The sequence below is a fragment of the Brevundimonas sp. genome (genome assembly GCF_016463295.1).
In the GTDB taxonomy this organism is placed as follows: domain Bacteria; phylum Pseudomonadota; class Alphaproteobacteria; order Caulobacterales; family Caulobacteraceae; genus Brevundimonas.
Genome location: NZ_JAEMRO010000001.1, coordinates 112,678 through 167,004 on the forward strand (window position 1 = coordinate 112,678; position 54,327 = coordinate 167,004).

Annotated in this window: 60 protein-coding genes, 3 tRNA genes and 1 other RNA gene (2 of these 64 cut by a window edge); 26 read left to right on the forward strand and 38 right to left on the reverse strand. The window is 65.8% G+C overall.

Features of this window, described 5'->3' with window-relative positions:
• Both rfaE2 and kdsA read right to left on the reverse strand, forming a co-directional pair.
• On the reverse strand, nt 1-1,075 hold the 5' portion of the coding sequence (gene rfaE2 / locus JHC81_RS00565) for a D-glycero-beta-D-manno-heptose 1-phosphate adenylyltransferase (protein WP_292169428.1). 380 nt of this gene lie to the left of the window's left edge; 1,075 of the gene's 1,455 nt are visible here — the first part of the coding sequence; the start codon lies at nt 1,073-1,075; its stop codon lies beyond the left edge, outside the window.
• An 18-nt stretch (nt 1,076-1,093) separates the two neighbouring features.
• Nucleotides 1,094-1,963 (reverse strand): 3-deoxy-8-phosphooctulonate synthase, encoded by an 870-nt coding sequence (kdsA, locus tag JHC81_RS00570; protein WP_292169430.1) that lies wholly within the window; start codon nt 1,961-1,963, stop codon nt 1,094-1,096.
• 99 nt (nt 1,964-2,062) lie between these two features.
• Between kdsA and JHC81_RS00575 the strand changes: the two genes are divergently transcribed.
• Nucleotides 2,063-3,511, forward strand: a complete 1,449-nt coding sequence (locus JHC81_RS00575) for a deoxyribodipyrimidine photo-lyase (RefSeq protein ID WP_292169432.1) — start codon at nt 2,063-2,065, stop codon at nt 3,509-3,511.
• On the opposite strand, the gene JHC81_RS00580 is transcribed toward JHC81_RS00575, so the two are convergent.
• Nucleotides 3,508-5,082, reverse strand: coding sequence for a cryptochrome/photolyase family protein (locus tag JHC81_RS00580; protein WP_292169434.1), 1,575 nt, complete (start codon nt 5,080-5,082; stop codon nt 3,508-3,510). The two genes, JHC81_RS00575 and JHC81_RS00580, sit on opposite strands and share 4 nt — an antisense overlap.
• Between JHC81_RS00580 and sseA the strand changes: the two genes are divergently transcribed.
• Nucleotides 5,082-5,912, forward strand: coding sequence for a 3-mercaptopyruvate sulfurtransferase (sseA, locus tag JHC81_RS00585; protein ID WP_292169436.1), 831 nt, complete (start codon nt 5,082-5,084; stop codon nt 5,910-5,912). The genes JHC81_RS00580 and sseA overlap by 1 nt on opposite strands.
• Nucleotide 5,913: 1 nt before the next feature.
• On the opposite strand, the gene JHC81_RS00590 is transcribed toward sseA, so the two are convergent.
• From JHC81_RS00590 to JHC81_RS00650, 13 genes are all read right to left on the reverse strand, one after another.
• Nucleotides 5,914-7,236, reverse strand: coding sequence for a dicarboxylate/amino acid:cation symporter (locus JHC81_RS00590; protein WP_292169438.1), 1,323 nt, complete (start codon nt 7,234-7,236; stop codon nt 5,914-5,916).
• A gap of 29 nt (nt 7,237-7,265) precedes the next feature.
• The gene (locus JHC81_RS00595; RefSeq protein ID WP_292169440.1) at nt 7,266-8,378 is read right to left on the reverse strand and encodes an amino acid ABC transporter substrate-binding protein; all 1,113 of its coding nucleotides are present in this window, start codon (nt 8,376-8,378) and stop codon (nt 7,266-7,268) included.
• Between the two features lie 79 nt (nt 8,379-8,457).
• Nucleotides 8,458-9,201 (reverse strand): Crp/Fnr family transcriptional regulator, encoded by a 744-nt coding sequence (locus JHC81_RS00600; protein ID WP_292169442.1) that lies wholly within the window; start codon nt 9,199-9,201, stop codon nt 8,458-8,460.
• 70 nt (nt 9,202-9,271) lie between these two features.
• Nucleotides 9,272-9,499 carry a hypothetical protein gene (locus JHC81_RS00605; protein ID WP_292169443.1) on the reverse strand — a complete coding sequence of 76 codons (228 nt, stop codon included), beginning with the start codon at nt 9,497-9,499 and terminating at the stop codon, nt 9,272-9,274.
• A gap of 48 nt (nt 9,500-9,547) precedes the next feature.
• Nucleotides 9,548-9,624 (reverse strand) — tRNA-Arg (locus JHC81_RS00610).
• 95 nt (nt 9,625-9,719) lie between these two features.
• Nucleotides 9,720-10,025 (reverse strand): ETC complex I subunit, encoded by a 306-nt coding sequence (locus tag JHC81_RS00615; protein WP_292169444.1) that lies wholly within the window; start codon nt 10,023-10,025, stop codon nt 9,720-9,722.
• 79 nt (nt 10,026-10,104) lie between these two features.
• A tRNA-Pro gene (locus JHC81_RS00620) sits at nt 10,105-10,181 on the reverse strand.
• 49 nt (nt 10,182-10,230) lie between these two features.
• Entirely contained in the window at nt 10,231-10,716 is a 486-nt protein-coding gene (locus JHC81_RS00625; RefSeq protein ID WP_292169445.1) for a DUF192 domain-containing protein, read from the reverse strand.
• 29 nt (nt 10,717-10,745) lie between these two features.
• Nucleotides 10,746-11,312, reverse strand: a complete 567-nt coding sequence (locus JHC81_RS00630) for a cold shock protein (protein WP_292169446.1) — start codon at nt 11,310-11,312, stop codon at nt 10,746-10,748.
• A 254-nt stretch (nt 11,313-11,566) separates the two neighbouring features.
• Nucleotides 11,567-11,641: transfer RNA gene (locus JHC81_RS00635), tRNA-Glu, on the reverse strand.
• 61 nt (nt 11,642-11,702) lie between these two features.
• Complete coding sequence (gene recJ, locus JHC81_RS00640) at nt 11,703-13,505, reverse strand: single-stranded-DNA-specific exonuclease RecJ (protein WP_292169447.1); 1,803 nt, start codon at nt 13,503-13,505, stop codon at nt 11,703-11,705.
• Nucleotides 13,505-14,461, reverse strand: coding sequence for a class II fructose-bisphosphatase (gene glpX, locus JHC81_RS00645; protein WP_292169449.1), 957 nt, complete (start codon nt 14,459-14,461; stop codon nt 13,505-13,507). The genes recJ and glpX overlap by 1 nt, the downstream gene beginning before the upstream one ends.
• Nucleotides 14,462-14,527: 66 nt before the next feature.
• Nucleotides 14,528-14,974, reverse strand: coding sequence for a hypothetical protein (locus tag JHC81_RS00650; protein WP_292169451.1), 447 nt, complete (start codon nt 14,972-14,974; stop codon nt 14,528-14,530).
• Between the two features lie 89 nt (nt 14,975-15,063).
• Here JHC81_RS00650 and phaC point away from each other — a divergent pair, with 89 nt between their 5' ends.
• Nucleotides 15,064-17,052: a class I poly(R)-hydroxyalkanoic acid synthase gene (phaC, locus tag JHC81_RS00655; protein WP_292169454.1), complete on the forward strand. Its 1,989-nt coding sequence runs from the start codon at nt 15,064-15,066 to the stop codon at nt 17,050-17,052.
• Nucleotides 17,049-17,432: a hypothetical protein gene (locus tag JHC81_RS00660; RefSeq protein ID WP_292169456.1), complete on the forward strand. Its 384-nt coding sequence runs from the start codon at nt 17,049-17,051 to the stop codon at nt 17,430-17,432. Before phaC ends, JHC81_RS00660 begins: the two co-directional genes overlap by 4 nt.
• Nucleotides 17,433-17,436: 4 nt before the next feature.
• On the opposite strand, the gene msrB is transcribed toward JHC81_RS00660, so the two are convergent.
• The 7 genes from msrB to gatC all read right to left on the reverse strand — a co-directional run bounded on the left by msrB (nt 17,437) and on the right by gatC (nt 23,637).
• The gene (gene msrB, locus JHC81_RS00665) at nt 17,437-17,934 is read right to left on the reverse strand and encodes a peptide-methionine (R)-S-oxide reductase MsrB (protein ID WP_292169458.1); all 498 of its coding nucleotides are present in this window, start codon (nt 17,932-17,934) and stop codon (nt 17,437-17,439) included.
• Nucleotides 17,935-18,153: 219 nt separating this feature from the next.
• Nucleotides 18,154-19,086 carry an N-acetyl-gamma-glutamyl-phosphate reductase gene (gene argC / locus JHC81_RS00670; protein WP_292169460.1) on the reverse strand — a complete coding sequence of 311 codons (933 nt, stop codon included), beginning with the start codon at nt 19,084-19,086 and terminating at the stop codon, nt 18,154-18,156.
• 100 nt (nt 19,087-19,186) lie between these two features.
• Nucleotides 19,187-19,630, reverse strand: coding sequence for a 30S ribosomal protein S9 (gene rpsI / locus JHC81_RS00675; protein ID WP_292169598.1), 444 nt, complete (start codon nt 19,628-19,630; stop codon nt 19,187-19,189).
• An 83-nt stretch (nt 19,631-19,713) separates the two neighbouring features.
• A complete protein-coding gene (gene rplM, locus JHC81_RS00680; protein WP_292169462.1) occupies nt 19,714-20,190 on the reverse strand; it encodes a 50S ribosomal protein L13 in 477 nt (158 codons plus the stop codon).
• A gap of 189 nt (nt 20,191-20,379) precedes the next feature.
• A complete protein-coding gene (gene gatB, locus JHC81_RS00685; protein ID WP_292169463.1) occupies nt 20,380-21,873 on the reverse strand; it encodes an Asp-tRNA(Asn)/Glu-tRNA(Gln) amidotransferase subunit GatB in 1,494 nt (497 codons plus the stop codon).
• Nucleotides 21,870-23,348: an Asp-tRNA(Asn)/Glu-tRNA(Gln) amidotransferase subunit GatA gene (gene gatA / locus JHC81_RS00690; protein ID WP_292169465.1), complete on the reverse strand. Its 1,479-nt coding sequence runs from the start codon at nt 23,346-23,348 to the stop codon at nt 21,870-21,872. The genes gatB and gatA overlap by 4 nt, the downstream gene beginning before the upstream one ends.
• Before the next feature lies 1 nt (nt 23,349).
• The gene (gene gatC / locus JHC81_RS00695; protein ID WP_292169467.1) at nt 23,350-23,637 is read right to left on the reverse strand and encodes an Asp-tRNA(Asn)/Glu-tRNA(Gln) amidotransferase subunit GatC; all 288 of its coding nucleotides are present in this window, start codon (nt 23,635-23,637) and stop codon (nt 23,350-23,352) included.
• 126 nt (nt 23,638-23,763) lie between these two features.
• Here gatC and ruvX point away from each other — a divergent pair, with 126 nt between their 5' ends.
• The 6 genes from ruvX to dprA all read left to right on the forward strand — a co-directional run bounded on the left by ruvX (nt 23,764) and on the right by dprA (nt 28,906).
• Complete coding sequence (ruvX, locus tag JHC81_RS00700; RefSeq protein ID WP_292169468.1) at nt 23,764-24,231, forward strand: Holliday junction resolvase RuvX; 468 nt, start codon at nt 23,764-23,766, stop codon at nt 24,229-24,231.
• A gap of 22 nt (nt 24,232-24,253) precedes the next feature.
• Nucleotides 24,254-25,237 (forward strand): aspartate carbamoyltransferase catalytic subunit, encoded by a 984-nt coding sequence (locus tag JHC81_RS00705; protein WP_292169470.1) that lies wholly within the window; start codon nt 24,254-24,256, stop codon nt 25,235-25,237.
• A complete protein-coding gene (gene pyrC, locus JHC81_RS00710) occupies nt 25,234-26,535 on the forward strand; it encodes a dihydroorotase (RefSeq protein WP_292169472.1) in 1,302 nt (433 codons plus the stop codon). Before JHC81_RS00705 ends, pyrC begins: the two co-directional genes overlap by 4 nt.
• Nucleotides 26,536-26,561: 26 nt before the next feature.
• Nucleotides 26,562-27,122 carry a hypothetical protein gene (locus JHC81_RS00715; protein ID WP_292169474.1) on the forward strand — a complete coding sequence of 187 codons (561 nt, stop codon included), beginning with the start codon at nt 26,562-26,564 and terminating at the stop codon, nt 27,120-27,122.
• Nucleotides 27,123-27,185: 63 nt separating this feature from the next.
• The gene (gene plsY, locus JHC81_RS00720; RefSeq protein ID WP_292169599.1) at nt 27,186-27,818 is read left to right on the forward strand and encodes a glycerol-3-phosphate 1-O-acyltransferase PlsY; all 633 of its coding nucleotides are present in this window, start codon (nt 27,186-27,188) and stop codon (nt 27,816-27,818) included.
• Complete coding sequence (dprA, locus tag JHC81_RS00725; protein WP_292169476.1) at nt 27,815-28,906, forward strand: DNA-processing protein DprA; 1,092 nt, start codon at nt 27,815-27,817, stop codon at nt 28,904-28,906. Before plsY ends, dprA begins: the two co-directional genes overlap by 4 nt.
• On the opposite strand, the gene JHC81_RS00730 is transcribed toward dprA, so the two are convergent.
• Nucleotides 28,903-29,142, reverse strand: coding sequence for a hypothetical protein (locus JHC81_RS00730; RefSeq protein ID WP_292169478.1), 240 nt, complete (start codon nt 29,140-29,142; stop codon nt 28,903-28,905). The two genes, dprA and JHC81_RS00730, sit on opposite strands and share 4 nt — an antisense overlap.
• Before the next feature lie 154 nt (nt 29,143-29,296).
• On the opposite strand from JHC81_RS00730, the gene topA reads away from it, so the two are divergent.
• The 4 genes from topA (at nt 29,297) to JHC81_RS00750 (ending at nt 33,684) form a co-directional block, all read left to right on the forward strand.
• The gene (topA, locus tag JHC81_RS00735; protein WP_292169480.1) at nt 29,297-31,924 is read left to right on the forward strand and encodes a type I DNA topoisomerase; all 2,628 of its coding nucleotides are present in this window, start codon (nt 29,297-29,299) and stop codon (nt 31,922-31,924) included.
• A 74-nt stretch (nt 31,925-31,998) separates the two neighbouring features.
• On the forward strand, nt 31,999-32,856 hold the full coding sequence (locus JHC81_RS00740) for a thymidylate synthase (protein ID WP_292169482.1): 858 nt from the start codon (nt 31,999-32,001) through the stop codon (nt 32,854-32,856).
• Complete coding sequence (locus JHC81_RS00745) at nt 32,856-33,080, forward strand: phosphoribosyl-ATP pyrophosphohydrolase (protein WP_292169484.1); 225 nt, start codon at nt 32,856-32,858, stop codon at nt 33,078-33,080. Before JHC81_RS00740 ends, JHC81_RS00745 begins: the two co-directional genes overlap by 1 nt.
• 76 nt (nt 33,081-33,156) lie before the next feature.
• A complete protein-coding gene (locus JHC81_RS00750; protein WP_292169486.1) occupies nt 33,157-33,684 on the forward strand; it encodes a dihydrofolate reductase in 528 nt (175 codons plus the stop codon).
• On the opposite strand, the gene JHC81_RS00755 is transcribed toward JHC81_RS00750, so the two are convergent.
• The 6 genes from JHC81_RS00755 to JHC81_RS00780 all read right to left on the reverse strand — a co-directional run bounded on the left by JHC81_RS00755 (nt 33,681) and on the right by JHC81_RS00780 (nt 38,682).
• Nucleotides 33,681-34,418, reverse strand: a complete 738-nt coding sequence (locus JHC81_RS00755; protein ID WP_292169488.1) for a sterol desaturase family protein — start codon at nt 34,416-34,418, stop codon at nt 33,681-33,683. The two genes, JHC81_RS00750 and JHC81_RS00755, sit on opposite strands and share 4 nt — an antisense overlap.
• Before the next feature lie 99 nt (nt 34,419-34,517).
• Nucleotides 34,518-35,615, reverse strand: a complete 1,098-nt coding sequence (locus JHC81_RS00760; protein WP_292169490.1) for an NADH:flavin oxidoreductase — start codon at nt 35,613-35,615, stop codon at nt 34,518-34,520.
• A 99-nt stretch (nt 35,616-35,714) separates the two neighbouring features.
• Entirely contained in the window at nt 35,715-36,797 is a 1,083-nt protein-coding gene (gene arsB, locus JHC81_RS00765; RefSeq protein WP_292169492.1) for an ACR3 family arsenite efflux transporter, read from the reverse strand.
• Nucleotides 36,794-37,219 carry an arsenate reductase (glutaredoxin) gene (gene arsC, locus JHC81_RS00770; RefSeq protein ID WP_292169494.1) on the reverse strand — a complete coding sequence of 142 codons (426 nt, stop codon included), beginning with the start codon at nt 37,217-37,219 and terminating at the stop codon, nt 36,794-36,796. Before arsC ends, arsB begins: the two co-directional genes overlap by 4 nt.
• Before the next feature lie 6 nt (nt 37,220-37,225).
• Nucleotides 37,226-37,561 carry a metalloregulator ArsR/SmtB family transcription factor gene (locus JHC81_RS00775; protein ID WP_292169496.1) on the reverse strand — a complete coding sequence of 112 codons (336 nt, stop codon included), beginning with the start codon at nt 37,559-37,561 and terminating at the stop codon, nt 37,226-37,228.
• A gap of 47 nt (nt 37,562-37,608) precedes the next feature.
• Nucleotides 37,609-38,682 carry an Mrp/NBP35 family ATP-binding protein gene (locus JHC81_RS00780; protein WP_292169498.1) on the reverse strand — a complete coding sequence of 358 codons (1,074 nt, stop codon included), beginning with the start codon at nt 38,680-38,682 and terminating at the stop codon, nt 37,609-37,611.
• Nucleotides 38,683-38,767: 85 nt separating this feature from the next.
• Here JHC81_RS00780 and miaA point away from each other — a divergent pair, with 85 nt between their 5' ends.
• From miaA to JHC81_RS00800, 4 genes are all read left to right on the forward strand, one after another.
• Complete coding sequence (gene miaA, locus JHC81_RS00785; RefSeq protein ID WP_292169499.1) at nt 38,768-39,643, forward strand: tRNA (adenosine(37)-N6)-dimethylallyltransferase MiaA; 876 nt, start codon at nt 38,768-38,770, stop codon at nt 39,641-39,643.
• A 241-nt stretch (nt 39,644-39,884) separates the two neighbouring features.
• Nucleotides 39,885-40,248: a transfer-messenger RNA gene (gene ssrA / locus JHC81_RS00790) on the forward strand.
• A 70-nt stretch (nt 40,249-40,318) separates the two neighbouring features.
• Nucleotides 40,319-40,807, forward strand: coding sequence for a ClpXP protease specificity-enhancing factor SspB (locus JHC81_RS00795; RefSeq protein ID WP_292169500.1), 489 nt, complete (start codon nt 40,319-40,321; stop codon nt 40,805-40,807).
• A gap of 72 nt (nt 40,808-40,879) precedes the next feature.
• Nucleotides 40,880-41,293, forward strand: coding sequence for a hypothetical protein (locus tag JHC81_RS00800; protein WP_292169502.1), 414 nt, complete (start codon nt 40,880-40,882; stop codon nt 41,291-41,293).
• A gap of 3 nt (nt 41,294-41,296) precedes the next feature.
• Here JHC81_RS00800 and JHC81_RS00805 read toward each other — a convergent pair whose 3' ends face one another.
• A complete protein-coding gene (locus JHC81_RS00805) occupies nt 41,297-41,650 on the reverse strand; it encodes a RusA family crossover junction endodeoxyribonuclease (protein WP_292169504.1) in 354 nt (117 codons plus the stop codon).
• Between the two features lie 106 nt (nt 41,651-41,756).
• Between JHC81_RS00805 and fumC the strand changes: the two genes are divergently transcribed.
• Nucleotides 41,757-43,148, forward strand: coding sequence for a class II fumarate hydratase (gene fumC, locus JHC81_RS00810; RefSeq protein ID WP_292169506.1), 1,392 nt, complete (start codon nt 41,757-41,759; stop codon nt 43,146-43,148).
• Nucleotides 43,149-43,152: 4 nt separating this feature from the next.
• Nucleotides 43,153-43,839: a phytanoyl-CoA dioxygenase family protein gene (locus JHC81_RS00815; RefSeq protein WP_292169508.1), complete on the forward strand. Its 687-nt coding sequence runs from the start codon at nt 43,153-43,155 to the stop codon at nt 43,837-43,839.
• On the opposite strand, the gene JHC81_RS00820 is transcribed toward JHC81_RS00815, so the two are convergent.
• The gene (locus tag JHC81_RS00820) at nt 43,836-44,231 is read right to left on the reverse strand and encodes a YccF domain-containing protein (RefSeq protein WP_292169510.1); all 396 of its coding nucleotides are present in this window, start codon (nt 44,229-44,231) and stop codon (nt 43,836-43,838) included. The genes JHC81_RS00815 and JHC81_RS00820 overlap by 4 nt on opposite strands.
• Before the next feature lie 100 nt (nt 44,232-44,331).
• The gene (locus JHC81_RS00825) at nt 44,332-44,568 is read right to left on the reverse strand and encodes a DUF2171 domain-containing protein (protein ID WP_292169512.1); all 237 of its coding nucleotides are present in this window, start codon (nt 44,566-44,568) and stop codon (nt 44,332-44,334) included.
• 58 nt (nt 44,569-44,626) lie between these two features.
• Between JHC81_RS00825 and JHC81_RS00830 the strand changes: the two genes are divergently transcribed.
• Nucleotides 44,627-44,818 carry a DUF4169 family protein gene (locus JHC81_RS00830; protein WP_366465329.1) on the forward strand — a complete coding sequence of 64 codons (192 nt, stop codon included), beginning with the start codon at nt 44,627-44,629 and terminating at the stop codon, nt 44,816-44,818.
• Here the strand turns inward: JHC81_RS00830 and JHC81_RS00835 are convergent.
• Entirely contained in the window at nt 44,815-45,726 is a 912-nt protein-coding gene (locus JHC81_RS00835; RefSeq protein ID WP_292169514.1) for an EamA family transporter, read from the reverse strand. The two genes, JHC81_RS00830 and JHC81_RS00835, sit on opposite strands and share 4 nt — an antisense overlap.
• A gap of 119 nt (nt 45,727-45,845) precedes the next feature.
• Entirely contained in the window at nt 45,846-46,601 is a 756-nt protein-coding gene (locus tag JHC81_RS00840; protein WP_292169516.1) for a Coq4 family protein, read from the reverse strand.
• 65 nt (nt 46,602-46,666) lie between these two features.
• Between JHC81_RS00840 and JHC81_RS00845 the strand changes: the two genes are divergently transcribed.
• Entirely contained in the window at nt 46,667-47,152 is a 486-nt protein-coding gene (locus tag JHC81_RS00845; protein ID WP_292169517.1) for a YbaY family lipoprotein, read from the forward strand.
• A gap of 10 nt (nt 47,153-47,162) precedes the next feature.
• Nucleotides 47,163-47,387 carry a ribbon-helix-helix domain-containing protein gene (locus JHC81_RS00850; protein ID WP_292169519.1) on the forward strand — a complete coding sequence of 75 codons (225 nt, stop codon included), beginning with the start codon at nt 47,163-47,165 and terminating at the stop codon, nt 47,385-47,387.
• Nucleotides 47,388-47,411: 24 nt separating this feature from the next.
• On the opposite strand, the gene JHC81_RS00855 is transcribed toward JHC81_RS00850, so the two are convergent.
• Nucleotides 47,412-47,732: a hypothetical protein gene (locus JHC81_RS00855; RefSeq protein ID WP_292169520.1), complete on the reverse strand. Its 321-nt coding sequence runs from the start codon at nt 47,730-47,732 to the stop codon at nt 47,412-47,414.
• Nucleotides 47,733-47,735: 3 nt separating this feature from the next.
• A complete protein-coding gene (locus JHC81_RS00860; RefSeq protein ID WP_292169521.1) occupies nt 47,736-47,927 on the reverse strand; it encodes a hypothetical protein in 192 nt (63 codons plus the stop codon).
• Nucleotides 47,928-48,044: 117 nt separating this feature from the next.
• Between JHC81_RS00860 and JHC81_RS00865 the strand changes: the two genes are divergently transcribed.
• Nucleotides 48,045-50,393 carry a UvrD-helicase domain-containing protein gene (locus JHC81_RS00865; protein WP_292169523.1) on the forward strand — a complete coding sequence of 783 codons (2,349 nt, stop codon included), beginning with the start codon at nt 48,045-48,047 and terminating at the stop codon, nt 50,391-50,393.
• Here the strand turns inward: JHC81_RS00865 and JHC81_RS00870 are convergent, their stop codons facing one another.
• A complete protein-coding gene (locus JHC81_RS00870; RefSeq protein ID WP_292169525.1) occupies nt 50,394-51,161 on the reverse strand; it encodes a hypothetical protein in 768 nt (255 codons plus the stop codon).
• Between the two features lie 100 nt (nt 51,162-51,261).
• Here JHC81_RS00870 and JHC81_RS00875 point away from each other — a divergent pair, with 100 nt between their 5' ends.
• Together JHC81_RS00875 and parE are read left to right on the forward strand one after the other, a co-directional pair.
• Complete coding sequence (locus JHC81_RS00875; protein ID WP_292169527.1) at nt 51,262-52,587, forward strand: O-antigen ligase; 1,326 nt, start codon at nt 51,262-51,264, stop codon at nt 52,585-52,587.
• Nucleotides 52,553-54,327: the 5' portion of a DNA topoisomerase IV subunit B gene (gene parE, locus JHC81_RS00880; protein ID WP_292169528.1), read on the forward strand. Its footprint extends 331 nt past the window's final position; 1,775 of the gene's 2,106 nt are visible here — the first part of the coding sequence; the start codon lies at nt 52,553-52,555; its stop codon lies beyond the right edge, outside the window. Before JHC81_RS00875 ends, parE begins: the two co-directional genes overlap by 35 nt.

Consider the following 54,327-nt stretch of genomic DNA (forward strand, 5'->3'; position numbering starts at 1 on the left):
CGAAACAGCCGTTGGTGAAGCCGACCTTCAGCCCCTGCCGTTTCCAGCCCTCGACGACATGCGCCAGATCGTCCAGTGGCATGACCTTGGCGTGGGCGCTGGCCGCATGCTGGCTCATCTCGGCGTCGATCAGCTCGGCCGGCGTCACGACCGCTGTGCCCGCCTTGCCGACCACGACGCCTGAAGCCAGGATGGCGAACTCCACAGCCGTCTCCAGCGTGGCCCCGGCACCGAGTGCCAGCCCCAAGGCCGCCAAACCGGTATCCCCGGCACCCGAGACGTCGAAAACCTCGCGGGCGCGACCGGGAAAGTGCGCGACAGGTCCATCCCGCCGCATCAGGCTCATGCCCTTGCCTGCGCGGGTGACGACGGCCGCCTTGGCCGTAGTGGTCGCCAGAAGCGCTGCCAACGCCGCCTCGACCTCTTCATCCGTTTCGACCGGCAGACCCGTGGCGCCTGCCAGCTCGCTGGCGTTGGGCTTGATCAGATCGACGGCTCCGTAGCGGGCGAAATCCCGGCCCTTGGGATCGACGACGACTGGCACGCCCGCCGATCGCCCCGCCGCGATGGCCTGGGCGATCACGGCATCGCCGACCACGCCCTTGGCGTAGTCTGACAACAGAATGACGGAAGCACCTGAAAAGGCGTCACTATCATTCGCCGAGACGGCTGCGTCTTCCTCGTCCAGTCGCAGCAACTGCTGCCCCGCCGCCACGAACCGCGTCTTGACGATGGTGGCCACGCCGACCCGCTGCTCCACCGCATTCTCAATGCCATCTTCTGCAGCGATCAGCGCTACAAGTTCCTGACCTGCCGCGTCCTGACCGAGCACGGCCCCCAAACGCGCCACGCCGCCCAAGGCCGCCACATTGCGCGCGACATTGCCCACGCCGCCCGGCATGGCCGTCGTCCGGCGCGTCTTCAGCACGGGGATGGGCGCTTCGGGCGAAATCCGGCTGACCTCGCCGTAAACATAGCGGTCCAGCATCAGATCGCCGACGCAGGCAATCTTCAGCCCGCGCACCCGCTCAAGCAGAGCCTGCAGTTGTCCAAGATCGAGCGTCCGTTCAGCCATGCCTAGGGCCTATCGGATTCAGGCGGCTTTCGCCATCCGGCTCTTGGTCAGGTCGTCATAGGCGATCAGCTCGGCCGCCAGGGCTTCGAACTGATCGAGCGGTACCATGTTCGGGCCGTCCGACGGGGCGTTGTCGGGGTCCTGGTGCGTCTCCATGAAGACGGCGTCCACACCGACGGCCACGGCCGCACGGGCCAGAACCGGTACAAATTCGCGCTGCCCGCCGGAGGACGTCCCCTGCCCGCCCGGCTGCTGCACACTGTGGGTCGCGTCGAACACGACCGGACAGCCGATCTCGCGCAGGATCGGCAAGGCGCGCATGTCCGAGACAAGGGTGTTGTAGCCGAAGCTGGCCCCCCGCTCGCAGGCCATGACGTTCGGATTGCCCGCCCCGACCACCTTGGCGACGACATTCTTCATGTCCCAGGGAGCCAGAAACTGACCCTTTTTGATGTTGATCGCCTTGCCCGTCGCGGCGGCGGCCAGCAGCAGGTCGGTCTGGCGGCTGAGGAAGGCGGGGATCTGCAAAACGTCGACGGCCTGGGCGGCGATGCGGCAATGCTCCTCGGTGTGGACGTCGGTCAGGACGGGCAGCCCCGTGACCTCGCGGATCTCGGCGAAGATCGGCAATGAGCCTTCCAGGCCGAAACCGCGCGCGGCGGTGGCGCTGGTCCGGTTCGCTTTGTCAAAACTGGTCTTGTAGATGATGCCGACGTTCAGCCGCTCGCCGATCTCCTTCAGCGCATGGGCCATCTCCAGAGCGTGCTGGCGGCTTTCCAGTTGGCACGGGCCGGCGATGAAGACGATGCGCTGGCCGCCACCGATTGAGACGGGGCGGGTCAGGCCGTCCTTGATGTCGATGATGGCGTTGGGCTTTGACACGGGCATGGACTTTCGGCTTGGAGAGACGGCGCAACTGACGCACCTATGCGGCGATCAGGTGGCGTCGGACGTTGGTGTTCGCAAGCTATCACGGAGCGCGACCGCATGACCACCAAGGCCGACGACCGCCCGGTCATCCTGTGGTTCCGTCAGGACCTGCGCCTGGCGGACAATCCGGCCCTGAACTATGCGGTCAAGAGCAGTCGTCCCGTCGTGCCGGTCTATATTCTGGATCAGGGCAGCCGCGTTCGGCCGATGGGCGCGGCCTCGCTGTGGTGGCTGGACAAATCCCTGCGCGCGCTGGCGGAATCGCTGAAATCGCATGGAGCCGAGCTGATCCTGCGGCGCGGCGACAGCGAATCGGAACTGCGTCGCCTGATCAAGGAGACCGGGGCCGAGGCGGTTTACATGAATCGCCTGTTCGAGCCCGAGGCCTTCGCCCGCGACGCCGATATCGCCCACAGCCTTCAGGCCGACGGCATCGAGTGCAAGGGCTATAACGGGACCTTGCTGACCACGCCCGGCAAGGTGCTGAACGGCTCGGGCCAGCCGTACAAGGTCTTCACGCCGTTCATGAAGGCGTTGCTGGCGGAGGCGACGCCCCCTGCCCATGTGGCGGTCCCACGTCAGGTCGAGGGTGTGGCTGGCGTCGTCTCTGAAGATATCGACGCCTGGGGCCTGCATCCCACGCGCCCGGACTGGTCCAAGGGCTTCACGGGCACGCCGGGCGAGGCGGGGGCAAAGGCTGCATTGGCCGCCTTCCTCGAGACCGCCGCCAAGACCTACAGCCGCGACCGCGACCTGCCCGGCAAGGCAGGGACCAGCCGCCTCTCGCCCCACCTGCATTTCGGCGAAATCAGTCCGTGGCGGGTCGTGGAGACCGCGAGGGACAGCAAGGCCGCGGGCAAGGAGGCCGAAAAATTCATCTCGGAGATCGTCTGGCGCGAGTTCTCGGCCCATCTGCTGGCCGCCTTCCCGCAGATCACGACCGAGGCCTTCCGCCCGGAATACGACGCCATGCCGTGGCGCAAGGATGCGAAGGGACTGAAAGCCTGGCAGACCGGCCAGACCGGCTATCCCATCGTGGATGCCGGCATGCGGGAGCTGTGGGCCACCGGCATCATGCACAACCGCGTGCGCATGATCGTGGCATCCTTTTTGATCAAGCATCTGCTGATCGACTGGCGCGAGGGCGAGGCCTGGTTCTGGGACACACTGGTCGATGCCGATCTGGCCTCCAACGTCCAGAACTGGCAGTGGGTCGCGGGGTCAGGCGCGGACGCCGCCCCCTATTTCCGCATCTTCAACCCGATCACCCAGGGCGAGAAATTCGACGCCGACGGGACTTATGTGCGGCGCTGGGTGCCGGAGGTGCGCCGCGTGCCGGACAAATGGCTGCATTTGCCCTGGATGGCCCCACCCGAGCTGCTGCGCGATATCGGCCTCAGGCTCGGCCACGACTATCCGCGTCCGATCATCGACCACGCCGAAGGTCGGGCCCGCGCCCTGGCAGCCCTCAAGACTGTATCCAATAAGGACGACCCGGAGCCCTAATCGATCGGGACCGCACCCAGCATGGTCCTGCACGCCTCCGCCTCGGCCAGTAGAGCCTTGCGCTTGTCCGCGCCGAACTTTTCCAGCGTGCGATGGGGCATGGCCAGCCGAACATTGTCGCGCAGGCGCTTTTGGTTACGCTCCAGAAACCCCCAGTAGAGGCGATTGAACGGGCAGGCCCCCTCGCCGGCCTTGGCCTTCACGTCGTAGCGGCACGGGCCGCAGTAATCGCTCATCCGGTCGATGTAGGCTCCCGACGCCGCATAGGGCTTGGACCCCACGATGCCGCCGTCCGCAAAGGTCGCCATGCCGCGGGTGTTGGGCATCTCTACCCATTCATAGGCGTCGGCATAGACGGTCATGTACCAGTCATCGACCGCGTCCGGATGCACCCCCAGCAGCATGGCCAGATTGCCGGTGACCATCAGCCGCTGGATATGGTGGGCATAGGCATTGTCGCGCGAGGTGGCGACGACGTCGGCCACACAGGCCATGTCGGTTTCGCCGGACCAGTAGAACCACGGCAGTTGGCGATCCGCGTCCAGGAAGTTGCGCTTTCGATAGTCCGGCACCTTCAGCCAGTAGACCCCGCGTATGAACTCTCGCCAGCCCAGGATCTGTCGGATGAAGCCCTCTACCGCATTCAGCGGGGCCTTGCCCGCCCGGTAAACCGCCTCCGCCCGCCGACACACTTCCAAGGGATCGACCAGTCCCAGGTTGATCGAGGTGGAAATCAGGCCGTGCCACATCCAGGGTTCGCCTTCGGCCATTGCGTCCTGCCAGTCTCCGAACGAGGGCAGGATGTGCTTGAGAAAGTCCGCGACCACAGCCTCCGCCTGTTCTGCCGTCGTGGGCCAGCCGAAATCGTCCAGAGTGCCGAAGTGATCGGGAAACAGCCGCGCCACGTCCGCGATCGCACCCTTGGCCACCGCGTCCGGTCTGGTGCGCAGCCGCTTGGGCGGTCGCACGCCCTTCGTCAGCTTCTTGCGGTTCTCGGCGTCATAGTTCCACTGGCCACCCTCGGGAGCCTTGCCGTTCATCAGGAGGCCGGTCTCGCGCCGCATCTCGCGATAGAAGAACTCCATCCGCAGGGACGACTTGCCCGAGGCCCAACGGCGGAAGCGGTCGTGCGAGCAGATAAAGCGTCGGTCCTCGCGCACCTCGACCGGCACCTTGGCGGTTTCGGCGAAGGCCGCCAGTGCCTGCGCCAACCGCCATTCCCCGCATTCTGTCATGGCGACAGCCTCGAAGGGCTGATCGTCCAAGGCGCGATCCAGCTCGGCCGTGATCGAATGCGTGTTGGCCGGGTCGTCGATCCGGACGTAGCGCACAGTCACACCCCTATCCTCCAGCCGCGAGGCGAAACTGCGCATGGCGGCAAAGATCAGGGCGATCTTCTGCTTGTGATGCTTCACATAGGTCGCCTCGTCCCGGACCTCGGCCATCAGGACCACGTCGCGCGAGGCATCCAGCCCTTCCAGTGCCGACAACCCGTCCGAAAGCTGATCGCCCAAGACCAGCCGCAACGTGCCCCTGCCTGCCCCGGTATCGGCTGTGCTAGTCTGGCCCAATGACCTCTCCCCTGATGTCCACGACCGAACTCGCCGCGCGGATGAACGATCCCGATCTTCGCATCGTCGACGGCTCCTGGCATCTGGATGGGCGCGACGCCCGAGCCGATTTCGAGGCCGCCCGCATTCCCGGCGCGGTCTTCTTCGATCTGGACGCCATCTCAGACCATACCAGCGACCTGCCGCACATGCTGCCGACTGCCGCAGCCTTCGCCGAGGCCGCCGGCGCGCTCGGCATCGCCAAAACGGACACCATCGTCGTTTACGACAGCCTCGGCCTGTTCTCCGCCGCTAGGGTCTGGTGGACGTTTTGGGTGATGGGCGCAAACAGGGTCTTGGTGCTCGACGGCGGTCTGCCCGCTTGGCGAGACGAGGGCCGTCCCGTCGAGTCCGGACCACGCGCTGCGCCGCCGCCGGCCACCTTCCACGCCACCTTCGACAGTGACGCCGTCGCCGATGTGCCCACCGTCATGGCGGCCCTGACCGGCGACGCCCAGGTCGTTGATGCCCGCCCCGCGGCCCGATTTGCGGGCCAGACGCCGGAACCGCGTCCCGGCCTGCGCGCCGGTCACATGCCGGGCGCAATCAGTCTGCCGATGAAGGCAGTCCTCGACGACACCGGTCGCCTGAAGCGGGGCGAGGCTCTGACCGAGACGTTCCAGCACGCAGGGGTGGACCTGGAGCGCCCCATCGTCACGACCTGCGGCTCCGGCGTCACGGCGGCCGTCCTCAGCCTGGCCTTGGCGGAACTCGGCAGCGACAGCCGCCTGTATGACGGCTCCTGGGCCGAATGGGGTGCCCGGTCGGACACCCCGGTTCAGACCGACTAGATCAGGTCGCGGGCGCGACAGGCACTTCGTCTTCCGCCACGACCGGCACATCGTCCTCGCCGCGCGAGACGACGGTCGCCAGAACGAGGTCGCCTGTGACGTTCAGGGTGGTGCGGCACATATCCAGGAAGCGGTCGACGCCCAGGATCAGGCCGATGCCCTCCGCGGGTACGCCGACCATGACCAGGATCATCGCCACGACCGGCAGGGAGCCCGCCGGCACACCCGCCGTCCCGATACCGCCCAGGATGCAGACCAGCATGACCACGACCTGCTGGGTCAGCGACAGCTCGATCTGGAAGAACTGCGCCAGGAACAGCACCGTCACGCCTTCGAACAGCGCCGTGCCGTTCTGGTTAGCGGTGGCCCCGACGGTCAGGACAAAGCGGGCGATCTTGCGCGGCAGATTCAGCTGTTCATCCGCCGCCTTCAGCGCGACAGGCAGGGTCGCGTTGGACGATGCGGTCGAGAAGGCCACGACCATCGGCTCGCGGATGCCGCGGAAGAAGGCCAGCGGCGAGCGCCGTGCCCCGATCCAGACGACCAGTGGATAGACCACGAACATATGGATCAGCATGGCGCCGACGGCGACGGCGACGAAGGCCGCCAGCTTGACCAGAAGATCCCAGCCGAACAGCGCTGCCAGGTTGAACATCAAACAGGCGATCGCATAGGGGGCCAGTTTGATGACCATGTTGATCAGCTTCATAGTGACCTCGAGGATGCCCTCGATCACGGTCTGAAGTCGGTCGGTGGCCGGGCTCTTGGCCATGACCAGGCCGATGCCGAAGAACAGTGCGAAGATCATCACCGGCAGGATCTGGTTCTCAGACGCCGCCGTGAAGACGTTCGACGGGATCAGGTCCAGGAAGAACTGACCGAACTGCACCGTCTCCGGTGCCTTCTCGGTGATGGCCGTGGCCCCCTCACGTCCCTGCTCCAGAAGACTGGCCGCCAGAAGGGGGTCCACACCGGCACCCGGCTGGAAGATGTTGACCATGGCCAGGCCGATCACGACGGCGATGCTGGACACCACGACGGTCAGGCCCAGGGTCTTCCAGCCGGCGCGACCAAGAGACTTCAGATCGCCCATCTCTGCGACGCCGACCACCAGGGCCGAAAAGAGCAGCGGGATCACCAGCATGAACAGCAGGCGCAGGAAGATCTGCCCGGCGGGCCCGGTGATGTTGGAGGTGACCCACACCACCCACGGCGCTTCCGCTCCGGCCAGCACGTGGACAGCCATGCCGCCGCCCAGTCCCACGACAAAGCCGATCAGCATCAGCCAGTGCAGCGGCAAACCGCCCTTCTTGGTGTCGTCCATGCGTCCCCCGGCCCGTTGATCGGGCGCTGTCATCGAATGGGCAGGGCGTAGATCAGGCCGCCCGGCCGCGCGTTCCATTGTGCGTTAAGCCCCCGCTCCAGGTCGAGCGGAGAATCGGGGCCGATATTCCGGGCGAAGATTTCGCCATAGTTGCCCTGCGCCTTGATCGCGCGCCGCGCCCAGTCGTTGGACAGGCCCAGCATAGACCCGAGCTCGCCCTCGACGCCCAGCAGACGGCGAATGCGCGGGTCGGATGCCTCCTCGACCTGAGCGTCGACATTCTCGGACGTCACGCCCAGTTCCTCGGCCGCGATCAGCGCATTCAGGGTCCAGCGTACGACGGAGGTCCAGGCCTCATCTCCCCGCTTCACCGCCGGGCCCAGCGGTTCCTTGGAGATGACATCGGGCAGGATCATGTGCTGATCCGGACTGGCCAGCGTGGTCCGTGCCGCCGCCAGCGCCGAAATGTCGGCGCTCAGGGCGTCGCATTCCTCGCGACCGTATGCGGCAGCGGCGGCCTCGGCGCTGACCGCCTCGACCTTGCGATACTCCAGGCCTCGCGCCCGGAACCAATCGGCGACATTGCCCTCGGATGTCGACGCGCGCTGAACGCAGACACGTGCGGTGTTCAACTCCTGCGCGCTGGTCAGGTTCAGGGCCCGACGCACCATGAAGCCCTGACCGTCGTAATAGTTGATGCCGGCGAAGCGCACCCCCTCCTGCGCCTCTCTCGACAGGGTCCAGGACGTTTCGCGCCACAGGACGTCGGCCCGCCCGCTGCGCAGGGCTTCGAACCGCTGAGCATTGGACACCGGCACGAACCGCACGGCGTTCGCGTCCCCCAATACGGCCGCCGCCAGGGCCCGACAGAAATCGACGTCAAAGCCCCGCCACTGGCCGCGATTGTCCGTATAGGCGAACCCGACGAGCCCCTCATGGACGCCGCAGTTCAATCGACCCCGGGCCTTGATCGCGGCAAGCGTCGGACTGGCAAAATCGGGCGCAACCGTGCTGGTTTCAGTCACAGGGGCTGTCTCGTCAGCCTTGTCACGATTGCCGATCAGGTCGCAGCTGCCCAGGGCCAGCGACAGCGTCAGAACTGCACAGGTAACTGCTGCCTTCCCTGCCTTCGCTGATCGCATCGCCGCCTCGCCGTCGTCGCTACTCTACCCCGCGCCTTTAGAACCGTTCGCGCCAGCGGGATCAACCGACAGGCGGCAATTACTCTTCAGGTTCCAGCATGCTCTGACCCGGCGCGAGGCCAAGTTTGTCGGTCCGGGTGCGCTGCATGAGATAGCATTCGCAGGCCGCGCCCTCGAGGCGGCGACGGTTTTCGACTCTCAATGCACCGCGCGCGTAGGAGATGGCCCCCTGCCGTTTCAACTCGGCGGCACCTGCGGACACGGTCGTACGCTGGACGCCCAGCATCACCGACATCTCTTCCTGCGTCAGGTCCAGGGCCTCGCGCCCCGTGCGGTCGCAAAGCGTCAAGATCCATCGCGCCAGGCGAGACGTGCTGTCGTGGATCGCATTGCAGGCGGCGTTCTGAGCCCCTTGGGACTGGTTGTCGTGGGTCAGCAGCATCAGCCGTTTAAGAAGACGCGGGCTCTCGACCACCTGTTTGCGCAGGGCGGCGGCCGACAAGGCGATGACCGTGTCGCCTTCGCGCACCGTCACACGCCAGGCGCATGGCGCTTCGGCGAGGAAGGCCGCCAGACCCGAAACGCCTTCCGAACCCACGGTGGATATTTCGACCACACGCCCGTCGCTGAAGGCCATGACGTTGGACAGTTCGGTGGCGATTGGGAAATGCACTTCGCGAACCCGGGTATCCTGCTCGATCAGAATCTGGTCCTTCTCGACCGTCATGCGGCGCAAGTGGGGTTCGAGCGCGATCTGGTCGGCCTCGTCTATCGATTCCAGCAGACCATTGCCGCTGTGCTCTGCGCTCAGTCCGCTGGCCATGTCGATTCAGGATCCCCCAGCGTCACGGTTTCATGACGCGATACGCGCTACACCTCTTGTGCCCGACTTGCTACAACTCTGTGGCGACCGCTTCTATCCGGTAGAAGACAGTACCGTCTTCGCGCGCGACTGTGACTCCGAACGAGCCGCCCTTGATCAGGTTGGATGCATGGCCGGGGAGCAGTTCCGACAGACTGGCGACAGCGCTCGCGCAGGCCGCTGCGTCATTCGGAAGCGTTTCGCCTTCGGCGTCCACCGGAGTTCTGTCTGCAGTCGTGTCGAAATAGTAGCGCGGCATGGACGCAGAAGCCGTCGGTGCGCCCGTTTGTTCCGCAATCGACTGAAATGGCGCGCCCAGCAGGACTCGAACCTGCAACATCCCGCTTAGAAGGCGGGTGCTCTATCCGGTTGAGCTATGGGCGCTCTTGCGGCTCAACTAGCGCAAAGCGCGGTAGCCGCAAAAGAAAACGCGGCTCGCGTAGCGAAACGCCGCGCGCCGCGCGTCATCCGCCCTGCAATCAGTGCGTCCAGGGCTGTTTGCGGAAGGTGGCGAAGTTGTCGGCATAGGCCTTGATGATGACCGGCGGCTCCTGCGGCTCGTGCAGACGGAACGGGATCCCGTGCCGCTCGGCATAGGCGACGGCCTCTTCGGCCGTGTCGAATGTCAGCCGCACCTGCCCGTTCATGTCGTCCGAGCTGGTCCAGCCCATCAGCGGATCGATGGTCCGCGCGGACGCCGGTTCAAACTCCAGTCGCCAGTTCAGGGTCTTGGCCTTGCCGGACTGCATGGCCGTCTTGGCGGGACGATAAATGCGGGCGAGCATGATGTCGGTCTCGTCGCTGGCGGATATCCGCGGCTCAAGCAGCGAGCGCCCGCGGCGCGAGCGGTAGCCGCCAAACAAATGGTCGGAGTGAGAGGATTCGAACCTCCGACCCTCTGGTCCCAAACCAGATGCGCTACCAGGCTGCGCTACACTCCGGCGGCGGGATTTGACACACTCGGGCCTGCGCCGCAACGCAGCAAATCGCTTATTCGGCAAAGAAGGGGTGGCGGACCCGGTCCCCGGCCTTGGCCCCGATCTCGGCGGCGCGCCCGCCGCGCAGCTCCAGCACGCCACTGGCTGGGCCGTTCGAGGGAAGAATTTCGTCGCTGTTCGGTTGGGCGTTCCTGGCGATCGAGACGATTACGCCGCGCGGATCGATATAGATGATATCCAGCGAACTTGGCGTATTGTGCATCCAGAAGCCACGCTCCGCGACATCCGGGAACTGGAACAGCATGCCACGGTCGTCGGCCAGCGGCGGGCGCTCCATCATGCCGCGCTGACGTTCGGCATCATCGTCGGCGATCTCGACCATGAAGCGGTGCTCGCCGGTCGAGGTCACGACCGTCAGCGGCTCAAGCGGGTTGCCCTGTGCATCCTTGGGCGTTCCTGCGCCCGCACAACCGGCCAACAGGGTCAGGCCGACAACACCCGCGGCCAGACCGCTCAGAAATCCACGACGATTCGACATAGACTCACACCCTCATGGGGCGGTCCCGATCAACCGCCCGGTCTGATTTCCGCAACCACCAGGCCCTTTGGCCCGTCGGCAAACCGCACGGCGACCGCCTCGCCCGGCAACAGATCATCCAGGCCGCAACGCCGCAAGGTCTCGACGTGCACGAAAATATCGCCGGGCTCATTATTTCGCACCACGAAGCCGTAACCCTTGGTGCGGTTGAACCACTTGACCACGGCCGACTCCAGGCCAGCGGCATCAGCATCGGCCAGCGTCAGCGCGTCGGGGTGATTGCGCAGGCTATCGTAGGCGGAACGGCGCACGGGCTCTGACGGTGCCTCCGTCTGCGCCAGTTCGTGGACCTCGGTGACCTGCCAGCCCTTGGGCCGACGCACACAGTCGCAGACGATGGCCGCTCCCTCGCCCGCAGTGTCGTGGCCCTTGTCTCGTAAGCTGGTCACGTGCAGCAGGACGTCACGCTCGTCCGTTAAGCCCGGATCATCGGGCACGATGAAACCGTACCCCTTGCCCGGATCGAACCACTTCACATGACCGGTGACGCGAACAAGCGCCCCCGTACCCGTCTCAACGCCCGCGTAGTCAGACACAGCCACCCCTCCGTCCGCTTAACCTTACGGACGGATTCCGTTTAACACGGTTCTGTGAACACTGGAAAAGAGAAAAAACGCGCTCAGGCCCCGCAACGGGCGTATTTGTTGCCTTCCGACACGTCACCAAGGCTTCAAGGCGCACAGGCGTTCCAGCATGACACCACGCCGTCGCGCAACCAAGTCGCACATGACCTCTATCCGACCAAGCCGGCTCTGAACTTTGCGATTTCAGGAAATGGAATGCCCCGCGCTGGCAGTCCCTAGGGGAGTCGAACCCCTCTCTTCAGGTTGAAAACCTGACGTCCTAACCGATAGACGAAGGGACCGCTGCGCGGGGAAGCGGCGATATAGCCGCCGATTTTCGGGGATGCAAGCGCCGAGGAGCGATTAATTCATCCGCGGATCGGCCACATCCTCGATCTCGAACTGCACACCCTTGCGACCATTCCAGTCGTCCGCCTTCAGACGACCGACGACGCTCAATCCGCCCTGTCCCGACAGCAGGGCCTGGCCTGTGGGCAGGTCGGCACAGCGCCAGGCGATGGCCTTGACCGAGGCCCCGTCGGCCCCGACCAGCCGGCACCGGACATGACCCCCGGTCATCGCCACGGCATCTCGGGCGCTGACATGCGACATCGCGAACAGGGGTTCCGGATTGGCCGGACCGAAGGGGGCCAGCAGCTCGAACTGTTCGAACAGGCTGCGCGTCGCGGCACCCGGCTCGATCAGGGCATCGATCTCGACCCCGTCCAGAGCCTCGGCCTCCGCTTGTTCGCCTGCCATCCGCTGGTTCAGGAAATCGCGCAGACGACCGATCTCTTCGACCCGTACGGTCAGCCCCGCCGCCATCGCATGGCCACCGCCAGCGAGCAGCACGCCCTCGTTCCAGGCGGCCTGGATCGCCTTGCCCAGATTCATGCCCGGCTGAGACCGGCCCGAGCCCTTGCCGATGCCGTTGATGGCATCGACGCCGATCACCACGACGGGCTTGCGCCAGCGCTCGCGCAACCGACCGGCGACGATCCCCACGACGCCCGGGTGCCAGTCGGCGCCCTCCATCACCACCACGGCGGACCCATCCTCATGCGCGCCCGTCGCCTCGACCCGGCGCGTCGCCTCCTCGGTCACCAGTCGCTCGACCTCGCGCCGCTCGATGTTCAGGGCGTTCAGTTCGGCTGCCAGCGACGCAGCCTCGGCTTCGTCGTCGGTCGATAGCAGCCGCGCCCCCAGGTCGGACTTGCCGATGCGCCCGCCCGCATTGATCCGGGGCCCCAGGATGAAGCCCGCGTGATTGGACTTGGCTGGCCCCGGCTCGGCGCCTGCAGTCGCCAGAAGCGCTCGCAGACCCGGATTGGTCCAGTCCGACATGACCCGCAGACCCAGGCTGGTCAGGGCCCGGTTGAAGCCGGTCAGGCCCGTCACATCGCAGATCGCACCCATGGCCGCCAGATCCAGCCACTGGCGGATGTCCGGCTCCTTGCGATCGACAAACAGACCCCTGCCCCGCCCCTCGCGGTTCAGCGCGGCCAGAAGCACGAACACCACGCCCGCCGCCGCCAGATTGCCCTGGCCCGAGACACAGCCCGGCCGGTTCGGATTGACCACGGCGGCACAGACGGGCGGCTGCTCTCGCATCATGTGGTGGTCGACGACCACGACCTTCAGCCCGATGGCCGACGCGTGGGCCACTGCCTCATTGGCCGCCGCGCCACAGTCCACGGTGATGACCAGGTCGGCCCCAACCGCCTTCAGCGTGTCAAACGCCTTGGCACTCGGCCCATAGCCCTCGGTCAAACGGTCGGGCACATAGATCGGCAGGTCCGCGCCCAGCGCCCGAAACCAGCGGACCAGCAAGGCCGCGCTGGATGCGCCATCGACGTCATAGTCGGCGAAGACATGGATGGACTGACCGGCCTGCAGGGCATCGACGATGGTCCGGGCCGCGACGTCCATGTCCATGAAGCTGGACGGATCGGGAAACAGCGCCTTCAGCGTGGGATTCAGGAAGTTCGCGCCCTGGTCCGCCTGCACGCCGCGCGAGGCCAGTGCCCGTGCCAGCGGCTCGTCCAGCCCCAGCGCCTGCATGTGCGCGCGGATCAGACCGGCCTCGGCCGGGCGCTGCCGCCAGGCCCGACCCGACAGCGAGCGGGAGATGCCCAGAAACGCAGGCTGGCCCGCGCCGTCGGCCATCAGAGCGGGCGGATCGTGCGGATACGCTGGACCGTGCGGGTCGAGGAATCCATCACCAGGGTGTGAGTCGAGACGAAGCCGTCCCTGACCTGCACCCCGTCCAGCATCGCGCCCTTGGTCACGCCGGTCGCCGCGAAGATGGCGTCCTTGGAGACCAGCTCATGCAGATCGTATTTCCGGTCGAAGTCGGTCACGCCCGTGCGATTGGCCCGTGCCCGCTCCTCGTCATTGCGGAAAATCAGTCGTCCCTGAAAATGGCCGCCGACGCACTTCAGGGCGGATGCCGCCAGCACGCCTTCGGGTGCGCCGCCGGAGCCCAAGTACAGGTCGATGCCCGTTTCCGGCTCGGCCGTGTGGATCACGCCCGCCACGTCGCCGTCGGTGATCAGCATGACTTTGGCCCCGACCTCGCGCAGGGCGGCGATCAGCTCGGCATGGCGCGGCCGGTCCATGACGCAGACAGTGATGTCTTCCGGGCGCACGCCCTTGGCCGAGGCCAGCGAGCGGACGTTGTCACCCGGTGTCATGTCCAGATCGACCGTTCCGGGCGTATAGCCGGGGCCGATGGCGATCTTGTCCATATAGGTGTCGGGCGCATGCAGCATGCCGCCGCCCGGCGACATCGACAGCACCGTCAGGGCGTTGGCCATGGCCTTGGCCGTCAGGGTGGTGCCCTCCAGCGGGTCCAGCGCGATGTCGATGGCCGCGCCTTTGCCGGTGCCGACCTTCTCGCCGATATAAAGCATGGGGGCTTCGTCACGCTCGCCCTCACCGATCACGATCTTGCCGTCGATATCCAGGGCGTTCAGGGCCGTGCGCATCGCGTCGACCGCCAGTTGGTCGGCGTGCTTTTCATCGCCGCGCCCGATCTGGGCCCAGGACGCGATGGCGGCCAGTTCGGTCACGCGCGCCGCATCGGCAGCCAGCGTGGAAGCATAGGGGGCCTGATCGGCCATGGGCGTATCTCCTGAAAGGTATGATCGCCGGATTCTCCGATCCGGGCGAGCGCGTCGGTCAGGCCGCTACTGGCGGCGGGTCACAGGTGGCGGTGCACGACCGCGTTCGCGGGCACGGCGCAGATATTCGTCGATCTCGGCCTGGGTCTGCTGGGTCACCGGCGCGAGGGCTGTGGCCGCGACCCGTGCCCGCAGCGCCTCTGCAAACGCCGCCGGATCGTCGGTCAGGGTCCAGTCGATGCGCGCCACTTCGCCCGCCAGGGCACCGCGCGTGACCCTCAGCGTATTGACCTCGGCGGCGATGGCCGTGGGCGTCGGGGCTGGTTCGGTGGACTTCGGAAAGTCGGTCCAACGCGGATATTCGCGATTCGCATCGACCAGGGCCTGAACCCGCGCCGCGACCGGCGAGGTCTCGTCCGTGCGCGGGTTGAAGGAGGACGCACAGGCCGTCAGCGCCGAGGCGCAGACCGCCAGGAGCAGGACGCTGCCGATTTTCTGGATCAATGCGTTCATTTCAGGTGCGCTCATATGCCATGATTGCGACAGGCGGAAGGGCGGGCACATGTCTCTCGCACGACGCGACGATCTCAGGGAGCCCGACCATGGCCAAGTCTCCGTCCTCGCCGCCGCCGTCGGTCGTGCCGCCCGGCCCTCGCAAGTCCGGTCGCCCCACCTCGGTCAAGCCGCCTCGTCCCCGGGCGAAAGCGGCTCCGGGCGTCGAACCTGCGGCTCCCCCTGTTGTCGAGAACACCGGTGCTGAACACGCCTCGAAGCCACCCCAGCCGCCGGAGACGGCAGCGCCGCCCTTCCCCTTCGCCGACGTCGGCGCCGAACAGCGACAGATGATCGAGACCCTGTCTCTGAACCTGGCCCGCGCGGCCATGACGGCCCAGACCGCCATCGCCGAGGCTGCACTGTCGCAAGCTGACCGCCCTGCCGCCCTGTCGCCCGATCCCTTCAACGTCGGGCCTGCGATGAACAGTGTGATGACCAGCCTGGCCTCGCGCCCGGACCGGCTGTTCGCCGCCCAGGCCGATCTGTTCAACCGTTACATGGACCTGTGGGCCACCACCACACGTCGTGCGGCGGGAGAGGAAGCGCCTCAGCCGTCGAAGGACAAGCGGTTCAAGGACCCGGCCTGGTCGGAAAATCCGATGTTCGACATGATGCGCCAGTCCTATCTGGTCACGGCCGACTGGATGAACGGGCTGGTGTCCAGCGTCGAGGATGTCGATCCCCTGACGAAGCGGCGGGCCGAGTTCTTCACCAAGCTGCTGACCGACGCCTTTTCGCCGTCGAACTTCCTCGCGTCCAACCCCGCAGCCTTGAAGGCCCTGGCCGAGACCAACGGCGAATCGCTGGTGCGGGGCATGCAGAATTTCGCCGCCGACATGGAGCGCGGGGCCGGCAAGCTGAAGATCAGCCAGGCCGACTATGGCCGGTTCGTCGTCGGCGAGAACGTCGCCACCGCGCCGGGTCAGGTCGTCTGGCGCGACGAGCTGTTCGAACTGATCCAGTACGACGCCGCGACCGAGAAACAGCGGGCCATTCCCTTGCTGATCTTCCCGCCGTGGATCAACAAATTCTACATCATGGATCTGCAGCCGGAGAACTCGCTGATCCGCTGGCTGTCGGCCCAGGGGTTCACCGTCTTCGTCTGCTCCTGGGTCAATCCGGACGTGGACAAGGCCGACTTCGGCTTCGACGACTATCTGGAAAAGGGCATCTATCGCGCCGTCGCCAAGGTGCTCGAACAGTCGGGGTCCAAGCGTCTGAACACCGTCGGCTACTGCATCGGCGGCACCCTGCTGGGCGCAGCCTTGGCGCATATGGCCGAAAAGGGCGTCCAACCCGTCGCTTCGACCACTTTTTTTGCGGCCCAGCATGACTTCGCCGAGGCGGGCGACCTGTTGCTGTTCACCGACGAGCACTGGCTGGCCCAGATCGAGGAACAGATGGATGCCGCTGGCGGCGTCCTGCCCGGTGCGGCCATGGCCGACACCTTCAATGCTCTGCGGGCCAACGACCTGATCTGGTCGTTCTTCGTGTCCAACTATCTGATGGGCAAGTCGCCGGCGGCCTTCGACCTGCTGTTCTGGAACGCCGACCAGACCCGCATGCCCAAGAAGCTGCACATGGACTATCTGCGCTCCATGTACGGCCAGAACCTGCTGTCACAGGGCAAGTTCACCATCGGCGGGATCAAGGTCGACCTGTCGAAGGTGACCATCCCGCTGTATTTCCAGGCCAGCCGCGAGGATCACATCGCGCCGATGAACTCGGTCTATCGCTCGGCTCGCGCGTTTTCGAACGCCGACGTGACCCTGACCTTGGCAGGATCGGGGCATATCGCGGGGGTCATCAATCCGCCCAGCGCCAACAAATACCAGCACTGGACGAACCCGGCTCTGCCCGCCACCCTGGCCGAATGGCAGGCGGGGGCGAAGGAGCATCCCGGCAGCTGGTGGAACCACTGGGCGGGGTGGCTGCATGACAAGTCGGGCGACTGGGTCGCCGCACGCGACCCCAAATCCGGCCCACTTTCGCCGATAGAACCGGCACCTGGCTCCTATGTGAAGGTCAAGAGTTGACGCGTATCGAACCGAACCTGCTGCTGGCCTTTGCGACCGGCATCCCGCTTCTGCTCCTGACGATGACGGCAACCGTCTATGGCGAGCCGGGGCCGGTCTGGCTGAACCCGGCGCTGGCGGTGCTGTACACCGTCATCTTCGTGGGTCTGAACAAGCCGCTGTCCAAGCTGATGAAGCTGAATGCCGACCGCCCGCCGATGATCAGTCCGCTGGCCCCGACCTCGGCGATCTGGGCGGGTATTTTCCCGACCATCGTGACGGTCATGGCGGTCGTGCCCTTCTTCGTCCGTGGCTTTAACTACGGGCTGATGGTCGTGATCGGCTCCATCCTGTTCGGCATCACCATCCAGTCGGCCCTGACAGCCCGGGACCAGGGCTGACACGTCAGGCCGGAACGAACTTCAGCGCCACGCCGTTGTTGCAATAGCGCTTGCCCGTCGGGCGCGGGCCGTCGTCGAACACATGGCCCTGATGCCCCAGGCAGCGGGCGCAGTGATATTCCACGCGGGGAATGCCGATCGCATAGTCGGTCTTGGTCCCGATATTGGCGGCGATGACGTCGTAGAAGCTGGGCCAGCCCGTGCGGCTGTCATACTTCCACTGCGACCGGAACAGCGGCAGGTCGCAGCCGCGACAGACGAAGGTCCCGCGCCGGCTCTCGTTATTCAGGGGGCTCGAGCCCGGCCGCTCGGTCGCTTCGTGCCGCAGGACGTCGTAGGCGGCACGCGGCAGGCGCTGTCGCCACTGCGCATCCGTCACGCGGCGAAAGGGCGAGTTGGCGTATTGGCGGGTCGAAGCGTCCGCCGTCTCGGGCGCACAGCCGCTCAAGGCGACCGCACCGGCGGTCAGGAACAAGGTTCGACGGCTCAGGATCTGGGTCATGACGTGATATACGTCGGCAGGACCGCAGAGGTTTCAAGAGCGCATGTTCCTTCTCCCCTTGCGGGAGAAGGTGGCAGCCGAAGGCTGACGGATGAGGGGTCGCACCAGCCTACGGTGATCTCTCACTCCATCGGGTTCGGCGGCCATTCTTCACCGCTACGTCAACCCCTCATCCGACCTCACTTCGTTCGGCCACCTTCTCCCGCAAGGGGAGAAGGGTCACGAAAGCCACGCCCCTTCGTCCAGCCCCAGCATCAGGTTCAGGTTCTGCACCGCTGCGCCCGACGCTCCCTTGCCCAGATTGTCCAGCAGCGCCACCAGCCGCGCCTGCCCGCCCGACCGGTCGCCGAACACATGCAGCCGCATCCGGTTGGTGCCGTTCAGGCCCTTGGGATCGAGGCCCGTCATCGCCTCGGTCGTTTCCAGCTCTGCCACCTCGACGAACCGCTGGCCGTCGTAGGCTTCGGCCAGGGCACCGTGGATGCGCTCGATGGACGGCGTCTCGGGCAGGGCCGACAGGTGCAGCGGCACCTCCACCAGCATGCCCTGGCGATAGTTCCCCACGGCGGGTGCGAACAGCACGTCGCGCGACAGGCCCGTGTGCCGCGTCATCTCAGGCACATGCTTGTGTTTCAGCGACAGGCCATAGGCGCGGAAGGCCTCTGCCCCTCCCGCCTCGAACTCCGCGATCATCGCCTTGCCGCCACCGGAATAGCCCGACACCGCATTGACCGTGACCGGCCAGTCGGCGGGCACCAGCTTCGCCCGCACCAGCGGCGCGATCAGGCCGATGAAGCCGGTCGGATAGCAGCCCGGATTGGACACCCGTGTCGCCCCCGCGATCCGCTCCCGCTGACCCGGCTGCATCTCCGCAAAGCCATAAATCCAGGCCGGATCGACCCGATAGGCCGTGGAGGCGTCGATCACCCGCACCGCCGGGTTGTCGATCATGGCCACCGCCTCCTTCGCCGCCTCGTCGGGCAGGCACAGGATCACCGCATCGGCCGCATTCAGCGCCTCACGCCGCGCCTCGACCTCGCGCCGCCGGTCGCCCAGCAGGATCAGCTCGAGATCAGCGCGTGCCTCCAGCCGCTCGCGGATTTCAAGCCCCGTGGTCCCGGCCTCGCCGTCGATGAATATGGTGTGGGTCATTGACGACTCCCGATCCCTTTCCCGACGGGAGAAGGATGAAAAGAAAAAGGCGCTCCAGGTTTCCCCGGAGCGCCTTTGTAATCCCACTCGCGGGTGCGAGTTAGCGCTTCGAGAACTGGAAGGACTTGCGGGCCTTGGCGCGGCCGTACTTCTTGCGCTCGACCACGCGGCTGTCGCGGGTCAGGAAGCCGTGCGGCTTCAGGACCGGGCGCAGGGCCGGCTCATAGTGGGTCAGGGCGTGCGACAGGCCGTGGCGGATGGCGCCGGCCTGGCCGGACAGGCCCGAGCCCTCGACCGTGCAGACGACGTCGAACTCGGTCTCGCGACCGCAGACGACCAGCGGCTGGGCGATCATCATGCGCAGGATTTCGCGGGCGAAATACTGCATCTGATCCTTGCCGTTGACCGTGATCTTGCCGGTGCCGGGCTTGACCCAGACGCGGGCGATCGCGTTCTTGCGCTTGCCGGTCGAATAGGCGCGACCCTGGGCGTCCAGCTTCTGCTCGTAGACGGGGTGCTCTTCGCCCGCGCCGGGGGTCTGCATGCTCTTCAGAGCGTCAAAGCCTTGCCCAGTGGTCTGGGGGGCGGTTTCGACGGCGGCTTCAGTGTTGGTGACGTCGGTCATGCTCAGACGCTCCGGGTGTTCTTGGTCGAGGCCGACTTGAAGTCGATCGTCTCGGGCTTCTGGGCTTCGTGGTCGTGGGTCGAACCGGCGAACAGGCGCAGGTGCGTCATCTGCTTGCGAGCCAGCGGGCTCTCCTTGGGCAGCATGCGCTCGACGGCCTTTTCAAGGACGCGCTCGGGGAAACGGCCGTTCAGGACCTTTTCCGGCGTCGTCTGCTTGACGCCGCCCGGGTGACCGGTGTGGCGGTAGTAGATTTTGTCGGTGTTCTTCTTGCCGGTGAACACCACCTTGTCGACGTTGGTGACGACAACATAGTCGCCGCAATCGACGTGGGGGGTGTAGTCGCCGCGGTGCTTGCCGCGCAGACGGTTGGCGATAAACGTCGCGAGACGGCCCACCACGACGCCTTCGGCATCGATGTGGATCCACTTCTTCTCGACGTCGGCCGGCTTCAGCGAAGCCGTAGTGCTCTTCAGCATGACGTGGGTTTCCCGGGAAGGCGATACGAGGCCCCTCCCCGCCAGATGGCCGGAAGAAGCGGAAGGCGCGCTTACTAGGGGACGCGACGGGTCAGGTCAATGGCGAGTTTGAGCGCCAATCCGCGCCAAGCCACTGATCGATAACGACAAATCAAATACGGTATTAAAATACCGCAGCAGTTCGTAGCGTCAGAGCCCCAGCTTGGCCTTCAGGATGTCGTTCACCGCCGCCGGATTGGCCTTGCCGCCCGTCGCCTTCATTACCTGACCGACGAACCAGCCCAGGGCCTGGGGCTTCTCGGCGACCGCTGCGGCCTTGTCGGGGTTGGCGGCGATGATGTCGTCGATGGCCTTTTCGATCGCGCCGGTGTCGGTGACCTGTTTGAGGCCGTGCTTCTCGACGACCTCGGACGGCGAGCCCTCGCCGTTCCAGACGTGGTCGAAGACCTCCTTGGCGATCTTCGACGAGATGACGTTGGTCTCGATCAGTTCGACCAGCTCGGCGACATGGGCGGCGGGCAGAGGATTGTCGCTGAAGTCACGGCCGTCGGCGGCGAGACGCGCGGAAACCTCATTGGTCACCCAGTTGGACACCAGCTTCGCATCCCTGCCTTTGGCGGCGGCTTCGAAATAGTCGGCCTTGGCCTGTTCCGAGATCAGCACCACGGCGTCATATTGCGACAGGCCATAGTCGGCCATCAGGCGACGGCGCTTGGCGTCCGGCAGTTCGGGCAGGTCGGCCTTGATGCCGTCGATCCAGGCCTGCTCCAGCTCCAGCGGCAGCAGGTCGGGGTCGGGGAAGTAGCGATAGTCCATCGCCTCTTCCTTGGAGCGCATCGAGCGGGTCTCACCGGCGGTCGGATCATAGAGGCGGGTCTCCTGATCGACCTTGCCGCCGTCCTCCAGGATCTCGATCTGGCGCCGGGCCTCGTAGTTGATGGCCTGCGAAATGAAGCGGAACGAGTTGACGTTCTTGATCTCGCAGCGCGTGCCCAGATGGCTGAAGTCGCCGGTTTCCTTGAAGCGGGCATAGCCGCCCTCACGGCAGACGGACACGTTCACGTCGGCGCGCAGATTGCCCTTCTCCATGTCGCCGTCGCAGGTACCTAGATAGATCAGGATGGTGCGGATCTTCTTGACATAGGCGACCGCCTCTTCCGGCGAACGGATGTCGGGGCGGGAGACGATCTCCATCAGGGCCGTGCCTGCGCGGTTCAGATCGACATAGCTCTCGGTTGGCGACAGGTCGTGGATCAGCTTGCCGGCGTCCTGCTCCAGATGCAGCCGTTCGATGCCGACGTTGAAGAAGCTGCCGTCCTCGGCCTCCACCTCGACGACGCCCTCGCCGACGATCGGGAAATACAGCTGGCTGATCTGATAGCCGGTCGGCAGGTCGGGGTAGAAATAGTTCTTGCGGTCGAACTGGCTGCGTTTGTTGATCTGCGCATTGAGGCCCAGGCCGGTGCGGACGGCCTGCTCGACGCAGTGTTTGTTCAGGGTCGGTAGCATGCCGGGAAAGCCCGCATCGACCAGCGACACCTGCTCGTTCGGCCCCGCGCCAAAGCCAACGGCGGCGCCAGAGAACAGCTTGGCCTTCGACGCCACCTGGGCGTGGATCTCCAGCCCCATGACGATTTCCCAAGAGCCAGTGCGGCCCTGGATGAGTTTGTCAGTCACGCTCACCACCACTTCTCCGGCTTGGCCACAAACCCTGCCGCGTCTTCCAGCGCGCTCGCCACCTGGAACACCGTCGCCTCGTCCAGCGCCTTGCCGATGACCTGGAGGCCCAGCGGCAGGCCGCCGCTGTCCAGACCGGCAGGCACGGAGATGCCCGGCAGGCCAGCTAGGTTGGCGGTCACGGTGAAGATGTCGTTCAGATACATCTGCAGCGGATCGATCTGCTTGTCGCCCAGCGCAAAGGCCGCCGACGGCGTCGATGGGGTGACGATGGCGTCGACCTTGTCCCACACATTGTCGAAGTCCTCGGCGATGCGGCGGCGGACCTTCAGGGCACGGACGTAATAGGCGTCGTAGAAGCCGGCCGACAGCACATAGGCCCCGATTGTCAGGCGGCGCTGGACCTCCTTGCCGAAGCCCTCGGCGCGGCTGGTCTCGTACAGATCCGTCAGGCTGCTCGTGCCCTCGGCGCGGTGGCCGAAACGCATGCCGTCATAGCGGGCCAGGTTGGACGACGCCTCGGCCGGGGCGATGATGTAATAGGCCGGCAAGGCGTATTTGGTGTGTGGCAGGCTGATCGGCACGATCTCGCAGCCCGCGGCCTTCAGCCAGGCGATGCCCTGATCCCACAGGGCCTGGATCTCGGCCGGCATGCCGTCGACGACATATTCAGCGGGTACGCCGATGCGCAGCCCCTTGACCGATTTGCCCAGAGACTGGGTCCAGTCGGGCGTTTCGATGTCCAGGCTGGTCGCGTCCTTGGCGTCGAACGAGCACATGGAGCGCAGCAGGATGGCGGCGTCCTCGACCGTCTTGGTGATCGGCCCGGCCTGATCCAGCGAACTGGCGAAGGCGACCATGCCGAAACGGCTGGCGCGGCCGTAGGTGGGCTTTATCCCGACCGTGCCGGTAAAGGCGGCCGGCTGGCGAATCGAGCCGCCGGTGTCGGATGCCGTGGCGGCCAGGCACAGGTCGCCCGCGACCGCCGAGGCCGAACCGCCGGAAGAGCCACCCGGCGTCAGTTCGGCATTGGAGGTCTTCGACTTCCACGGATTCTTCACCGGACCGAAGGCCGAGGTTTCGTTGGACGAGCCCATGGCGAACTCGTCCATGTTCAGCTTGCCAAGCATGACCGCGCCGTCGGCCCACAGGTTGGCCGTGACGGTCGATTCATACGGCGGCACGAAGCCGCGCAGCATGTTTGAGCCGGCGGTCGTCTGGACGCCCTGGGTGCAGAACAGGTCCTTGATGCCCAGCGGCGCGCCTTCCAGCGCGCCGCCCTCCCCCTTGGCCAGGCGAGCATCGGAGGCTCGTGCCATCTCCAGCGCCTTGTCCGTGGTCTGGACCACGAAGGCGTTCAGCGTCGGATTGGCGGCGTCGATGTTGGCGACGAAGGCGCGGGTGATTTCCTCGGAGGAAAAGTCGCGGGCCTTGAGGCCGTCGAGGGCAGCCTTGAGGGTCAATTTGGTTAGGTCGGACATACTATTCGACCACCTTGGGCACGACGAAGAAGCCGTCGGCGGACCGCGGCGCATTGGACAGGACAGCCTCGACCTTGCCGCCATCGGTGACGACGTCGTCGCGCAGGCGCATGGCCTGGGCCACGTTGGAGGTCATGGGCTCGACGCCGTCGATGTCGACCTCGTCCAGTTGCTCGATCCAGGCCAGGATGCCGTTCAGCTCCTTGGCCAGCGGCTCCAGCCGGTCTTCAGGGGTCTTGATGCGGGCGAGGTGGGCGACCTTGCGCACCGTCGCGGCGTCGATGGCCATGCGGCCCTCCAGAAACAGTTCCAAGCGGGCGGGATTAGCGGCCCCGACTGGATTTCACAAGGATTCAGACGCCGCAACGGCTTTGACAGCGGGGCCGTGTGCGCCTACCGCCGCGCGGTGAGTGAAATGACCCTCGACGCCCTGTCCGCATCGACCCCGCCTGGAACCGCCTGGCTGGGGCTGGATCTGGGCGAAAAGACCATCGGTGTGGCCGTGTCCGACACCAGCCGCATGATCGCCAGCCCGCTGTCGCTGATCCGCAAGGTCAAGTTCACCCAGGATGCGGAGGCCCTGTTCAAGATCATGAACGGACGCAGCGTGTCGGGACTGGTCATCGGCCTGCCGCTGAACATGGACGGGACCGAAGGGCCACGCGCCCAGTCGTGCCGGGCCTTTGCGCGCAATCTGCAAAGGCTGCGAGCCGTTCCTTACGCCTTCCAGGACGAGCGGCTGTCGACCAGTGCGGTGGAGCGGTTCCTGATCGAGGACCTGGATCTGAACCGCAAGCGGCGGGCCGATGTCGTGGATCGCACGGCCGCCGCCTGGATCTTGCAGGGCGCGCTGGACCGGTTGCGCGCTTCCCCTCCCGCCTGACTGGCCCTATAGCCCGGCCTCGATGAGACAGCCCGACGCCCTCACCGATCTGATTCGCGAACGGCTGATGCCGTTTCCGAAGGCCCATTTCCTCGCCGCAGGCGACCTCAATGCGGCGACTGCCCCTGCCCTGCTGGATCTGGCCGACGCCTTCGTCGATCTGAACCGGTCGAACGCCAAGGGTCTGGACCTGATGCGGGGTCGCACGGTGGTGAACCTGTTCTTCGAGAACTCGACCCGGACCAGCGCCTCGTTCGAGATCGCGGCCAAGCGGCTGGGGGCGGACGTCACGGCGCTTTCGCCCAAGACATCCTCCGTGGCCAAGGGCGAGACCCTGATCGATACGGCGGCGACGCTGAACGCCATGAAACCCGACGTGCTGGTGGTGCGCCATTCAGCCTCCGGTGCGGCGGACCTGCTGAGCCAGAAGGTCGGTTGCGCGGTCGTCAATGCGGGCGACGGTCGACACGAGCATCCGACCCAGGCGTTGCTGGACCTGCTGAGCCTGCGCCGCGCGTTTGGCGATGTCGGGGGTCTGACGGTCGCCATCTGCGGCGACATTGCCCACAGCCGCGTGGCGCGGTCGAACGTGGCCCTGCTGTCGATGATGGGGGCGCGAGTGCGGCTGATCGGGCCGCCGACGCTGGTGCCCGGCGATGCCGACCGCTGGGGTTGCGAGGTGTTCCACGACATGAAGTACGGCCTGCAAGGCTGCGACGTCGTGATGATGCTGCGTCTCCAGCTGGAGCGGATGGAGGGCGCCCTCGTGCCCTCAACCCGCGAATATTTCCGGTTCTGGGGCCTGGACCGCGAGAAGCTGGCCTGGGCCAAGCCGGGGGCGAAGGTCATGCATCCTGGGCCGATGAACAGGGGCGTGGAGATCGATTCCGACGTCGCCGACGACCTGTCGGTGTCCCTGATCCAGGATCAGGTCGAGATGGGCGTGGCGGCGCGCATGGCAGTGCTCGCGGCCTTATCGGTGCGGCTGGATGGAGCGGCGGCATGACAGCCTCAACGCCCACGGCCTTGGCCATACTGAATGCCCGCCTGATAGACCCGGCGTCGGACTATGACGGCCCCGGGGCGGTGCTGGTCGAGGACGGACGGATCGTCGAGGTGATCCGGGGCACTCATGCGGTCGCGCCCGCCGGTATCAAGGTCATCGACGCCGACGGCCGCTGCCTGGCTCCTGGCCTGATCGACATTCGGGTCAAGACGGGCGAGCCGGGCGCAGAGCCCAAGGAGACGCTGAAATCGGCGGCGCAATCGGCGGCGGCCGGCGGCGTCACCACCATCGTCATCCAGCCCGACACCGACCCGGCGCTGGACGATCCGGCAATGATCGACTTCATCCAGCGGCGGGGGGCCGCGCTGGGGCTGGTAAACGTGCGGGCGGCGGGGGCGGCCACCCGGACATGCGACGGCCAGCGTATGGCCGAGATCGGTCTGATGGACGAAGCCGGCGCTCTGTACTTCACGGACGTCGACCGCGTGATCTTCAACACCCGCACCCTGCAGCGGGTCATGAGCTATGCCGCCACTTTCAATGCCCTGATCTCCTGCCGCCCAACCGATCCATGGCTGTCCGAAGGGGCTGTGGCGACCAGTGGCGAACTGGCCACCCGGCTAGGCCTTTCGTCGGTGCCCGCCATCGCCGAACGCATCCAGTTGGAGCGGGACCTCGCCCTGGTCGAACAGACCGGCGCTCGTTTCCTGGTGGACCAGATTTCGACCGGGGGCGCGCTGGAAACCCTGGCCCGTGCGCGCGCCAAGGGGCTGGAGATCGCCGCCTCGGTGTCGGTGAACCACCTCTGCTTCAACGAGATCGACATCGGCGACTACCGCACCTTCTATCGGCTGGACCCGCCGCTGCGCAGCGAGGCCGACCGAAAGGCCCTGATCGAGGCGGTGCGCGAAGGCCTGATCGACGTCATCACCTCCGCCCACGCCCCTGCCCCCGCCGAGGACAAGCGCCGTCCCTTCAGCGAGGCGACGCCCGGAGCCATCGGCCTGGAGACTTTGTTGCCCGCCGTCCTGACCCTGCACCACGAAGCCGGGCTAGATCTGCTCGACATATTGCGTCCCGTGACACATGGCCCGGCCAGCCTGCTGGGTCTCGAGGCCGGACGACTGGCCGAGGGCACGCCCGCCGACCTCATCCTGTTCGACGCCAACGCCCCAGTCGTCATCGACGCGGTCACGCTGAAATCCAAATCCAAGAACTCGCCGTTCGATGGGCGCCGCCTGCAAGGCAAGGTCTTGCTCACCATCGTCGGTGGCCGCATCGTCCACGGCGAAGAATGAAGTCTGTGTCCAGGACAGCGTGGTGGTTGGTCGGCATCTGGTTTGCCGTAGCCGCACTGACATTGCTGGCCAGCGATTGGCTGACGGAGATCAATATCTTTCTCGCCATTGTCGCTGTCCCACTCGTGGGTCTTGGCGGATTGGTTGTAATGGCTGCGCTGGCCTTTTCGGGTGAGGGAAAGGCCGTGGGCGCACTGATCGTCGCAGCGCTCGTTCTCGTGCTGCTGCCCCTTCCGAGCTGGGGCGGTCGCCTGTGGTTCTTCATCAGCTTCAACCAGCATCGCCAGGCCTATGATGCCATAGTGGCCGAGGCCGACAGACTGCCCAGAGATGGAACCCGTCATGGCGTCTCCTATCGCATCGAATCCGGGCCGCCGATCAGGGTCGCCTTTCCCCAGCCGGTCGGCATCGCAGACAACTGGGGTGCAGTCATTCACGACCCTTCGGACGGCGTGGCCACGGCGAAAGGCTGGGGCGAAACGAATGGTGACTACACTATTCGCCCGGATTTGCAGGAACTTTGGGGCGGCGACATCGTGAGCTGTTCGCGAATCACCGGCCACTACTATCGCTGCTGGTTCACCTGAGACATGGCGTGATACACACGCGCAAGCTGTTCGAGGAATGACGTGATCGACCCCACCGCTTCTATGCTCGGGACATTCGCCCTGATGGCGGTCGGCGGCTATCTGCTCGGCTCCATTCCGTTCGGGGTGATCCTGACGCGGCTGGGCGGCGCGGGCGATGTGCGCAGCATCGGCTCGGGCAATATCGGCGCGACCAATGTGCTGCGGACCGGGCGCAAGGACCTGGCCATCGCGACCCTGCTGCTGGATGCGGGCAAGGGGGCGGCGGCTTTGCTAGTGGCCAAATACCTGCTGGGCGGTACGAACGCGAATGCCGAGATCGCGGGTGCGGTCGCGGGTGGCGCGGCCTTTCTCGGCCACCTGTTTCCGGTCTGGCTGAAGTTCAAGGGCGGCAAGGGGGTGGCGACGTTCTTTGGCCTGATGCTGGCGGCCTGGTGGCCGCTGGGCTTGGTGGCGGCGGCGATCTGGCTGCTGACGGCGGCCTTGCTGAGGATGTCATCCCTGGCGGCGTTGGTCGCTTCAGCGGCGACGCCTCTGGTAGGGCTGGTACCCGCGGCCGCGCTGAAACTGGCCGCGCCTCAGCCGATCGTTATGTTGGCGGCGTTTACCGCCGTGCTGATCTGGGTGCGGCACCATGAGAATATCGCCCGCCTGTTGAAGGGCGTGGAACCGCGCATCGGGGCCAAGTCGGCGTGAGCTCTGGCCTGAGCGCGGCCGAGCGTTTCGCGCGGCTCCGTCTGGCCCGCACGGACAAGGTCGGTCCGGTCACCTTTCGCCAGTTGCTGGATCGGTTCGGCAGCGCGACGCACGCTGTGGAGGCCCTGCCCGACCTGATCCGCAAAAGCGGCGGCGGAACGGGGCACACCCTGCCCACGGTCGCCTCCGTCGAGGCCGAACTGGCGGCGGGCGAGCGGATCGGCGCGCGGCTGATCGTGCTGGGCGAGGCCGACTATCCCGAAATGCTGGCCGCGCTTGACCCGCCGCCACCCCTGCTCTGGACGCGGGGCGATGTCGGGCTGATGGCCCGGCCCTGCATTGGCATCGTCGGCGCGCGCATCGCCTCGGCCGGTGGACAACGGATCGCGCGAGGTCTGGCCCAGCAACTGGGTCAGGCAGGCCATGTCGTGGTGTCGGGTCTGGCCCGCGGTATAGACGGGGCAGCTCATGCCGGAGCGCTGGAAACAGGCACTGTCGCCGTTCTGGGTGGTGGCGTGGACGACATCTATCCGCCAGACAATGCCGACCTGTATGCTCAGATCGTGGAGCGCGGCTGTATCGTGTCCGAAAGCCCTGTCGGCGCGCGAGCCCAGGCGCGGGACTTTCCCCGCCGCAATCGCATCATCTCGGGCCTGTCGCGCGGGGTGATCGTCGTGGAGGCGGAAATCCGCTCCGGCTCGCTGATCACCGCGCGTCTGGCCGGCGAACAGGGGCGCGATGTCTTCGCCGTGCCGGGCTCGCCGCTCGACCCCCGCTCGAAAGGGCCGAACGAACTGCTGCGTCAGGGGGCCATCCTGTGCGAGGGGCTGGAGGATGTGGAGCGGGCGTTCAACACCCTGCGGACCCTGCGCGAGCCGGAGCGCGTCAATCCTTTCGACGGCGCGCCGGATGAGCTGGATGAGGCCCTGATCGAACAGGTGGCTGGTCTGCTGTCGCCAACGCCGACACCGCGAGACGAACTGGCCCGGGCCCTAGGCGTCTCGATCGGCACGGTGGCCGCGGCCCTGTTGGAACTCAGCCTGGCTGGTCGCGCGACCCTGCTGGCCGGAGGATTGGTCTCGCGCTAGCTGGCGCGCCGGCGGCGCGGGGCCGGATCGCGCACGGGCGCAACCGCCTTGGGCACATTGGCCAGTCGTGCGGCCGCTTCCAAAGTTTGTGCCAGCGCAGGATCGCCGTCCCAAAGCGCCATCTGTGCCAGCTCTATCGACATGGCGCGGATATATTCCCGCACGGGATAGTCGCCCAGATCGACCGCCCTCTCGGTCTGCCTGGATTCGGAGGTCGTCGCCGTCTCGGTTCGCATGCCCAATCCCTCTCTCGCGCCCACCCAATGTTGCACAACCTATGGTGTGTTAGCAATCTACGACACAATCCTAAATATCTTCTGACATAGGTGCGATTGACAGCGAGCCTTGCGCCAACCACCTTCCCGGCCCTCTGAAAGGCCCCCTCCCCGCATGAACCTCGTCGTCGTCGAGAGCCCCGCAAAGGCCAAGACCATCAACAAATATCTCGGCTCGGACTACACCGTCCTGGCCTCCTACGGTCACGTCCGCGACCTGCCGTCCAAGGACGGCTCGGTCCTCCCGGACGACGATTTCGCCATGTCGTGGGAGATCGACGCCAAGGCCTCCAAGCGTCTGAGCGAGATCGCAGAGGTCGCCAAACGCTCCGATCGCGTCATCCTGGCCACCGACCCCGACCGCGAGGGCGAGGCGATCAGCTGGCATGTGCTGGAGATCCTGACCAAGAAGAAGGTCCTGAAGGACACGCACGTCGAGCGGGTCACCTTCAACGCCATCACCAAGTCGGCTGTGCTGGAGGCCATGGCAGCCCCGCGCCAGATCGACATGGAACTGGTCGAGGCCTATCTGGCCAGGCGCGCGCTGGACTATCTGGTGGGATTCAACCTGTCGCCGGTCCTGTGGCGCAAGCTGCCGGGCGCGCGCTCTGCGGGGCGGGTGCAGTCGGTCGCCCTGCGTATCGTCGTCGACCGCGAGATGGAGATCGAGAAGTTCAAGCCTCAGGAATACTGGTCCGTCGAGGCCGACCTGAACGCCGACAGCCCGCCGTTCACCGCCCGACTGGTCAAACATGCCGGCAAGCGGGTGCAGCGTCTGGATATCGTGTCCGAAGCCATGGCCACGGCCGCGCGCGACGCCATCAACGCCGGGACCTTCACCATTAACTCGGTGGAAAAGAAGCCAGTCAAGCGCGCGCCCAGCCCACCCTTCATGACGTCAACCCTGCAACAGGAAGCCAGCCGCAAGCTGGGCTTCACCGCCCAACGCACCATGCAGGCGGCGCAGAAGCTGTATGAAGGCGTGGACGATCAGGGCGGCCTGATCACCTATATGCGGACCGACGGCCTGTCGGTCAGTCCCGAAGGCATTGCTCAGGCCCGCGAGGTCATCGGCGACCGTTTCGGCCCCGCCTACGTCCCGGAGCAGCCGCGATACTACAAGACCAAGGCCAAGAACGCTCAGGAAGCGCACGAGGCCATCCGCCCGACCAACATGACCCGTGCGCCCGAGACCCTGCGTCTCGATGGCGATCTGCAGAAGCTGTACGAACTGATCTGGAAGCGGACGATCGCCAGCCAGATGGAGTCCGCCCGTCTGGACCGCACCACGGTCGAGATCGAGGAGCCGACCGGCCAGACCGCCCTGCGCGCCACCGGCCAGGTCGTGGCCTTCGACGGCTTCATGGCCGTGTACGAAGAGGGCCGCGACGACAAGCCCAAGGACGGGGCCGACGACGAGGACGACACCACCCGCCTGCCCGCGCTGAAGGAAGGGGCCTTCGCCAAGGTCGATGCGATCCGCACCGACCAGCACTTCACCGAACCGCCCCCACGCTATTCGGAAGCGACCCTGGTCAAGAAGCTGGAAGAGCTGGGGATCGGCCGACCTTCGACCTATGCCTCCATCCTGACGACCCTGCGCGACCGCGAATACGTCCGGACCGACAAGAACCGCTTCTATCCGGAGGACAAGGGACGGCTGGTCACGGCCTTTCTGGAACAGTTCTTCGCCAAATGGGTCGAGTACGACTTTACCGCCGCGCTGGAAAACCGGCTCGATGAGGTCTCGGCCGGCGACCTGAACTGGAAGGTGCTGCTGCGCGAGTTCTGGACGGACTTCCATGCGGCGACCAGCGCGGCGGGCGAGCTGCGCACCACCGCCATCCTGGATGCGCTGAACGAGTCGCTGGGGCCGCATATCTTCCCGCAGAAGGAGGATGGATCCGATCCGCGCGAGTGCCCGCTGTGCCATCAGGGTCAGCTGAGCCTGAAGACCAGCCGGTTCGGGGCGTTTGTCGGTTGCTCGCGCTATCCCGACTGCAAATTCACCCGGCCCGTCGCGTCTCCGGATGCGGCGGTCGGCGGGGCCGAGGGTGGCGACCGCGAACTGGGCGTCGATCCCGCGACCGGCCAGCCGGTGCAGCTGAAGATCGGGCGGTTCGGGCCCTATGTGGAAACCACACCGCCCGGTGAGGAGAAGCCGAAACGCTCGTCCCTGCCCAAGGGTTGGTCACCCGCATCGCTGGACCTGGATCAGGCCCTGCGCCTGCTAGCCCTGCCACGCGAAGTCGGGCCGCATCCCGAGGACGGCAAGATGATCACGGCCGGCCTCGGCCGCTATGGCCCCTTCGTGCTGCACGCCGGCACCTATGCCAATGTCGCCGATATCGACGAGGTGTTCGAGGTCGGGCTGAACCGTGCCGTCGTCCTGCTGGCCGAAAAACGGGCGGGCAAGTTCGCCGGGCGTGGTGCCGCAGCGGCTCCGCTGAAGGATTTGGGCGCGCACCCGGAAACGGGCGAGCCCATCCACGTCATGGCCGGCCGCTTCGGCCCCTATGTCAAATCGGGCAAGATCAATGCGACCCTGCCCAAGGGGACGGCACCCGAAGCCCTGACGCTGGAAGAGGCCCTGCCCCTGCTGGCGGCGCGCGCGGCGGCGGCCCCGGCCAAGGGCAAGAAGGCTCCGGCCAAGAAGGCGGCACCAAAGAAGGCGGCGGCGAAAAAACCTGCGGCCAAGAAAAAGGCTCCGGCGAAGAAGAAGGCTGCGGCAGAGACGGCCTGAGACCCGGCCAACTTTCTGTGAGCAACCGAATCATCGGCCTGCCAAACGGGGCGAATCAACGACACAGTGTCGCCATGAACGCCGCCGTCGCCCTCGCCGATCTTCACGCCCGCACCGGGGCCGCGCCTGCCGACCATCCGGAGTGGCAGTATCTGAATCTGCTGCGCGATATCCTGGACAATGGCGCACGGCGCGACGACCGGACGGGCACGGGGACGCTGGGCGTGTTCGGGCGTCAGATGCGGTTCGACCTGTCCAAGGGCTTTCCCCTGCTGACGACCAAGAAGCTGCATCTGCGCTCCATCATCGTCGAACTGCTGTGGTTCCTGCGCGGCGAGACAAACATCGGTTACCTCAAGCACCACAACGTCCGCATCTGGGACGAATGGGCGGATGCCGAGGGCGAGCTGGGCCCCGTCTATGGCAAGCAGTGGCGATCCTGGACCGCGCCGGATGGCCGGGTCATCGACCAGATCGAGAAACTGGTCCACGGACTGAAGACCAATCCCAACAGCCGCCGCCACATCGTCACCGCCTGGAACCCCGCGGACGTGGACGACATGGCCCTGCCGCCTTGTCACTGCCTGTTCCAGTTCTTCGTGGCCGACGGCAAGCTGAGCTGCCAGCTGTATCAGCGCAGCGCCGACGTCTTCCTGGGCGTGCCGTTCAACATCGCCTCCTATGCCCTTCTCACCATGATGATCGCCCAGGTCGTGGGGCTGGAGCCCGGGGAGTTCGTCCACACCTTCGGCGACGCCCACCTGTATCTGAACCACGTCGAACAGGCCGAGACCCAGCTGAGCCGCGAACCCCTGGCCCTGCCGACCATGACCATCGCGCCGAAGGATGACCTGTTCGCCTATGCGCTGGAGGACTTCGTGCTCAGCGACTACGCGCCCTGGCCGCACATCAAGGCGCCGATCGCGGTCTGATGACGCTGGACCTCAAGGCCTTGCAAGACGACGTCCTGCGCATCTCCGACATCTATGCCGCCGAGCACGGGATCGACCGGTCCGGCGACTGGGCATTGCTGAAGCTACAGGAGGAGCTGGGCGAGCTGACGGCCGAGCATCTGCGCATCAGCGGGCGAGCGCGGGGTCAGGCGGATGTGCAGGCACAAGGCGATGAGGCGGCGGATGTGCTGGGATGCTGCTGATCTATTGCGACGGCGCGGGCATCGACCTGGAGGCGGCGATGCGTCGCAAATGGCTGAAATGGCTGGAGACGACCTGATGCCCCTTGCCCGTATCGCCCTGGTCGTCGCGCGAGGCCGCAATGGCGTGATCGGTCGCGACGGCGACCTGCCCTGGCGGTTGCGCAGCGATCTGCAACGGTTCAAGGCCATCACCATGGGCAAGCCGTGCATCATGGGCCGCAAGACCTGGGAGAGCCTGCCGCTGAAGCCCCTGCCTGGGCGGTTGAACATCGTGCTGACGCGCGACGAGGCCTATGGCACCGATCAGTCGCCCAAGGGCGCGCTGGTCTGCACCAGCCTGGACGAAGCCATCGAGATCGCGCGGGAACAGGCCGAGGACGACGGCGTGGACGAGGTCTGCGTGATCGGCGGCACCGCCCTGTTTGAGGCCACCCTGCCCCGCGCCAAACGGCTGTATATCACCGAGGTCGATGCCGCGCCGGACGGCGACGCTTTCTTCCCGGAGTTTGACGCCGAAGCCTTCACGGAAACAGCATCAGAGGCGCATGCGGCGGGCGAAAAGGACGACCACGATTTCGTCTTTCGCGTGCTGGACCGCCGCTAACTGCGGTCTTTGACTTCGGGCATGGCATCCGTGCCGCACAGCCGATCCCAGAAGCGCAGGTGAAGGCCGAAGTTGGTCTTCATATGGGTGTGGTGGCGGCCATGATGGGTGGCGGTGATCAGGTGACGCCCCAGCGGTGAGCGCACCCAGCGATCCGGCCACATCTCCCAGCCGCAATGGTTCATCACGGCGGTCACTGTCATGACCGTGAGCAGCAGGGCCACGACCCACAGATTGACCGGGATCAGGAACACCATCAGCGGCAGGACCCAGGCGGTCAGGACTGCCTCGATGGGGTCGAAGGCGAAGCTGGCGAAGGGGCTGGGCTCGCGCGAGCGGTGATGGCCGGCATGGGCGATGGCGAACAGCTTTGGGTGATGCAGCAGCCGGTGCGTCCAGTAATAGTGGGTGTCCTGCACGATCAGCAACAGCAGAAAACTGACCGGCAGCCACCAAAGGCCGTATTGCGCCGGGTCCAGATACATCCGGGTCCCCCCCGCCTTGAACGCCTCCAGCGCGATGGCCGCAGGCAGGGCATAGATGGGGGTGGCGATCAGGGAGAAGCGGATTTCCTGAAGCATCAGACGGCGCGACGGGCGGTCACGGTTCAGCTGTCGCCCCAGGCCCCGCGCCCTGCCCCACTGCATCCACCACACCCCGCCCGCGATCAGCAGATAGCGCAGCCCGATGATCAGGCTGAGCCAGGCGGTGGTGATCAGGACGGCGAGGAGCAAGGGAGGTTCGAGGGATGAGGGATGAGGGATGTCGGCCATCCCCGCTGGGACTCGACCCTAGGCCAAGACCCTCATCCCTCAAACCTCTAACCTCGTCCCTTAGGTCAGCGTCGCCATCGCGGAGCGATCGAACGCCATCAGTTCGTCATTTCGCCCCTCGCGGACCTTCTCGACCCAGCGCGGGTCGGCCAGCAGGGCGCGGCCTACGGCGATCAGGTCGAACTCGTCGCGCTCCATCCGCTCGATCAGGCCGTCCAGCGACGCCGGGTTGGAGCCCGCACCGCCGAAGGCCGCGATGAACTCGCCGTCCAGTCCGACCGAGCCCACGGAAATGGTCGGCTTCTTGGTGATGACCTTGGCCCAGCCGGCGAAGTTGAGGTCAGACCCCTCGAATTCCGGCTCCCAGAAGCGGCGCTGCGAGCAGTGGAAGACGTCGACACCCGCGTCGGACAGGGGCAGGAGCCACTCGGCCATCTCGTCGGGATTGTGGGCGATCTTGGCGTCGTAGTCCTGCTGCTTCCACTGCGACAGGCGGATGATCAGAGGAATGTCGGGGCCCAAGCCCTCGCGCACCGCCTTGACGACCTCGACGCCGAAGCGAGCGCGCTCCGCGATCGTCGGGCCGCCCCAGCGATCGCCCCGCGCGTTCAGACCGGCCCAGTAGAACTGATCGATCAGATAACCGTGGGCGGAATGGATTTCGGCGGCGTCGAAGCCAAGATCGCGGGCGGCACGGGCCGACCGACCGAAGGCGGCGATGGTGTCGGCGATGTCCTCTTCGGTCATGGCCTCATATTTCTGCTTGCCCGGGGCAACGAGACCGGAGGGGCTGTCGACCTGACCCAGCGGCTGCCAGTCCGCACCCTGGCCGCGCGCCGCACCGACGTGCCAGATTTGCGGCGCGATCAGGCCACCCGCGGCGTGAACCTCTTCCACCACCTTCTTCCATTCCGGCAGAGCCTCGCCGTGAAAGACCGGGACGGCGGCGTCGTTGCGAGCGGCGGGCCTTTCGACCACCGTGCCCTCGGTGATGATCAGTCCGACGCCGCCTTCGGCCCGCCGGCGATAATAGGCGGCGACGTCGCTGGTCGGAATGCCGCCCGGCGAGAAGGACCGGGTCATCGGGGCCATGACGATGCGGTTCGGCAAGGTCAGGTTCTTGACGGTAAACGGACGGAACAGGGTCTCGACGGACATCGCGGTCTCTCTGGCAACTATCCCGGGCGAGCGGGACTGGAACCGCCAAGGTGGCGATTCAGGTTGCGTTTGAAAACCCTATCGGTCGAAAAAGTTGGCTCATCCGCAGACCTCCTTCTTCGGGGCCGTGTCGGGGAAGTAGCGGCGACCCAGCCATAGGGCGACAGAGACGAGCAGGATCAGCACCGGCACCTCGACCAGCGGCCCGATGACGGCAGCAAAAGCGACCGGAGAGGCCAGGCCGAAGGCGGCGATGGCGACGGCAATGGCCAGTTCGAAATTGTTGGACGCCGCCGTGAACGCCAAGGCCGTGGTGCGCGGATAATCGGTCTGGATCAGCCGCCCCATCAGAAAGCTGACCACGAACATGACCAGAAAATAGATCGTCAGCGGAATGGCGATGCGAAGCGCATCCAGCGGCAGGGCGACCACCTCGCCGCCCTTCAGACTGAACATGGCCGTGATGGTGAACAGAAGGGCTATCAGGGTCACCGGTCCGATGCGGGGCAGGAACCGGCTCTCGTACCAGTCGGCTCCCTTGCGGGCGATCAGCACCCGGCGGGTCAGAAAACCACCCAGGAACGGCAGGCCCAGATAGATCAGGACGGCGACGGCTATGGTCCAGAAGCCGACGTCCACCACGCTGCCTTCCAGACCGAATAGGGGCGGCAGAACGGTCAGGAACAGCCAGGCATAGATGCTGAAGAAGGCAATCTGGAAGATCGAGTTGAAGGCCACCAGACCCGCCACATACTGATTGTCGCCCCGCGCCAGCTGGTTCCAGACCAGGACCATGGCGATACAGCGGGCCAGGCCGATCAGGATCACCCCGGTCATGTATTCCGGCTGGTCGCGCAGGAAGATCACGGCCAGGGCGAACATCAGCACCGGGCCCAAAACCCAGTTCTGAAACAGCGAGAGGGCCAGCACCCGCTTGTCGGCAAAGACCCGCGGCAGTTCCTCGTATTTCACCCGCGCGAGTGGCGGATACATCATCAGGATCAGGCCGATGGCGATAGGGATGTTGGTCGAGCCGACCGACAGGCTGTCGATCCAGCCCGGTAGGCCGGGCACCACCGTTCCCAGCAGAACGCCCAGCCCCATGGCCACGAAAATCCACAGCGTCAGCCAGCGATCCAGAAAGGACAGGCGGGCTCGCTTGGCGACGGCGGCCTCGGTCATCCGCGAACCCGGCGTCCATCACCATCGACGACGACCTCTCCATCCTCCTTTGTGAAGGGCTTGAGCCCCTCGGCCGGGAGCAGGTCCAGCACCACTTCCGACGGGCGGCAAAGCTTCACGCCCAGCGGCGAGACCACCAGCGGTCGGTTCATCAGGATCGGATGGGCCTCGATCGCATCAAGCAGCTGGTCGTCGGTGAGGGACGGCTCGTCCAGACCCAGCTCGGCATAGGGCGTGCCCTTCTCACGCAGGAGGTCGCGGACGCTGCCACCCATGCGCCGGACCAGCGATGCCACCAGGGCCCTGCTGGGCGGAGTCTTCAAATATTCAACGACATGCGGCTCGATGCCGACATGCCGGATCAGTGCCAGGGTGTTGCGCGACGTGCCGCAGGCGGGGTTGTGATAGATGACGACGTCCATGGGGCCTCAGGCGCAGCAGGGGGCCAGTTCGGCCACCAGGGGTTGGCACAGTTCCGACCGGCCCTGGCAGCAGTCCTTGACCAAGAACAGCACCAGATCGCTGAGCCGGCTCAGGTCGGCGCGATAGATGATCGAGCGGCTGTGGCGCGTGGCCGTGACCAGGCCGGCGCGAGACAGCACCCCCAGATGGGCCGACAGGGTGTTGGCCGGGACCGCCAGGCGATCCGCAATCTCGCCCGCCGCCAGACCCTCGGGCTCATGGCGCACCAGCAGGCGGAAGGTCTCGAGGCGCGTCGATTGGCTAAGCGCCGCAAAACCAAGCAGGGCAGATTCGGTTTCCATAGTTCCACGATAGTGGAATTATGGATTGCTGCAAGACAGGATGGCCGTCAGTTCAGCGCCAGAGCCTCCCGGATGGCACCGGCGAAGGCCATGAACCGCTGGGCGACATTGCCACCCGGCTCATTGACCACAACGGGCCGACCCGCATCGCCACCCTCGCGTAAGCTGGCGTCCAGCGGCAGGTCACCGAGATAGGGCACGTCCAGACGCCCCGCCTCGGCCTCCGCCCCTCCCCGACCGAAAACGTCGCCGCACATGTTCTCGATCAGCCCGAGTGTCTGCACCCCGACCTTCTGGAACAGCGCATGCGCCCGGCGGGCGTCGGCCAGGGCGACTTCCTGCGGCGTGGAGACGATGACGGCCCCGTCCAGCGGCGTCTTCTGGATCAGCGTCAGCTGCACGTCGCCAGTGCCGGGCGGCAGGTCGACGACCAGTATGTCCAGCGGCTCCTCGGCGGTGCCCCAGCGCGTCTGGGTCAGCATCTGGGTCAGGGCCTGGGACGCCATCGGCCCACGCCAGACCATGGCATCCCCCGCCCCGGTCAGCAGGCCCACCGACATGGCCTTCAGCCCGTACGCCTCATGCGGCTGCATCATGCCGTCGCGGTACTCCGGCTTGCCGGAGAGGCCCAGCATGGTTGGCAGAGACGGGCCGTAGACATCGGCGTCCAGCAGGCCCACGCGCAGCCCCTGCGCCGACAGGGCCGCCGCCAGATTGACCGCGACCGTCGACTTGCCCACCCCGCCCTTGCCGCTGGCGATGGCCAGGACCCGGCGAACATGCGCAGGCCGATCGGTCGGGACGGGAGCCTTGGCGCGGGTCTGGTCCACCGCCTGGGGCGACAGGGACGCGGTGCGCACCGGCTTGGTCGCCGGCGCCGTCTCGGCGGTCAGGACGACGGAGACGCGGGTCATGCCAGGCAAGGCCTTCAGGGTAGCCTCGGCGGCGTCGCGGATGGGCGCATACAAGGCGGTGTCTCCCGCCGGCACCTCCATGACGAAGCCCGCGCGATCCTCGGTGACGGTCAGCCCCTGCGCCAGTCCTGCCGCGACCAGCCCCTGCCCGCTTTTGGGATCGAGGATGGCATCAAGGGTGGCGATAACGGTGTCGCGGTCGGGCAAGACGCGGCCTCTGGAAGGAGCTTCGGGGTTGCGGTGCGTGTGCGGGCCTTCTATCGCCGAAAGCCCCCTCTCCGCGAGCGCCGATTTGTCCCGACCGCCCCAGATCGAATTGATCGCCGGACCGACCGCCTCGGGCAAGTCGGCCCTGGCCATGGCGCGGGCCCGCGAAACCGGGGCGGTCATCATCAATGCCGACAGCCAGCAGCTGTATGCAGACCTGCGGGTGCTGACCGCCCGTCCTTCGGTCGAGGACGAGGCGGCGGTCGAGCACCGGCTGTACGGCGTGGCCGATGCGGCAGAGGCCTGGTCCGTCGGCCGCTGGGCCCGCGCCGTCATGCCCATCCTGGCCGAGTTGGGCGAGGCCGGTCGTCAGGCGCTGCTGGTCGGGGGAACCGGACTATATTTCACAGCTTTGACCAAGGGGTTAGCGGATATTCCCGATGTACCAGTCGAGGTCCGCGATACCGTCGAGCAGACGTTCGATGCCGAGGGCGAGGCCGCATTCCGCAGTCGGCTATCGACCCGGGACCCGCAGGCGGCACAGCGGATCGAGACGGGCGACCGTCAACGCCTGATCCGGGCCATGTCCGTAGCCGAGCACACCGGACGCGCCCTCAGCGACTGGTCCGCCGACACGACGCCTCTGCTCGCCCCGGGGTCATGGACCGGCTGCGTCGTCGAACCGGACCGAGCGGTCCTCTATGCCCGGTGCGACCGTCGCGTGGAGAGTATGATCGCCAACGGGGCACTGGACGAGGTCCAGGCTCTGATCCGGCGAAAGCTGGACCCCGCCCTGCCCGCCATGAAAGCGGTAGGCGTCCGAGAACTTTCGGCGCATCTGGGCGGCTCGATCAGCCGGGATGACGCCATCGCGGTCACACAGCAGGCCACACGCAACTATGCCAAGCGCCAACTGACCTGGTTCCGCAACCAGACGGCGGATTGGCCCAGAGCAGCCTGACCATTGAACCGTCGCATGGTCCAGCCGTTCAGACCCTATGGACCCGCATGACATTCAGGACCGGGGCCTTTTCCCCGAAGACCCCGCCGATCCAACGGCCAATCTCACACCGGACGCGAGCCTGTGTCCCGAATGCGAAGGGCGCGGCACCCTGACGTCGGGCGACACCTGTCCGGTATGTGAGGGCACCGGCAAGGCCACGGGCCGCACAGGCGGAGGGTGACGACCGTTCGGCGTCATGCCCCTTTGAACGGGGGAACGGATGCCCTATATTGATGGAGCCGGGGCTTGCTCCGGATATGGCGATAAACGCGCTTGTAATAAGCGGACCGGACCCGGGTGCGATTCCCGGCGGCTCCACCATTTCTCCCCGCGTTATCGGCGGAGGCATATGGGGCCGACTAGCATCGACGGACGTGTAAAGAAGACTGCTTTCGCTCGTCCTGGCCCACCGTATCGGGCCATTTTCTAACTGCGAACGATAACTTCGCTGGGGAATACGCTGTCGCCGCGTAATGCGGTTCCGGTAATTCCAACTTAAGTCCTGGGGGTTCAGATCCTCAGGCGGGGCCGCCAGGGGGCCTGCCAACAGAACCCCTGGCACTTTTCCCTCAAAAGCCACCTTTCGTCCGCCGCGCGGCCCCGCTACACCTCGCGCGAACACGAGAGCGATCCATGGCCGAAGAGACGCCCCCCGTCGACGAGATGCACTATGACGCCCTGGCGCAGGATGCCTTGCGCGGCGTCATCCGGCTGGCGCTGGAACGGGCCGCCATGCCCGAGGGCATTCCTGGTGCGCACCATTTCTACATCACCTTCAAGACCCGCGCGGCGGGCGTCAGCGTGCCGCCCGACGTCCTGGCCAAATACCCCGAAGAGATGACCGTGGTGCTCCAACATCAGTACTGGGACCTGACGGTGGAGCCGACGCGGTTTTCGGTCATGCTCAAGTTCGGCGGCATGCCCAAGGTCCTGTCCATGCCCTATACGGCCGTGACGCGGTTCTATGACCCCTCGGTCCAGTTCCTGCTGCAGTTCGAGGAGCCGGTCACCGTCGACGAGATCGTGCAGGAGATCGAGGCGGCCGAGCCCGCCAAGGCTCCCACTCCAAGCGACGACGACGGCCCCAAGGTCGTTTCGCTGGACCAGTTCCGCAAGAAATAGTCTAAGAAGACCGTCCTTCCCGAGCGAACAGATGCTGTAACCTCCCCACCGACAAGGGTGGGAGCAATGGCTATGCGGTATCTGGTGGCGTTCGCGGCGACGCTGTGTCTTGGCAGTTGCGCCAGCGGGACTGCGGGGCCCGACGATCCTTTTGCTGAAATGTTCAGCGGCGTTCCAGCCGAACGCGCTGACAGGATCGCGGCGGGTCTGACCGGGCATCCGCTGAGCAGCGAAGCCAATCCAATCAGGGTCAACATGCCTCCCGGCCAGCGCGACTATGTTTCCCGTCTGCGCTGTTCAGACAATCGGGCACCACAGTTCGAGCGGATCGGCAGTATGGGCATGGGTCCTTACGGCCAGATCGTCGATGGTTATGATGTTCAATGTCCTGGCTCGTCGCCGAGTAAGACAACCCTATACCTCGACATGTACCACCCTACGCATGTCGAAACCCAGGCACCTCCTGGTTTCAGGCTGGTACAATAGGCTTTATGCCCTCGGAAAAACCCGGATCGTGATCCGCTCCCGCTCGCCCTGGCGGCGCTCGACCAGCAGGCGCGCGACCTGGCTGTCGTCGTGGAACAGATAGCCCTTGATGGCGTCCAGCAGGGCCTTGGCCAGATTGTCCAGGTCCATCCACGGCGGATCGCCGATATGCTCCATCAGGATTTCGACCGTGTAATCGCCGTAGGACGGCCGCGACGACCACTCCTTGCGCATGAACTCATAGACCAGCGGCTTGTAGTATTTGGCCTGGGTCGTCAGGCCCTCGATGGTGATCTCGACGACGTCGCCGGTCTCACGCGCGCGGACCTTGCCGGTGCCGATCCAGCTGGCGGTCATGCCCTGGCCCCTGTTCGCATGATGGCCGCTCCGTCCTTGCCCCTTCGCGCCTCCGTGCTACACGCCTGCGCATTCCTCCGCCACGTCTGAGAGAGCCGCCCGCGCCATGACCGAACACCGCACCGAGACCGATACCTTTGGCCCGATCGAGGTCGCCTCGGATCGTTATTGGGGCGCCCAGGCGCAGCGCAGCCTCGGCAACTTCAGGATCGGCTGGGAAAAACAGCCTCTGCCCATCGTCCGCGCCCTGGGAATCGTCAAACGCGCGGCGGCCGAAACCAATATGGCGCTTGGGCGGCTCGATCCCGCCATCGGCAACGCCATCGTCCGCGCCGCCGACGAGGTGATCGAGGGCAAGCTAAACGACCACTTCCCGCTGGTGGTCTGGCAGACCGGCTCCGGCACCCAGTCGAACATGAATGCCAATGAGGTGATCTCGAACCGCGCCATCGAGATGCTGGGCGGCGAGATGGGGTCCAAGAAACCGGTCCATCCCAACGACCACGTCAACATGAGCCAGTCGTCCAACGACACCTATCCCACGGCCATGCACGTCGCCTGCGCCGAAGAGGTGGTCCACCGCCTGCTGCCCGCGCTCCAGACCCTGCACAACGCCCTGAACGACAAGGCCCAGGCGTGGAAGGACATCATCAAGATCGGCCGCACCCACACCCAAGACGCCACCCCCCTGACCCTCGGTCAGGAGTTCTCCGGCTACGTCCAGCAGGTCGCCAAGGGCATCGAGCGGATCGAATCCACCCTGCCCGACCTGATGCAACTGGCCCAGGGCGGCACCGCCGTCGGCACCGGCCTGAACGCGCCCATCGGCTTCGCGGAAGGCGTCGCCGACAAGATCGCCCAGATCACCGGCCTGAAGTTCACCACCGCCCCGAACAAGTTCGAGGCCCTGGCCGCCCATGACGCGATGGTTATGAGCCACGGCGCGATCAACACCGTCGCCGCCTCGCTGTTCAAGATCGCCAACGACATCCGCTTCCTGGGCTCCGGCCCGCGTTCAGGCTTGGGCGAACTGGCCCTGCCGGAAAACGAGCCCGGATCGTCGATCATGCCGGGCAAGGTCAATCCGACCCAGTGCGAAGCCCTGACCCAGGTCTGCGTCCAGGTGTTCGGCAATCACGCGGCGATCACCTTCGCCGGCTCCCAAGGGCATTTCGAGCTGAACGTCTTCAACCCCGTTATGGCCTACAACTTCCTGCAGTCGGTCCGGCTGATGGCCGACGCGGCCGTCAGCTTCACCGACAACTGCGTCGTCGGCATCGAGCCTCGCATCGACAATATCGAGCGTGGCCTGAACAACTCGCTGATGCTGGTCACCGCCCTGAACGGCAAGCTGGGCTACGACGCCTGCGCCAAGATCGCCAAGACGGCGCACAAGAACGGCACAACCCTGCGGGAAGAAGCCGTCGGCGGCGGCTATCTGACCGACGCCGAGTTCGATGAGGCCGTGCGCCCCGAGAAGATGATCTCGCCTGGGTGAGGCAATGCAAACGCCAGACTTGGACTTTGAGGGAGATGGTGCCCGTCACTTCGCCGGCGTGATCTCCCGGTCCGATGCCGAAGGTTTGGCGGCGCGACTTGCTTGCAACCTCAATGGAATGCCAGGCCGCAGGCTACTGGTCGAGCCGGACGTCGAAGCGCTGCTATCGGTTGCCGGTTCAGTCGGAGGCATCGCCGCCTCACTGATTGGCACGTCTGCACGACCGGTTCGCGCTGTGCTGTTCGACAAGACCCGAGACGCAAACTGGACCGTCGCATGGCATCAGGACCGGACCATACCGGTTTGTGCACGTCACGATGTCGAGGGCTTCGGCCCCTGGTCGGTAAAAGACGGGCTTTGTCATGTTGCTCCGCCGATGGGGGTGCTTGAGCAAATGGCTACGCTGAGGTTGCATCTAGATGACTGCGATAACAGCAATGCGCCCCTGACGATTGCTCTCGGCTCCCATCGCCTTGGCCTTGTTCCGGCAACTGAGTCAGCATCCGTAGCGGCGCGTCATGCGCAGTTCACCTGCCTCGCTAAGACAGGTGATGTCTGGGCCTATTCAACGCCCATACTCCACACCTCCGCAACGACCGTCAGCGACCGACGTCGGCGAGTGTTGCAGATCGACTATGCCGCGATAGATCTGCCCCAGCCGCTTAGTTGGCTCGGGATCAGCTGCGACTAAGGCTTGTCGCGTATCGTCCGTCCGATGGGAGCCAGGGCCAATTTGGCCAGTTCCAGATCCTTCAGCGCGAACGGGATGCCGATGATGGTAATGGCCTCGGCCACCGCGATCAGCACATGGGCCAAGGCGATGTACCAGCCGGCGAAGACGAACCAGATCACGTTCAGACCGATGCCGAAACAGCCCGCGCCCAGGGCCGTGGCGTCCGGCTCGCGCCACACCACCTCGCGCCCGAACGGCCAGAAGGAATAGCTGGCGATCCGCCAGGCGGCGAAGGTCCACGGCAGGCCGACGATCGTGAGGGCCAAAACCGCGCCGCCGAACAGCCACAACAGGCCTGCGGCCCAGCCGCCGAGGATGAACCACAGCACATTCAGAATCGGACGGATCAACTCGGTTGGTCTCCCTGCACCCGGATGGTGCCGTCTCCAGATATGCAAAGGCCCCGCCGATATCAGCGGGGCCTTCGTGAATTCGTGGTAAGCCTGCGGCCTAGTGGGGCTTCTCGGTCCAGCGCGACTTGGCCTCGTCCTTGGTCAGGTTCAGGTGGACATGCTCGTCCACGCGCTCGACCCAGCTGACCGGGATCATGTGATGTTTGAAGCCACCGGCCAGGTCCAGCTTGGCCAGTTCGATCTGGTCGCCCAGCACGTGATCGACGCGTCCGACATGTTCGCCGTCCGAGCCGACGACTTCGAGGTGTTCCTTGATCAGGGTGGGGTCTACCATGGGGAGGTCTCCTGTTGCGGTGTCCCTCAAAAATGCACGCCGCACGGGACGGTTTCGTATGGCAGAGGTCGGCATGGGCGAGATCATCAATCTGAACCGGGCGCGCAAGACGCGGGCCAAGGCGGCCAAGACGCTGGAGGCCACGGCCAATCGGGCCGCCTCAGGCCGGACCAAGGCAGAACGGCTGGCTGCCAAGGCCGAGCGTGATCGTATCCAGGCCGTCCTGGATGGCGCGAAGCGCGAGGACTAGGCCGCCGACACCTTGGGTGCCCGGATCAACAGCACCTGCCCGGCCAGGACCAGTACCAGTCCCACCAGCGCGGGCCAGCCGAAGCGGGCATCCTCGAACAGCACGGACACCAGCATCGCAATCGGCGGCGTCAGGGCCGAGATATAGCTGGCCAGGGCATAGCCGCGGGCGCGCGCGATGGTGAAATACAGGCCGAACGCGATCACCGAGCCGAACACCGACAGATACAGCAGCGAGCCGATGTAGCTGAGCGACAGCTCTATCGACCACTCCACGCCCGTGGCCAGGCCATACAGAGCCAGTACGACGGCCCCATAGGCCATGGCCCAGGCCGTGGACGGAATGACGGCGGCGCCCGCCGCCTGGCCCTTGAACGCGAACAGATTGCCAAACGCCGAGGCCGCCACGGCCAACAGGGCGAAACCGACACCGGTCGCCGCCCCCTGCCCCAGTCCTGCCCCCAGGATTTCCGAGCCGGACAGGACGCCCACCCCCACAAGTCCCAGCAGGGCTCCGCCCCAGGACGCCAGCGCCGCTCGCTGGCCGGCCGCCAGACGGAACAGAACCAGGTTGATGAAGGCCAGCGACGCAAAGATCACCGCCACGATGGCAGAGGCGATCAGCCCCTCGGCCGCATAGGTGAAGCTGTAGCTGATGGAGAAGGCAAACACGCCTTGAGCAGCGACCGCCAGATGCTGGGCGCGGGTCAGTCTCAGCGGCAGTCGAAAGATCAAACAACCGAGAAACAGCAGGATCGCCGCTAGACCGAAACGCCAGACAATGGAGGCTAGCGGTGCCACTGTCCCCAGCTGCAGGGTGATCGCATACCAGGTTGTTCCCCAGATCAGGGCGCAGATGCCTACGCCGCCGATCGCCAGGACGGCGGGCGATAGGATGCGGCGGGTCACGGCTGCGGGAGACGGTTCAGGGCTTTGCACCCGGCCCGATTGAACGGTTGCCGGTCAGGACGCAAGCGGGTTCGACACCTTGCGCCACAAGCCAAACTTATGACCGCCGAAAGCCGCGATCAGGCCCGTAGCTTAAGGCTGGCCCGCACCTCGGGCGACACCGCGTGATAGACGCTGGCAGGCCGGATATTCAGTCGCAGGCGGGCGACCTCCAGCGGTTGGGCGAACAGCGCCTCGTAATCCAGGCCCGGCAGCCAGTGCGCGGCCTTGCCGTTGCGATAGGCCTGCCAGACCGCGCGGCGGGCCGGCACGGCCCGCACCTCGCGCTGAATTTCCCGCGCCGCGCCCCATCCGATGAAGGCAAAGCCCAGGTTTCGGGTCTGGGCATAGGAGAAGGCGACCACGCAGGCTTCGCCCAGAGCGTCGGTCTCGTAGCCCGTCAGCACGTGCCAGATGTCGTGCACGTCTCGAATGCGCCGTGAATACCAGACGACCGGATGCTGGGCATCGATCTGCGGCCCGATCTTGCGGGCCTCGTCGGCCAGGCCCTCGGCGGTGAAGCCGCGCACTTCGCGGAAGGCGCGGTAGCTGGCTCCGACCGTGCCGGGCTCGAACCGGGCCAGCCAGACCGGATCGTCCAGCTTGTGCGCCAGTTCCTCGGCCAGATAGGCTTGGCGCCCACCCTCCTGCGTCTTGAGCATGTGATTGTAGCCGCGCGCCAGAGACCGGCCCGACAGGGCGCGCATGATCTCGAACACCTGGGCGGTGTCCTCCTTGTCGGCCACCAGTTTGCGGAAGGCACGTAAGGCCGTCAGCGGCTCGATCCGCTGAGGCTGAAGGCGCGTGTAGGTGTCGAAGTCGGCGGTCGCGGTCATGGGCGGTCCTGTGACGAAGCACAGGTACTCTAGCGCGAAAACCCCAAGGGGTGAACGCTGATCATATGATGACGGTGGGGCCCGTCGGCACGATCTGCTACATTCATGACAGCCGCAAGGAGACCGACATGCGCCGCATCCTGACCGCCCTGCCTCTGGCCGCCGTCATGGCCGCCTGTGCGACCCTGCCCGAGGCGGGTGCCGACGCCGGGATCGGCATGATCCCGGTCGCCGTGTCGGTCACCTATCGCGAACGCATCCTGCTGCCGCCGGGTCATCGCCTGACGGTTCGGCTCGAGGACGTCAGCCTGGCCGACGCGCCCGCACGGGTGCTCTCCGAGGCTGCAGAAGACCTCGACGGTCGCAGCCCGCCCTATGCCGTGAACCTGTCAGTACGAGAGGCCGACATCGACCCGCGCCACACCTATGCGGTGCGCGCCGAAATCCGCGATCCGGCGGGAGCCCTATGGTTCACGACCGACACGCGCCACGCCGTTTTGACGCAGGGCGCAGGGGCTCGGGCGGATATCGTCCTGGTCGGGGTTCGATGAGTTTCGGGTCGTGAGCCGTCTGGCCAAGCGGTCGGTGACCCTGTCCGGGCACGCCACCTCCGTCGCCTTGGAACCAGCCTTCTGGAGGGTATTAGACGACGTCGCAAAGGCGCTCGATCTCTCGCATGCGGGTCTGATGAAGCGCATCGACGAGACCCGGGGGCGGACCCCCCTGGCCTCGGCCTGTAGGCTGCTAGCCCTTGCCTGGGCCAGCGGTGACCGGTCGTTCCACTGACGCAAAACGACCGGCCGTCGTCGCTTAGTTGGACGGTGCCGGGTTCGGCTGGGGCACCGACGGCGGTTCGATATTCGGCAACTCCGGCATCTCCGGAGCCGCCGGCAGTTCCGGCAGGTTCACATCGACGTCGACATTGGTGTCCTTGGTCTCTCCGCCGAATCCACCGTTCGAGAAGACGATGAAGCCGATGACCAGGGCGGCCACGACCAGTCCGCCCACGATGAAGGCAAGCGCCCCGCCGCCACCGCTGCGACGCTCGGGTGTCGGGGCCGCATTGATGGTCGTGTGATGGACGACTTCGGGTCGTTCCTGCGGATCGATCGGGCGATTGGGATCAGTCATGGCTCAGTTCCCCGGTGTTGCGGGTGCCGAAACTTCCGGCAGGTTGACGTCGACATTGACGTCCTTGGTCTCGCCGCCCATGCCGCCGCCGCGTCCGAAGACGACCCAGGCGACGATCGCCACGACGACCAGGAGCCCCCCGACGATGAAGGCCAGACCGGCGTTGCCGCCGCTGCCACTCGTGTTCTCGGCCATGTGTAGTGTCCCTTCCCTATTGCAGATGCAGCCGAAACGACGGCCACGCTTGGCGGTTCCGGATGCGGATGACACACCGGCGCTGACATATGGCCCCGTGCCCCTTATGTTCTCCTGATGAGTCTGCCTGATCTTCCCGCACCGCGTATCTCCGACCTGGCCCGTTCGCGCGGACCGGGCGGCGTAGAAGCCCCTGCTGTCGACTATCTGCAGGGTCTGAACCCCGAACAGCGCGATGCCGTGCTGACCGTCGATGGGCCAGTTCTGGTTCTGGCAGGGGCCGGCACGGGCAAGACGCGGGTGCTGACGACGCGGCTGGCGCACATCCTTGCGACCGGCCGGGCGCGACCGTGGGAACTGCTGGTCGTCACCTTCACCAACAAGGCCGCGCGCGAGATGCGCGAGCGGATCACCCATCTGATCGGCCCGTCGTCCGAGGGCCTGCGCTGGCTGGGCACCTTTCACAGCGTCGCCGCCCAGATACTGAGACGGCATGCGGAGCTGGTCGGGCTGAAATCCAGCTTCACCATCCTGGACACCGACGATCAGGAGCGGGTCTGCAAACAGGTGCTGGAGGCCCAGAACCTCGACACCAAGCGCTGGACGCCCAAATCCCTGTCCGGCCTGATCGACCACTGGAAGAACCGCGGCTGGACGCCTGAGAAGCTGCCGCCGTCCGAAGACTTCGCCAACGGCAAGGGCCAGTCGCTATATGCCGCCTATCAGGCCCGGCTGGTCAGTCTGAACGCCTGCGACTTCGGCGACCTGTTGCTTCACAACCTGACGATCCTGTCCAAACATGCTGATATCGCTGAGGAATATCGCCGTCGGTTCCGCTACATCCTGGTCGACGAATATCAGGATACCAATGTCGCCCAATACCTCTGGCTGCGGCTGCTGACCTCCTCCACCGGCAACGTCTGCTGCGTCGGCGACGACGACCAGTCCATCTATGGCTGGCGCGGGGCCGAGGTGGACAACATCCTGCGGTTCGAGCGCGACTTTCCCGGAGCCAAGGTCGTAAGACTGGAGCGTAACTATCGCTCGACAAAGCATATTCTGGGCGCGGCCTCGGGCCTGATCGCGGGCAACCGCGATCGTCTGGGCAAGACCCTGTGGACCGAGGAAGAGGGCGGCGACAAGGTGCGCGTGCGCGGCGTCTGGGACGGCGAGGCCGAGGCCCGGCTGATCGCCGACGAGATCGAGACGGCGCGTCGTGCGGGCATCGCCTACAAGGACATGGCCGTGCTGGTCCGGGCCTCCTTCCAGATGCGGGCCTTCGAGGAGCGGTTCGTCCTGTTGGCTGTGCCCTATCAGGTGATCGGCGGACCGCGCTTCTTCGAACGAGCCGAGATCCGCGACGCCCATGCCTATCTGCGGCTGATCGTCAGCGAAGACGACGACCTGGCCTTCGAGCGGATCATCAATGTGCCCAAGCGCGGCATCGGCGACACCAGCGTGCAGAAGATCCTGCAGATCGCCCGCCTGTCCGGCGTCTCGGCCATGTCGGCCGTGCGCGACCTGATCGGATCGGACGAGCTTCAGGCGCGGACCCGCACCGCCCTGTCCAACTTCGTGCGCGACATCGATCGCTGGCGCGGTTTTGCCCAGACCCTGCCGCACTGGGAACTGACCGAGACCCTGCTGGAGGAGAGCGGCTATACCGACATGCAGAAGGCCGACCGCGCGACCGGCCAGACGCGGCTCGACAACCTGAAAGAGCTGACCCAGTCGATGCAGCAGTTCGAGACGCTGCAGGCCTATCTGGAGCATGTGTCGCTGGTCATGGACCTGGATCGCGGCGACGCGGATGCCGACGGGTCGGGCGCGGTCCAGATCATGACCCTGCACGGGGCCAAGGGGCTGGAGTTCCCGCTGGTCTTCCTGCCGGGCTGGGAAGAAGGCGTCTTCCCCAGCCAGCGCAGCATCGACGAAAAGGGCGAAAAGGGTCTGGAGGAGGAACGCCGCCTCGCCTACGTCGGCGTCACCCGCGCCAAGTCCGACGCCCGCATATCCTTCGCCGCCAACCGGCTGGTCTATGGCCGCTGGACCTCGCAACTGCCCAGCCGCTTCGTCGACGAACTGCCCATCGACCACGTCGAGGCCGAGAGCGACACCGGCTACTATGGCACCACGCCCGGCATGAAGGACGCCAAGTCCCGCTGGGACGAAATGCCCAGTTTCGGCAGCGGCTATTCCTCCCCCGGCTGGAAACGCGCCCAGTCCTTCACCGCCGCCCACACTCCGACCGCGCGCCCGGCCCGCCACACGGTCATCGAGGGCGAAGGCCGACTGGTCGCCACCGCAGACCCCAAGGCCGCCTCCGGCTGGACCCGCGGCCAGCGCGTCTTTCACCAGAAATTCGGCTACGGCTCCGTCCGCGCCATCGAAGGCAACAAACTGGTCGTGGCGTTTGAGAAGGCGGGGGAGAAGAAGGTGATCGATACGTTTGTGGAGAAAGCCTGATCAGGCGGACGCGCGAAGTCCCTGCAACAGGCTCGGGTTTTTCCTGAGGTATTTGACCGCTTGCCGCCGCAATCCCTCGATTTCCGGCTTCAGATAATGCGCTACCTCACCTTCGTCGCCGCGCAGCTCCCCAAAAACAGCCAACGCAAAGGCCCAGCTTCGCGGTGAGAGATAGCCCGAAGATCGGCTGCGCCAGCCCTGGCCGAATGCGTCGCCATGTTGCTCAAAGCTGAAGCAGGAGTTGGCACCGAAAAGGCCAAAGCCCACGAAGGCCACCGTCAGGTCGGTCATGAGCTCGTGGGTTTCGTCTTCAACAAGATCAGCTTCCGAGGCCAGCAGATAGTGCGCCAGTTCGTGGGCAAAGGTCGCTACCAGCCCGGTGGGGTCGTCCAAGAGCTCTGGTGCATAAGAGATAACGACATCGCCGCCCGCTTCGATTCGAAATGTACCGTTTGGTGTCTCATCGCCACCAAGGTGAACGAATTCGGAAACTTGCTGACCCGACCTTCGGCGTCCTTGAGGCTCGAGACTGCAGGGCCAGTCTGAAAGCCCCATGATACCCTTCACACACTCAAAGATATGTTCGGCCTTCGCATGACCGATAGCTTCTGTAGGCGGGAAATATTGCCTGGTCGGGAGCACAAGCGGCGTATCAGCGATCGCGACTGTGTCGCCATAGCGTTCAATCAGCATTGCCCACACGTCGAGATGCCACGCCTCAATGTCCGGATCCAGAAAACTGCGAGCGCCGAACAAGGCAGAAAGCATTAGTTGTCTCTCTGAAATCGGCGGTCGGACCCTCACCAACCGTTCGTTAAGGCCGTTCAACGACCCTGCATCGGTGCGCTTGTCCCGTCCAGATCACAGTTTGATCGAACCCGCCCCCGCCTGGTGGGAGTATCTGACGTGTGGGCTGATCATCGCCATGCTGACCGGGGCCCTTATCGGTCCCGTGTTTGCACCCCTGCAGGAAGAGACGCCGGTCCTCCGTCTGGTCTGGCTACCGGCGTATGCGGCTATTGCCGTGCTGGCGGTGGCGCGACTAGATCGGGTGTGGCGGGCCTGGCCGGCGGCGATCCTGGTCGGGGCCATTGTGGCACTCTGCTTCGCCTCCAAATACTGGTCGATCGACTATCACACGACCGACCGTCGGGTGATCGCCCTGGCCATCAGCGGGGTGTTCGCCCTGTATCTGGGGGCCGCGTTCCGGGGGCCGCATCTGCCGCGCCTGCTGATGTATACGACCCTGGTCATGGCGGCGGGCAGTCTGGTGATGATCTTCGCCTTCCCCGCCATCGGCGTGCACCAGTTGGAGAACGCCGGCCTGTGGCGCGGCCTCTGGTACGAGAAGAACCAGATGGGGGCGGTCATGGTCATCGGGGCCACAGCCTCGGCCGCCTGTCTGGCCTCGCCCGATCCGCGCAAGCTGCTGCCGCTCGCCGCCCTGATCCTGTCGTCCGCCCTGGTGCTGGCGACCCAGTCCAAGACGTCGCTGCTTTGCCTGGTCGTCGGGGTCGGTCTGGTCGGAGGCTTCTGGGCGATGCGCAGGGGTGGACCTGCGTTCGCCGTCTTTGCCGCCTGGATGGCCGTCGTCCTGAGCGGCCTGGGCCTGTGGATCTGGGACACCCACTCCGTCGAGGTGCTGGAGGCACTGGGCAAGGACCCGTCGCTGACCGGCCGTACCGACATCTGGGCCAGTCTGATGCGCCGCGTCGCCGAGCGGCCGATGACGGGTTATGGCTATGGGGCCTTCTGGGGCCGCATCGGCGAATCGCCCCCGGCCGACTGGGTGCGTCAGGAGACCGGCTGGCTGGTGCCCTCGGCGCACAACGGCTGGATCGACCTGCTGGTCCAGCTCGGCTGGCCCGGTGCCATCCTTGTCGGTTTCAGCCTGGCCCTGACGACCGTAATCCTGATCTTCCGCTCGGGGGCTTCGGGCATGCGCGAGGGCTGGTGGGGCCTGGGCTTCATGGCGGCCTTTGTCGTGCTGAGCCTGTCCGAGAGCATCCTGCTGACCCACCAGAACCTGCCCTGGGTGCTGTTCATGGCGGTGATGACGCGCGCGATGCTGCCGTCGTCCACAGCTGCGACCGTGCCGCTTGCCGTAAAGCGTCGCCGGGCCTACCAGACCCGTCCCCGAATCGCCGCACAGTATGCAGATGGGCCAGTCCAGCAACCTTCCTTCCCTGTTTGACGACATCCCCGAGCCGAAAGGCCCGGCGACGCCCCCTGCCCCGCAGCCAGAACCCGCCCTGTCGCCCCAGGCCGCCGCGCCGCGTCCGGAACCGGTGCCTGCCGCTGCACCCAGGCCGGAACCCTCGGCCCCGCCCGTGCCCGGCAGCTATTCCGCCAGCTCTATCGAAGTGCTCGAGGGGCTGGAGCCGGTCCGCAAACGCCCCGGTATGTATATCGGCGGCACCGACGAACGCGCCCTGCACCACCTGTTCGCCGAAGTCCTGGACAATGCCATGGACGAGGCCGTGGCCCGCCATGCCAAGCTCATAACCGTCGATCTGGACGCCGACGGTGTGCTGTCCGTTCGCGACGACGGGCGCGGCATCCCGGTCGACCCGCACCCGAAACACCCCGGCAAGTCGGCGCTGGAAGTCGTGATGACCGTGCTGCACTCGGGCGGCAAATTCTCGGGCAAGGCCTATGAGACCTCCGGCGGCCTGCACGGCGTCGGCGTTTCGGTCGTCAATGCCCTGAGCGACCGGCTGGACGTCACCGTCTGGCGCGACGGCTTCGAGTGGAAGCAGTCGTTCAGCCGCGGCCTGCCACAAGGGCCGATCCAGCAGATCGGGCCGTCCAAGAAGCGCGGCACCCTGATCCGTTTCCACCCGGACGAAGAAATCTTCGGCGTCGGCGCGGCCTTCAAGCCTGCGCGCCTGTTCCGCATGACCCGGTCCAAGGCTTATCTGTTCCGAGGCGTCGAGATCAAATGGACCTGCGCGCCGGAACGGATCACCGACGCCACGCCCACCGAGGCCACCCTTCACTTCCCCGGCGGCCTGGCCGACGCCCTGGCCGAACGGATCGGCGAGCTGGAAACCGTCACGCCTGCCTTTGCCGGCCGGGTCGAGCGCAAGGGCGAGACCGGGGCCATCGAATGGGCCGTGACCTGGTCCCCCATCGGGTTCGGAGAGGCCGACGGCTTCGTCCAGTCCTATTGCAACACGGTCTCGACGCCCGACGGCGGCACGCATGAGGCGGGTTTCCGCGCGGCCCTGGTCAAGGGGCTGAAGGCCTACGGCGAACTGACCAATGAAAAGCGCGCGGTCCAGATCACGGCCGAGGACGTGATCGCCAATGCCGGGGCGCTGATCAGTGTCTTCATCCGTAATCCCGAGTTCCAGGGCCAGACCAAGGACCGGCTATCCTCGCCCGAGGGTCAGCGGCTGGTCGAGCAATTGCTGCGCGACCCCCTGGACCATTGGCTGACCGAAAGCCCGAAGCAGGCCAATGTGCTGCTGGGTTTCGTCATCGACCGGGCCGAGGACCGTCTGCGTCGCCGCAAGGACAAGGAGGTCCAGCGCGCTCAGGCCACCCGCAAGCTGCGCCTGCCCGGCAAGCTGTCGGACTGCTCGCGGCAATCCGCCAACGGCACTGAACTGTTCATCGTCGAAGGCGATTCGGCCGGCGGCTCGGCCAAACAGGCGCGGGACCGGACCACCCAGGCCATTCTGCCGCTGCGCGGCAAGATCCTGAACGTCGCCTCGGCCACGGCGGACAAGCTGCGGGCCAATATCGAGCTTTCGGACCTGGCTCTGGCGCTGGGCGTGCAGCCCGGCAACCGCTTCAACATCGACGACCTGCGCTATGAGCGGATCGTGATCATGACGGACGCCGACGTGGACGGCGCACACATCGCGGCCCTGCTAATCACCTTCTTCTATCGCTCCATGCCCGAGGCGATCCGCCAGGGCCGGGTCTA

Coding starts and splice junctions, on each gene's coding strand:
- kdsA (WP_292169430.1), bottom strand. CDS start 1,963: ATGCCCGTGTCAAAGCCCAACGCCATCATCGACATCAAGGACGGCCTG.
- JHC81_RS00575 (WP_292169432.1), top strand. CDS start 2,063: ATGACCACCAAGGCCGACGACCGCCCGGTCATCCTGTGGTTCCGTCAG.
- sseA (WP_292169436.1), top strand. CDS start 5,082: ATGACCTCTCCCCTGATGTCCACGACCGAACTCGCCGCGCGGATGAAC.
- JHC81_RS00590 (WP_292169438.1), bottom strand. CDS start 7,236: ATGGACGACACCAAGAAGGGCGGTTTGCCGCTGCACTGGCTGATGCTG.
- JHC81_RS00595 (WP_292169440.1), bottom strand. CDS start 8,378: ATGCGATCAGCGAAGGCAGGGAAGGCAGCAGTTACCTGTGCAGTTCTG.
- JHC81_RS00600 (WP_292169442.1), bottom strand. CDS start 9,201: ATGGCCAGCGGACTGAGCGCAGAGCACAGCGGCAATGGTCTGCTGGAA.
- JHC81_RS00605 (WP_292169443.1), bottom strand. CDS start 9,499: ATGCCGCGCTACTATTTCGACACGACTGCAGACAGAACTCCGGTGGAC.
- JHC81_RS00615 (WP_292169444.1), bottom strand. CDS start 10,025: ATGCTCGCCCGCATTTATCGTCCCGCCAAGACGGCCATGCAGTCCGGC.
- JHC81_RS00625 (WP_292169445.1), bottom strand. CDS start 10,716: ATGTCGAATCGTCGTGGATTTCTGAGCGGTCTGGCCGCGGGTGTTGTC.
- recJ (WP_292169447.1), bottom strand. CDS start 13,505: ATGGCCGACGGCGCGGGCCAGCCTGCGTTTCTGGGCATCTCCCGCTCG.
- glpX (WP_292169449.1), bottom strand. CDS start 14,461: ATGGCCGATCAGGCCCCCTATGCTTCCACGCTGGCTGCCGATGCGGCG.
- JHC81_RS00650 (WP_292169451.1), bottom strand. CDS start 14,974: ATGAACGCATTGATCCAGAAAATCGGCAGCGTCCTGCTCCTGGCGGTC.
- phaC (WP_292169454.1), top strand. CDS start 15,064: ATGGCCAAGTCTCCGTCCTCGCCGCCGCCGTCGGTCGTGCCGCCCGGC.
- msrB (WP_292169458.1), bottom strand. CDS start 17,934: ATGACCCAGATCCTGAGCCGTCGAACCTTGTTCCTGACCGCCGGTGCG.
- argC (WP_292169460.1), bottom strand. CDS start 19,086: ATGACCCACACCATATTCATCGACGGCGAGGCCGGGACCACGGGGCTT.
- rpsI (WP_292169598.1), bottom strand. CDS start 19,630: ATGCAGACCCCCGGCGCGGGCGAAGAGCACCCCGTCTACGAGCAGAAG.
- rplM (WP_292169462.1), bottom strand. CDS start 20,190: ATGCTGAAGAGCACTACGGCTTCGCTGAAGCCGGCCGACGTCGAGAAG.
- gatA (WP_292169465.1), bottom strand. CDS start 23,348: ATGTCCGACCTAACCAAATTGACCCTCAAGGCTGCCCTCGACGGCCTC.
- gatC (WP_292169467.1), bottom strand. CDS start 23,637: ATGGCCATCGACGCCGCGACGGTGCGCAAGGTCGCCCACCTCGCCCGC.
- ruvX (WP_292169468.1), top strand. CDS start 23,764: ATGACCCTCGACGCCCTGTCCGCATCGACCCCGCCTGGAACCGCCTGG.
- JHC81_RS00705 (WP_292169470.1), top strand. CDS start 24,254: ATGAGACAGCCCGACGCCCTCACCGATCTGATTCGCGAACGGCTGATG.
- pyrC (WP_292169472.1), top strand. CDS start 25,234: ATGACAGCCTCAACGCCCACGGCCTTGGCCATACTGAATGCCCGCCTG.
- plsY (WP_292169599.1), top strand. CDS start 27,186: ATGCTCGGGACATTCGCCCTGATGGCGGTCGGCGGCTATCTGCTCGGC.
- JHC81_RS00730 (WP_292169478.1), bottom strand. CDS start 29,142: ATGCGAACCGAGACGGCGACGACCTCCGAATCCAGGCAGACCGAGAGG.
- topA (WP_292169480.1), top strand. CDS start 29,297: ATGAACCTCGTCGTCGTCGAGAGCCCCGCAAAGGCCAAGACCATCAAC.
- JHC81_RS00740 (WP_292169482.1), top strand. CDS start 31,999: ATGAACGCCGCCGTCGCCCTCGCCGATCTTCACGCCCGCACCGGGGCC.
- JHC81_RS00745 (WP_292169484.1), top strand. CDS start 32,856: ATGACGCTGGACCTCAAGGCCTTGCAAGACGACGTCCTGCGCATCTCC.
- JHC81_RS00750 (WP_292169486.1), top strand. CDS start 33,157: ATGCCCCTTGCCCGTATCGCCCTGGTCGTCGCGCGAGGCCGCAATGGC.
- JHC81_RS00760 (WP_292169490.1), bottom strand. CDS start 35,615: ATGTCCGTCGAGACCCTGTTCCGTCCGTTTACCGTCAAGAACCTGACC.
- arsB (WP_292169492.1), bottom strand. CDS start 36,797: ATGACCGAGGCCGCCGTCGCCAAGCGAGCCCGCCTGTCCTTTCTGGAT.
- arsC (WP_292169494.1), bottom strand. CDS start 37,219: ATGGACGTCGTCATCTATCACAACCCCGCCTGCGGCACGTCGCGCAAC.
- JHC81_RS00775 (WP_292169496.1), bottom strand. CDS start 37,561: ATGGAAACCGAATCTGCCCTGCTTGGTTTTGCGGCGCTTAGCCAATCG.
- JHC81_RS00795 (WP_292169500.1), top strand. CDS start 40,319: ATGGCCGAAGAGACGCCCCCCGTCGACGAGATGCACTATGACGCCCTG.
- JHC81_RS00800 (WP_292169502.1), top strand. CDS start 40,880: ATGCGGTATCTGGTGGCGTTCGCGGCGACGCTGTGTCTTGGCAGTTGC.
- JHC81_RS00805 (WP_292169504.1), bottom strand. CDS start 41,650: ATGACCGCCAGCTGGATCGGCACCGGCAAGGTCCGCGCGCGTGAGACC.
- fumC (WP_292169506.1), top strand. CDS start 41,757: ATGACCGAACACCGCACCGAGACCGATACCTTTGGCCCGATCGAGGTC.
- JHC81_RS00815 (WP_292169508.1), top strand. CDS start 43,153: ATGCAAACGCCAGACTTGGACTTTGAGGGAGATGGTGCCCGTCACTTC.
- JHC81_RS00825 (WP_292169512.1), bottom strand. CDS start 44,568: ATGGTAGACCCCACCCTGATCAAGGAACACCTCGAAGTCGTCGGCTCG.
- JHC81_RS00830 (WP_366465329.1), top strand. CDS start 44,627: ATGGCAGAGGTCGGCATGGGCGAGATCATCAATCTGAACCGGGCGCGC.
- JHC81_RS00840 (WP_292169516.1), bottom strand. CDS start 46,601: ATGACCGCGACCGCCGACTTCGACACCTACACGCGCCTTCAGCCTCAG.
- JHC81_RS00845 (WP_292169517.1), top strand. CDS start 46,667: ATGATGACGGTGGGGCCCGTCGGCACGATCTGCTACATTCATGACAGC.
- JHC81_RS00855 (WP_292169520.1), bottom strand. CDS start 47,732: ATGACTGATCCCAATCGCCCGATCGATCCGCAGGAACGACCCGAAGTC.
- JHC81_RS00860 (WP_292169521.1), bottom strand. CDS start 47,927: ATGGCCGAGAACACGAGTGGCAGCGGCGGCAACGCCGGTCTGGCCTTC.
- JHC81_RS00865 (WP_292169523.1), top strand. CDS start 48,045: ATGAGTCTGCCTGATCTTCCCGCACCGCGTATCTCCGACCTGGCCCGT.
- JHC81_RS00870 (WP_292169525.1), bottom strand. CDS start 51,161: ATGCTTTCTGCCTTGTTCGGCGCTCGCAGTTTTCTGGATCCGGACATT.